Genomic DNA, 55,023 nt, shown 5'->3' on the forward strand with positions numbered 1-55,023 from the left:
TGCCGGTGATCCCGCCACGGACGACCCCGCCCGTCGGCACCCGGCAGCAGCGGCGCGATCCGCTCCCACGCCGCATCCGTCAACTCACCACGACCCACCACAAGATCAATTATCAGACACGGCCTAGGACGGATTTGGCGCTAACCTCGTCCCATGTCCTTGAGCGCCGACGACCCCCGGCCCGCCTCGCAGCAGGTGGCGGACGCCATCCGCGCAGAGATCCGGTCAGGGGAGCTGGCCCCCGGCGCCAAGCTGCCGTCCGTGCGTGACCTGGCAAAGCGCTACACCGTCGCTCCGATGACGGCGCAGAGCGCGGTGGAGATCCTGCGGGGCGAAGGACTGGTGTACACGAGCCCCGGACGCGGCAGCTTCGTCCGTGAGCAGGCCGAGGCACCCGAGCCCGAGCACTCGCCCGAGTACCTCGCCATCAAGCAGCACCTGGACGCCCTGGACGCGACGGTCCGGGATCTCTCCGCTCGACTTGCCGAGCTGGAGGAGCAGGCGAAGCAGGCAGCGCCGTAGCCACCTGGTCCACCCGCTCGGCCAGCCCCGCCACCTCTGCCGTCACGGCCGAGAGCCGATCGAGGATGGCCGCCATTTCCTCCGGCGTCATGGTCACCGGTCGTCCTCCGAGTCCTGTAGCTTCCGTCCCGAGCACAGACAGCACACCGCACGCCAGGGCAGTGACTACAGCCTGAGAGTCGATCACTCACAGCTCACTCACAGGCACACCCGCAGGGGAGGCGGAATGTCGAGCGAGGCCCCGAGCGCAGAGCCGTTCATCGCGGAGTTGAAGCGGTGGCGCGACGTGCGGGGGGTGTCCCAATCGGCGCTCGCCCGATCCGTCGGATACACCCCCTCCTACGTCTCCAAGGTCGAGGGCGGCCAGCAGCGGCCCAGCCGGGAGTTCGCCGAGCAGGCCGACCGGGTGCTGTCCGCGGGCGGCGCACTGCGGCGGACCTTCACCGAGCTGGAGACCGGCGGCCGGCCGGGCATCACGCTCCCGCACCAGCACACCGCCGAACCCCAGACGCTCGAATCCCAGCCCGCCAGCCTGATCGTCGTGCACGACGACGCCGAGCTGCGCTACGACGGCGCCACCTACCGCGCCACCCAGCGGCGGCGGATCCACAACGCCAGCCCTGACCCGATCACCCAGTACCTCATCCGGATCTCGGTGGACCGCTACCCCGGCAACCCCGAGCACTCCAACCGGCACTACCGCGACAACCCCCTCACCTGGGACGAGATCGCTCTGACCGCGCGTATCGGCAACGAGCCCATCGGCTGGCGCGTCCAGCACGACCGCGACGCCTTCAAAGAGCTGTGGCTCCTGTTCGAGAACGACGACGGGCGCTACCCGCTCTACCCGGGCGAGACCGCATGGATCGAGTACTCCTACACCGTCAGCGACGACAAGTGGGGCACCTGGTTCCAGCGCGCGGTCCGCCTGCCCACCGAGCGCCTCAGCGTCCGGCTCGACTTCCCCGCCGACCTCGACCCGGTCGTCTGGGGCACCGAGACCACCATGACCGCGGCCGCCTTCCCGTTCCGCACCGCCATCCACCAGAGCAGCTACGGCGACCGCCGCCTGTTCTCCTGGACCACCGACGACCCGCCCCTGCACGCCCGCTACCGGCTGGAGTGGAAGTTCCGCGCCCGCCCCGACCACGAGGAGACCGCCCCCGCCATGCCCGCGAGCGCCAGCGAGAAGATGCGATCCATCGGCGTCGTCCAGGCCGGAGACCCCCTCCTCACCCAGCGGGCCCGACCCTTCGACCTCCCCGCAGAGGCCGAGGACGCCCGGCGCGTGGTCGCCGAACTCAACTCCGCCGCCGAGAGGGCCGCCGGCATCCACACCTTCAGCAAGGGCATGGGCTGCGCCGCACCCCAGATCGGCATCGACCGAGCCGCCGCCATCGTGCGCACCCCGAACGGCGAGACCCTCACCCTCCTCAACCCCCGGGTGATCGAGGAGTCCGCCGAGACCGACGAGCAGTACGAGGGCTGCTGGAGCTTCTTCGACGTGCGCGGCATGGTCCCCCGGCCCCTGAGCATCACCGTCGAGCACCAGGACACCGACGGCCAGCGCCGCATCACCATCTTCGACCAGGGCGTCGCCCGCCTCGTGGCCCACGAGATCGACCACCTCGAAGGCGTCCTCTACACCACCCGCATGCGCCCCGGAGTCGAACCCATCCCCGTCTCGCAGTACCGAGGCACCGGCCGGATCTGGTCCTACGAGGGGAAGGCGTCCTAGCTGTGACCACGACCGAAAGGCGGGCCTTGCATGGCTTTCTTCGCGAAGCGCCGTAAGCATGGGGCCGTGCAGCGCTCCGCACCACCAGAGTTGCTGGCCGAGGCCGAACGGTACCCCGGCGGCTGGGTCTACGAGATCGATGCGGACCTCATCGAAGACGGCCCAGACGGCGCAGTACCGCCCGGAGCGATCATCGGCGGCTGGCAGGTCGACAAGCGAGGCCGGTTGACCGGGGTCTTCAGGGAGAACCCCAACTACGAGGGCAAAGGCTGAGTGGTTACGGATTTCTCTACTGGATCAAGGCGCTCGCTTCGCTCGCTGCGGCGCCGCGCGGCGCCGCTCGCCGTCGCTCCTGCCTGCGTCCCGCTCCGGCGGCGGCCCGCTCCGCGCCGCAAGGCGGGAGGGGGATTGGCCGGCCGGTGGCTGGGGCGGGCGCCGACACGATCTTTAGCCACCTCCCCGGTCCGGGACCCGACGTCGAGCAAGACCAGGGGGCCGATCGGGCTAGATGCGGGCAGGCAGGAGCCAGCCCGATTCGCGGCCAGCGTATGGCCCCCTGGCCATGCTCGACCCCAGCCCGGGCAGGCCACCGGCCAAAGATCGCGCCAACGCCCGCGCGGTACGCTCCCTACCCGGGATGCCGAGCCAAGGAGAGGGCCTACATGAGCGCCACGCTTCTGGTAGCGCTGGCCGAGTCGCTGGCTCGGCTCGCGACCGATATCGATCTCACCGACGACGAAGAGGTTGATCCCGACCTGGCTACCAGGTGGTTCGAGGATCTGGCCTACCGCTTGGATCAGCTATCCCGAGAGGACCGGTCGAAGCTGGCGGAGATCGTCCGGCAGATGGCCGAGCGGGAGAGCGTTCCCGCACGGCGCGGAGCGCTCCTGGAGTTCCCCGAGAACTTGGGCTTGGACCAGGACGACGAGCCCTGAGAGCAGTAGCTGACAGCAACGGCCCCAGACTCCGACGGATCAGGGAGTACAACAGCGGAGTGGAGTGCCGTGGCCTGAGCCGCCGAACTGGTCAGCGCCGACGCCTACGGCATCACTGATAAGGAAGAAGCCACTTCGCTCGGCCGCGGGTCTTCAAATGAGGGCCGCGCGCCCTATCTGTACTCGGCAAGGAACTGCGGCCGGCACCTCTGCCGATAGTCGTCCAAGGCACGTTGCAGCATGATCGCCCCGCGAGGGATGCGGTCGCTGAGGTGCTTCCACCCTGTAAGGCGGACATGGTCCGGAATCTCGACAAGCCCAGTGATCGCGTCCCAGAAGGCGTCCCAGTTACTGCCGTAGAAGTCGGGAAAGTGAAGAGTCTGCGCGAGCACAGCGTGTAGTTCGCGCTCATCAGTAACTGAGCTGACGTCGATGGTGAGCATGGCCAGCATCGTGGCATATACCGACGGCTCAGCTCGTTGGCGCCGTGCCCGCTACGTGCCCGTTCGGGCGGGGCACAGCGGAGACTCACGGGGAACGCCGGTGCCGACCGCGCTCGGGCGCAGGTCAGGGATTTGCCAGGTCAGCCGCGATCCGTATACGCCGTCTTCCAAGCTGGGACACTGGATGCGAGCCCAGGAGTCAGCTGCCCTGATCATCCTCCGGTCCGAGCGAGCGTAGGACGCCTTCGTAGTCGCCGGTAGCCACCAGGTCATCGATGACTCGAACCATGGCGGGGATGCCGGCTTCGCGGACAATGAGCCCGTCCCAGCACCAGAAGTAGCTGCCGTCCAGGCACTCGCCGGTGCCCTTCCAGTGGTCCATGATGCGCTGCACCTCATCGAGGGTGAACACCGTTCCGGACCAGCGGTTACCGTCGGTGAACGTCACCCACATGTCGACGTTGCACACCTCGTCCAGGTCTTCATCCGCCCCGGGCACGAAACAGATCTCGTACCGGACCCGCTTCACCCGATAGAACGGGCCATCCCACACAGTGCCCCCAAGAAGGTGCCGCCGCGTTGGCGGCGGACCAGATCGACTCGGTGCGGAAGCTACAACCGCAAGCCGCCCCAGGGCCAGCCGGACCGCGGACGCGAAACGGCCCCGGGCGATCAAGTCCCGGGGCCGTCTCTGGGCCGTGAAATGACGATCAGCGCCGACCAACAATGACAACCGCTGACGGCATCAGCACTGGTCAGAAGAACACAGCCGTTGGGCAGTGCAGCTCAGCAGATCGATTGATCAGTAGACGGGCTTCTCCGGCTCGATCTGGTTGACCCAGCCGATCACGCCGCCGCCGACGTGGACCGCGTCGGAGAAGCCGGCCGACTTAAGCACGGCCAGGACCTCGGCGGAGCGGACACCGGTCTTGCAGTGCAGGACGATCTTCCTGTCCTGCGGCAGGTCCTGGAGGGCGTTGCCCATCAGGAACTCGTTCTTCGGGACCAGGCGGGCGCCCGGGATGGAGACGATCTCGTACTCGTTGGGCTCGCGGACGTCGATGATGTCGATGTTCTCGCCCTCGTCGATCCACTCCTTGAGCTGCTTGGGAGTGATCGTCGAGCCGAGGACGGCCTCCTGGGCCTCCTCGGACACCACGCCGCAGAACGCCTCGTAGTCGATCAGCTCGGTGACCGTCGGGTTCTCGCCGCAGACCGCGCAGTCGGGGTCCTTGCGGACCTTCACCGTGCGGTACTGCATCTCCAGCGCGTCGTAGATCATCAGGCGGCCGACCAGCGGCTCGCCGACGCCCGCGAGGAGCTTGATCGCCTCGGTGACCTGGATGGAGCCGATGGAGGCGCAGAGCACGCCCAGCACGCCGCCCTCGGCGCAGGAGGGGACCATGCCCGGCGGCGGGGCCTCCGGGTAGAGGCAGCGGTAGCAGGGGCCGTGCTCGGCCCAGAAGACGCTGGCCTGGCCGTCGAAGCGGTAGATGGAGCCCCAGACGTAGGGCTTGCCCAGCAGCACGGCCGCGTCGTTCACCAGGTAGCGCGTGGCGAAGTTGTCGGTGCCGTCGACGATGAGGTCGTAGCCGGAGAAGATCTCCATGACGTTGGAGGTGTCCAGCCGCTCCTCGTGGAGCACGACGTCCACCAGCGGGTTGATCTCCTTGACGGAGTCGCGCGCGGACTCGGCCTTCGACCGGCCGACGTCCGACTGGCCGTGGATGACCTGCCGCTGGAGGTTCGACTCGTCCACGACGTCGAACTCGACGATGCCCAGCGTGCCGACGCCCGCCGCGGCCAGGTAGAGCAGGGCGGGCGAGCCGAGGCCGCCGGCGCCCACGCAGAGCACCTTGGCGTTCTTCAGCCGCTTCTGCCCGTCCATCCCGACGTCGGGGATGATCAGGTGGCGGGAGTACCTGCGGACCTCGTCGACGGTGAGCTCGGCGGCCGGCTCGACCAGGGGTGGCAGCGACACGGGGACTCCGATGGTCGTCAGTTCGTCTGTTCTCCGGGTCAACAGTGTCACGGCGGTTCTTGTTCCGAGACACCCGTTCCGAGGGGCGAGACGTCCGGCGACGGATCGTGGACGCGCTCAGCCCTCCGCCGGGTACCGCACGGACCGCGAGGTGCCGAAGGCCGTCCCGACGGGCTCCGGCAGCGGCACCCGGCCGCCGAAGCGGTACCGGTGGCGGCCCGGGCAGGACTGCCGCGCCGGGTCGGGATCCTCCAGGACGTCGGTCCAGCCCTCGCCGTCGGGGTTGACGACGACGGAGGGCGGGACACCCGCCGAGGCGTGCATCTCCGGCTTGACCTCCAGGTCGCGCACCACCCCGGTCCGGTTCCTCCTCCCCCCTGGGGGGAGACGGTCTCGAGGACCGCGGCGACGTGCACCGGGTCGACGCCGTCCACGAAGCCGAGGTCGCGGTCCGCCCAGACGGGCATGGTGTCCGGGACGGGCTCACCGTCCCGCTCGGGGACGGCGACCGCCTGGTTCGGCCACACCTCGCAGCGGTCCTCGGGGACCTGCCGGTCGATGAGGCGGACGATCCGGTTGTGGAAGGTCTCCGGCGTCGTCGTCATGACGATCTCGCCGTACAGGTACCCGGCCCGGACGCCTTCGACCGGCTCCGTCTCCCTCCCCACGCGCAGCATGTCGATCGTCGCCGGCGTCCCGGTCCGGAGGGCGCGCGGCCGCCGCGCCCGTCTGCGGGCGCAGGTGCCGCACGCCCCCGCCGGCCTCACACGCGGCAGGCGATCTCGGTCCAGACGTCCGCCAGGGACTCCTCCAGGGGGATGCGGGGCCGCCAGCCGAGGCGGTCGCGCGCCGTGCGGACGTCGGCCTGCCGCCACAGGACGGGCTCGGCCGGGTAGCGGGGCTCGGCGGCCCCGTGCCCCGGGGGCGCGGACGCCGCGCCCCCGGGGACGGAGGACCCGTCGGCCGGGGCGGGCGGCGGGGGCAGCGCGGGGCGGCCCTCCTCCACCAGGCGCCCGTCGAAGCCGGAGGCGCGGACCAGCAGCTCGGCCGCGTCGCGGACCCGCGTCCCCGTGCCGCTGCCGATGTTGACGATCCCGGTGGCGGCGGACACGGCGGCCGACTGCACGGCCCGCGCCACGTCGCGGACGTCGACGAAGTCGCGGAAGGCGGACAGGTCGGGGGCCCGCAGCTGCGGCTCGCCGCGCTCCAGGGCGCGCCGCAGCCCCTCGGCCAGGCGGCCGAAGAGCGATCCGGTGGGGGCCCCGGGGCCCACCGCGTCGAAGACCCGCAGCACGGCGGCGTCCAGCCCGGAGGAGAGCACCAGCTCGGTGCCGGCCAGCTTGGTCACCCCGTACGGGCCGAGGGGGCGCGGTTCGGCGGTCTCCGGGACCGGCTGGCCGAAGGGCGCCGGCCCGTACTCGGCGGCGGACCCCACGTGGATGAGGCGGGCGGGCTCGTGGCTGCGCCGGACGGCCTCGCAGACGGTGGCCACGGCGACGGTGTTGGCCCTGGTCAGGGCGCGGGGACTGCCGTACGTGGCACCGGCGCAGTTGATGATCACCCGGGGCATGACGGCGTCGAGGAAGCGGGCGAGCGCGCCGGGGCTGCCCGCGGAGAGGTCGAACCGGATGTCCGCGGTGTCGCGCCGGCCGAGGACGGTGACCTGGAGCTCGGGGTCGGCGAGCAGGCGGTCGGCGACGCGGCGGCCGATGAAGCCGTCCGCGCCCAGCAGCAGCACCCTCATGTGGGGGTCGGTCCTTCCGTGAGCGGGGTCCGGGCGGACGGCCCGGAGCGTGCGGGGGCCGGGGGAGGCCCGGCCGGTGCGGCACGGTGGGCGCCGGGCCGCACCAGTGCGGCCCAGGCCCAGGGCAGCAGGGCGGCGGCCGCGGCGCCGCAGCCGGCGAGCTGGACGGCCGCCGGGCCGTGGGCGGCGAGGAGGTCCCGGCCGGGCAGGGCCAGGGGCAGCGCCCGCACCGCGAGGAGCAGGCCCGTCCCGCCGGCCGCGGCGGCGGCGCCGGCGGCCGCGGCCCCCGGGCGGCCGCAGCGGAGCAGCAGGACGACCAGGGACAGCAGCAGTGCGGCGGCCCCCTGGGCGCCCCACTGGAGCGCGCCGAAGTCCTCCTCCCGACCGCCGGGGCGGACGGCGAGGACGGCGGCGGTGAGCAGGGCGACGGCGCAGAGGTGCAGCAGGACGGCCGCCGGCAGGACCGGGACCATCCGGCGCCGGAACTCGGCGATGCCGGCCGCCGCGGCCAGGTGGGACCGTCCGGCGTGCCGGAACCAGCGCGCACACCACTCGGCCGCGCCCATGCCGACCGCCAGGGCCGCCGGCGTGGCGGGGGAGGCGGGATCCCCCCCGCCCGCGAACGGCAGGACCAGCGGCATCACCAGCACCGCCCCGACCCCGGCGGCGGCGACCGCCCGCAGGGAGGTGCCGGCCGGGCCGGTCCCGGGCGGCGCCGGGGCGGACGGTCCGGGGCGGCCCCCCTCCCACCGGGCGGTCTCCAGCGCCGTGGCGGCGTACCAGGCGCCGGCGACGGCCGCGGCCGCCAGCAGGGCCCAGGGCGAGGACCGGGGGGCGACCGCCCGGATCGCGGCGAAGGCGGCGCAGGGCAGCGCGTAGAGCACGGCGGCGAGCAGGCTCGCACCGGCGCGGCGCCGCCAGGGGCCGGCCGCGTCCGGGGCCGCGGAGTCGGCGGTCCGCCGCGGCACCCGCGCGTACAGCTCCTCCGCCAGGGCGAAGACGTCCGCGTGGCGGCAGCGGGCGACCGCGTCGGGCCCGACGCCCGCGGCCTCCAGACCGGCGGCGATCTCCAGCGGGTCGGTGGCGCTCTCGCACAGGTCGCGGTGGCGTTCCATGAGTTCGCGCACGGGATCGGCCCCGGACGGCCGCGGGGGGCGGGGAGCGGTCACGGCGCCTCCTGCGGGCGTGCGAGGACGGGCGGGCGTCTGGTCATGCGACCTCCCGGTGGCGGGACGGACGGGTGTCGCCGGGCGGAACGGCCGGGCCGGGCCCGCGGACCGGGCCGGGATCACGGACCGGGTCGGGCCCGTCGACCGGGTCGGGCCCGTCGACCGGTTCGGGCTCACGGGCGGAGGCCGGCCGGGCGGTCCCGCGGACCGGGCCGGGCGGGCGGCCGGTGCCGGCGACCGGACCGGCCCCCGGACGGTGCCCGGCGGGCCGCTGCCCTGCCGACCGGTACTCGGCGGGCAGGGCGAAGGGCTCGGCGGACGGGCGGCCCGCCTCCGGGAAGGCCGGCCAGCGGGCGGCGGCGTCCAGGTAGGCGCGCCGCAGGGTGCCGGCGGCGGTCTCCGCGGAGAAGAGCTCGAGGGCGCGCCGCCGCCCGGCCGTCCCGAGCCGGGCGCGGCGCCGCGGATCGCGCAGCAGGGCGGTGCACGCATCGGCCAGCGCCTGCGGGTCGCCCGGCGGCACCAGGACGCCGGCGGGGCCGAGCACCTCCCTGGCGGGCCCGACGTCCTCCGCGACCACGACCCGGCCGCTGAGCATCGCCTCGGCCAGCGGTCCGGCGGACGGCCGGTCGGAGGCGGGCAGCAGGACCACGCTGCCCGCGCCGTGCACCGGGCCCGGGACGCCGCCGGCCCCGGCGGGGCCGCCCGCCGCCGGAGCGCTCGCCGCAGGGTCGGGAGCAGCGGGGGCGGGAGCAGCGGGGGCGGGGGCGCAGGCCCGTACCCGCAGTGCGGGGAACGACCCGCGCACCAGGGCGACGGCCTCCCGCACCGCCGGGTCCGCCGCGACCGCGTCCGGCTCGCGCAGCCACAGCAGCGTCGGCACGGGGGGTTCGGGGCCCGCCGCCGGGCGCGGGCCGTCCGCCACCGGGTCGCGGAGCACCCGCGTGCGGGCCGGGTCGGCCCCGCACCGCTCCAGCCAGCGGCGTTCGTGGTCGCTGCCGGCGAGGACCACGGCCGCGCGCCCCAGCGCCTCGCGGGCGAGCAGACGGGAGAAGGAGAGGAGGAGCGCACGGGCCGGCCCGGGACCGGGGGCGGAGCCGGGGGGCGGCTCCCCCGGCAGGAGCCGGTGGCCGCTGACGGTGCAGGGCACGCCGTGCAGCCGCCCGGCGAGGAGCGCGGCCAGGGCGGCGGGGGTGCCGCCGGTGACGTGGCACAGGTCGGCCGAGGGGGCGCCCGCCGGGTCGCGGAGCCATCCGGCGGCGAGGGGCCGCAGGGCCCGCTCCAGGGCGTCCGACGCGGCGAGGACGTCGCGGGCGGCGGGGGCCCGGACCGAAGCGGGGCCGCTCCCGGACCGCCAGGTCCGCTCCAGCAGCCGCGCCGCCTCCTCGCACCGCAGCAGGGCCGGGAGGTGGCCGGGGGGCTCCGCCGCGTCCGCCAGGGCGTACAGGGCCGCGGGGAGGGAGGCGCTCTCCCGCGGTTCGGCCAGCGCCCGCACCAGGGCCTCGTAGGACCGCAGCAGGCGCGCCCGGCGGCGGCCGCGCGGCGCGCGGTCCCGGCGGCCCGCCGGGGCCGCGTCGAGGACCGGGTGCAGGAACGCGTGCTCGGGCAGGCTGCGCTCCGCCCAGGCGCACCAGTCGGCACCGCCGGGTGCGGAACGCGGAGCAGTCGCGTCGTCGCTCGCGGTGAGCAGGGCGATGCGCACGGGACCTCCGGGGCGGATCGGGCGGCGGAACGGCGGGGCTGTCGGAGGCGGGGCGGCGGCCGGGGACGGCAGCGGCCGGGGCACGGCGGCACGCGGCGCCCCGGAGGGCGCCGGACCGGCCCGTACCGGGACCGCCCGTGCCCGGACCGTCCGTGCCGGGAGGGCCCCCACCGGGGCGGACCGGCGGCGGCCGGGCGTGCACGGGCGGGCAGCCCACGCCGGGGCCTCCCGACGCGAGGCACCCGACGCTTGTTCGGTCCAGCCCCTCGAAGGTAGGCGCCCGCGCGGCCGGGCCGTCGGTCACTTGCGTGGCCGCCACCTGAAGGAGTGAATGGCCGTAACCTGCACGTCCGCGGGGGCGCGGGCCCGGACGGCGGACGGCGGACGGCGGACGGCACGGCCCCGGGACGGCGCCGGGACGGCAGGGGGCGGGGCGGCGGGAACGCGGAGGCCGCCCGGCGCGGTCGGCGCGGGGCGGCCTCGGACGGTACGGCCGGCGGGGCGGCCGCAGGACGGGCGACGGGGCGGCGGGCGGGCGGCCCGGCCCGCCGCACCGCGCACGGCCGCGGCGGTCCGGCTCGGGCCGCCGCGGCCCGGCTCGGCCCGCGGCGGTCCGGGCTCAGGCCACCGCGGCCGGCTCCGCCCCGTCCGCGCTCCGGTCCAGGGCGAGCAGCGCCCGCCGGGCCCGGCGCCGGGACGCCGCCTCGGCCGGGTCCAGCACCGGGACCGCGGCGAGCAGCCGCCGCGTGTAGGGGTGCTGCGGGGACTCGTACACCCTGTCGGCGTCGCCCCACTCCACGACCTGCCCCTGCCGCATGACCGCGACCCGGTCGCTGACCTGCCGGACCACCGCGAGGTCGTGGGCGATGAAGACCAGGGTGAGCCCGAACTCGCGCTGCAGGTCCCCGAGGAGCCCCACGACCTGGGCCTGGGTGGAGACGTCCAGGGCGGAGACCGGCTCGTCGCAGACGATCAGCCGGGGGCGCACCGCGAGGGCGCGGGCGATGCCGACGCGCTGCCGCTGGCCGCCGGAGAACTCGTGCGGGTAGCGGTCGTACCAGGAGGCGGGCAGCCCCACCCGCTCCAGCAGGTCGCGCACCTCGGACCGGGCGGCCGCGGCGTCCGCACCGCCCGCCAGCAGGGGCTCGGCGACGGAGTCGCCGACGGAGCGGCGCGGGTTGAGGGAGGAGACGGGGTCCTGGAAGACCATCTGCAGGTCGCGCCGGACGGGGCGCAGGGCGCGCTCGCCGTCCCGGGAGATGTCCCGGCCGTCGAGGAGGATCCGTCCGGAGGTGGGCTCCAGGAGCCGGACCATCATGCGGCCGAGGGTGGTCTTGCCGCTGCCGCTCTCGCCGACGACGCCGAGGGTCTCGCCGCGCCGCACGTCGAGGGTGACGCCGTCGACGGCGCGGTGCTGCGGCCGGCGGCCGAGCAGCCGGCCGAGGCCGGGGGCGCGCTCGCCGCCGGAGCCGCGGGGGGCCGGGTAGTGCCGGTGGAGGTCCTCGACGCGGAGCAGCACGTCGTCGCCGACCGGCACGGGGGTGCGCCGGGCCTCCAGGCGGGGCACGGCCTCGACGAGCTGCCGCGTGTACGGGCGCCCGGGGGCGCGCAGCACGTCCTCCGTGCCGCCGTGCTCGACGGCGCGCCCGCCCTGCATGACGAGGACCTCGTCGGTGGCGCCGGCCACCACGCCCAGGTCGTGGGTGACCAGCAGCAGCCCCATGCCGGTCTCCTCCCGCAGGTCGTGCAGGAGGTCGAGGATCTGCGCCTGGACGGTGACGTCCAGCGCGGTGGTGGGCTCGTCCGCGACGAGCACGTCGGGCTCGCAGGCGAGGGCCATGGCGATGAGCGCGCGCTGGCGCATGCCGCCGGAGAACTCGTGGGGGTGGGCGCCCGCGCGCCGGGCGGCGTCGGGGATGCCGACCCGGTCCAGGACCTCGACGGCCCGGGCGCGGGCGGCCCGGCGGGAGGCGCCCGTGTGCAGCCGGTACACCTCGGCGATTTGGTCGCCGACGGACCAGAAGGGGTCGAGGGCGGAGAGCGGGTCCTGGAAGACCATGGCGACCCGGTTGCCGCGCAGGCGCCGCAGCTCCTCGTCTGAGGCGGCGTTGACGTCCGTCCCGGCGACCCGGACGGTGCCGGTGACCTCGGCCCCGGTGCCGCGGTGCATGCCGAGCAGGGCGAAGGCGGCGGTGCTCTTGCCGGAGCCGGACTCCCCCACCAGGCCGAGGGACCGCCCGCGGGCCAGGGAGAGGGAGAGGCCGTCCACGGCCGTGACGGACCCGCCCTCGGCGTCGGCCGTGGGGAAGGAGACGCGCAGGTCGCGGACGTCGAGGAGCAGGTCGCCGGCCGGCTGGCCGCCGGAGGGCGACCGGTCGGTCAGGAGGTCGTCGGTCATGCCAGGGCCACCCGGGGGTCGGCCACCGCGTACAGGACGTCCGCGACGGCGTTGGCGATCACGATGAAGAAGGCGGCGAAGAGGGTCACGCCGACGACGACCGGCAGGTCGATGTGGTTGACCGCGTTCACCAGCAGCCGGCCGAGACCGTCGAAGCCGAAGACGGTCTCGGTGAGGGTGGCGCCGCCCAGCATGCCGCCGACGTCGATGGCCAGGAGCGTGATCACCGGCGTGAGGGCGCCGCGCAGGGCGTGCCCGGCGACGATGCGCCGCTCGGGCAGCCCGTACGCCCGGCCGGTGCGGATGTGGTCCTCGGCCAGCGTCTCCAGCATGGAGCTGCGGGTCATCCGGGCGTAGGCGGCGGCGCTGATCAGCGCCAGCGACAGCCAGGGCAGCACCAGGTTGGCGGCCCACCGGGCCGGGTCGTCGGCGATCGGCGTGTACTGCGGGAAGGGCAGCCAGCCCAGCCAGGAGCAGAAGGCCATCATCAGCAGCAGGCCGATGAGGAAGACCGGGGTCGACATGCCGGCCAGGGTGAGGCCGGTCAGGAGCCGCTCGGTGGCGCCGCCGCGGCGCAGGGCCGAGAGCAGGCCGGTGCCGACGCCGACGACCATCCAGATGACCATGGCGCCGAGGGTGAGCGAGACGTCCACCGGCAGGCGGGCGGTGATCATGCCGAGCACCGGCTGGTCGTACTGGAAGGAGTAGCCGAAGCAGGGGGCGGCGCAGTGGGTGGTATCGGCGCCCGCGTCGTAGTCGCGGCCGGCGACCAGGCCGCGCAGGAAGTGCCAGTACTGGTCCCACAGCGGCAGGTCGGTGCCGAGCTTGTGCCGGACCACGGCGAGCCGGTCGCCGTCGCAGCCCTTTCCGCAGGCGAGGATCGCGGGGTCGCCGGGGGTGGCGTAGAAGAGGGTGAAGACCACGGCCGACAGCACCAGCAGCACCAGGACGGTGCTGACGGAGCGTCGGAGGAGGAAGCGGAGCATGGCGGATCAGTCCTCGGTCCTCGGCGGCGTGGCGGCGTCGGCTGCGGCGGCCGGCACGCCGGCGCCGGGCCGGGCGGCCGACGCGGCCCTGCGCGGGGCCGCGTTCCCGCGCCGGGTGCCGGCCCGCAGCCGGGAGGCGGCGCGCGGGTCGAGGGCGGTGCGCAGCCCGTCGCCGAGGACGGTGAAGGCGAGCACGGTGACGAAGAGCAGCCCGGCGGGCAGCAGGACGTACGTCGGGTCGGTCTCGTACCAGGTGGTGGCGGTGGAGAGCATCTGCCCCCACGAGGAGGAGGGCGGCCGCACGCCGACGCCGAGGAAGGAGAGCCCCGCCTCGGAGGCGACGTTGACCGGCAGCCGCAGCAGCGCGAACGTGATGACCGGCGCCGCGAGGCCGGGCAGGATCTCGCGGCGGGCGACGCGCCAGCGGCCGGAGCCGCCGAGGCGTGCCGCGGCGACGTAGTCCAGGCCGCGCAGCGAGAGCACCTGGGCGCGGACGACGCGGGCCGGGGCGCCCCACCCGAGCACGCCGATGACGAGCATCAGCAGGACCGGCCGGGGGAAGCCCTCCGGCACGATCGCCATCAGGGCGATGGCGAAGACCAGCTCGGGGAAGGCGATGACCAGGTCCATCGCGCGGCTGAGCACCGTGTCGGCGAGCCGGTTGCCGAGCCCGGCGGCCAGCCCGACGAGGGTGCCCAGGGCGACCTGGACGAGGGTGGCGCCCACCGCGACGCCCAGCGAGACCCGGGCGCCGTGGGCGAGGCGGGCGAAGACGTCGCGGCCGTTGCCGGGCTCCACGCCCAGCCAGTGGTCGGCGCTCACGCCGCCGAAGGAGCCGGTCGGCACGCCGCCGGTCGCGGAGTCGACGAGGTCGCTGTGGAAGGTGGTGGGGTCCTGGCCCTCCAGGGCCGACAGCAGCGGCGCGGCCAGTGCGAAGAGCACCAGGAGCGCCACCACGGCCAGGGCGGCCATGGCGGCGCGGTTGCGGCGCAGCCGCTGCCACACCCGCCCCCGCCGCCGGGGCTCGGCGGCCCCGGCGGCGGTGGCGGTGTCGAGGACCGTCGCGGTCTCGCTCACTGCGTCCGTCCTACTTCACCGAGATGCGGGACAGGTCGTAGAGCCCGTTCCACTGGCTGACGTAGGTGTTGGTGACGTCCTTGCCGAAGAGGCGCTTGTAGACCGGGTGGTAGAGCGGCACGGTCAGGGCGCGCTTGCCCAGCTCGGCGTCGAGCCTCCCCCAGCGGGCCGCGGCGGCCTCCGGGTCGGTGAGCTTGTTGATGGCGTCGATCTCGGCGTTGACCTTCGGGTCGTCGAGCTGGCTGGCGTTGTAGTTGCCGCCGCCCTTCAGGATCTGCCGGCCGTCGAAGACCGGGGCCAGGAACGGGCCGCCGGACGGCCAGTCGGCGCCCCAGCTCTGCAGGAAGAGGCCGGGCTCGGTGGCCGGCTTCTGGGTCTTCTCGGCGTAGTCGTTGGACTCGGAGGCGTGCAGCCGCACCGTGATGCCGGCCTTCTTCAGCGCCTCCTGGACGGCGGTGGCGACCTCGGGGCCGTTGCCGTCGCCGGCGGAGGTGGTGTGGTCCAGGGTGATGGTGAGGCCGTTGGGGTAGCCGGCCTCGGCCAGGACCTTGCGGGCCTTCGCCGGGTCGCCGGAGGCGCCGCCGGGGAAGTAGTCGTAGGGGGTGTAGCCGAACGCCTTCTGGTCGGGCAGGAAGGTCGTGGCGGGCTTGGCGACGGCGGTGCCGCCGACGGCGTTGACCACCGACCGCCGGTCCACGGCGTAGGAGATCGCCTCGCGCACCTTCTGGTTGTCGAAGGGCTTGGCCTTGGTGTTGAACGCGAGGTACCAGGTCTCGCCGAAGAAGCCGGTGGCGACCCGGTCCTTCAGGCCCTGCGGGCCGTTCAGCTTCGCCAGCACCGAGGCGTCGATGTTGGTGTCGGTGGTGACGGCCCGCGCGTCGGCGCCGCTGCTCGCGGCGAGGCGCTGGTTGATCACGGACTGGTCGAGTCCGGACTGCACCACGATGCGGTCGGGGCCGGCGAGGCGCTGGTCGTCGTTCTTCTGCGACCAGTGCGGGTTGCGGGCCAGCACGATGGTCCGGCCCTGGTCGTTGCTGACGACCTTGTAGGGGCCGGAGGAGACCGGGTGCTTCTCGTAGTTCACGCCCGTGTCCTTGGCCTTCGGCACCGGGGCGAACTGGGTGGCGGTGGCCAGGTACGGGAAGTCGCCCTCGGGCTTGCGCAGGTGGAAGACGATGGTGCGGTCGTCGGGGACGACGATGGAGTCCAGCTCGCCGCCCTTGTACGGGCCCTGGTAGTCCTCGCCGCCGACCAGCCAGTCGCGCAGGTAGGGGGCGCCGCCGGGCAGCTCGGGGGCGAAGGAGCGCTCGATGCCGTACTTGACGTCCTGCGCCTTGATCGGCGTGCCGTCCTCGTACGTCAGGCCGTCCTTCAGGTGGTACGTCCAGGTCCGCGCGCCGTCGCTGGGCGTGCCGGTGTCGGTGGCCAGGTCCGGGACCGGCTTGGCGCCCTCGGGGCCGCCGGTGGTGTGGTCGCGGGTGGTCAGCGTGCGGAAGACCAGGGTGGGGATCTTGCCGCCGCCGGAGGTGTAGAGCCGCGCGGGGTCGAAGTGGCCCTGGTCGTTGTGGTTGAGCACGGTGAGGGTGCCGCCGCGGTAGTCCTTCGGGTCGAAGGCCTTGTGACCGGACCCGCCCGCACCGCCGCCGCTCCCGCAGGCGACGGCGAGGCTCGACAGGAGTGCCGTACCGGCGGCCGCGTACAGGGCTCTGGACTTGCGCATGGGAGGTACCTCTCGGGGTGTTGCCGGACGTCCCGGGGGCGGGACGGGGCGGGACGGGGCAGGGACGGAGGGGGCGTGGCGGGGCCCGGGGCGCGGCGGTGCGCCGTTCGGCCGGGCGCGGTGCGGGGCCGGGCGGGGGGTCGCGGGGCGGCGCCGTGGAGGCGGCCCGGGGCGGTCGGCGTCAGGGACAGTCGACGTCGGCGACGCAGAGCGCGGCCACGCCGAGGAGCGCCAGCCGGAAGGCGGCGCTGCGACAGGGCGGACCGGTGCGAACCATGAGGGAAACTTTGAACCCTCATAAGTAAATAGTCAAAGTCGATCGGCATACCGAGACAAACACCACATCCTTCGACCGGAACCGCTCGTTGGGACACGGCGGGGCCCCCGTCCGCCGCGGAGGCGGCCCCGCCCCGACCCGCCCCGCGCCGCGCGCACGACGCCGCACCGCGGCGGCCGTGCAGCCGCGCAGCCGTGTCCGCGCAGACCCCGCCCCCGCCGGAGGACGCCCCGATGCCCGCCGTTCCGCCCCAGGGCCGCCCGGCCCCGCCGGTCCCGCCCCGCACCGCACCGTCCCGGCCCGCCCCCGCCCGGCCCGCGCTGTCCTGGGTGGTCCTGCTCTGCGCGGCCCTGCTCTGCGGCTGCGTGTCGACGGGCCCGGGCCGGGACCCCGGCCCGGCCCGGACCGTCGCCCCGGCCGCCCCCGCGGCCCCCTCGCCGCTCCCGGCGGCGGGCGGGGGCACGTCCGTGGAGCGGTACGGCGTCGCCGAGGGCGACCCCGGGGCGCAGCCGACGGGGCGGCGGCCCGACGAGGCCGGCGGGAACCCAGCGACGGCCGGGGACCCGCACGGCGCGGAGGCGGCCGGGCGGGAGCGCGGCGCGGAGGCGCACCCCTCGCACCGCCGCCTGCTCCGGCCGCAGCGGCGCGCGGCCGGGCGGCACGGCGCACACGGCGGCACGCACCACGGCCGCCGCCCGGGCCCGCGCACCGGCGGCCGGCACACCGGCGGCCGGGGCGGCGTCTGCGACCTGGGCACCCGCTTCGGCCGCTGGGCGCCGGGCAGCGCCGCGGAGCGGACCTGCCGCCAGGTCTACGGGTGAGCGTCCGTCACCCGGAAACCCCCTCCCGGAGGGATGGGTGACGCCGCGTCACGCCTTCCGGACGACCCGTCGGCCCTCGGCCGGGACCGGCCTCCCCCCGCGCGCCGCGGCCTCCGCGGCCAGCTCGCGGAAGGCCCGGGCCACCTGCACCGGGTGCTCCATCATCGCGACGTGCCCGGAGTCCGGGAGCACCAGCAGCCGGGCGTCGGGGAACGCCTCGCAGGCCCGGCGGGCGCTGCGGTACGACACCAGCCGGTCCCGCAGCCCGTACACCAGCAGCACCGGCGCCTGCACCTGCCCGGCCTGTCGCCACAGCGACTGCGCGCCCCGCTCGGCGTAGGCGCGGACGATGCCCCGGGCGGAGCGTGCCAGCACGTCCATCGCGTAGGGCAGGTCCATCCGGCGGCGGTACTCCCGCACCGCGAGGTCGCGCCGGTCCTGGGGGATCAGCTCCGGGTCGCCGTAGACGAGGGCGAAGAGCGCGGCGGTGCGCTGCTCGGCGCTCTGCCCCGCCGCCAGCCGCTCCAGCAGCCGGGCCGCCCCGGGGACGGCCAGCAGGCCGGTGGGCAGCGCGGTGTGCTGCGGCGGCAGCTCGGGCAGGGCCGGGGAGACCAGGGTGAGGGTGCGGACCAGGTCCGGGCGGAGCGCCGCCAGGCGGACGGCGACGGCGCCGCCGAGGGAGTTGCCGAAGAGGTGCACCGGGCCCCGGTCCGCGGACTCCAGGTAGGCGGTGACCGCGCGGACGTGCCCGGACAGCGACAGGTCGCCGTCGTCCGGCGGGGCCGAGTGGCCGAAGCCGGGCAGGTCCACGGCCTCGGCGTGCACGTCGCCGGCCAGTTCCGCCATCAGCTCGGCCCAGTTCTGGGTGGAGCCGCCCAGGCCGTGCACCATCACGGCGGGCGGCAGTCCGTCGGCGTCCGGCTCCACGGCGCTGACCGCCAGGGTGCAGCCGGGCACGGCCACGGTGCGCAGCGGGTGCCCGGGCACCGGGCCGGTCCGGTGCGGGTCCGCCTGGTGCGGGACCGCGGGGTGCGGGGCGGGTATCGGACCGGTGGCGGGGGTCGGCGTCATGGACGCCGATGCTACGCAGGGCGGCCCCGCCGCGCAGGAGGACGCCCGCCCCGCAGGAGGTCCCGCCGCCCGGGGCGGACGCCCGCGCAGCCGGACCCGTCCGGCCCGTGTGCGGAGCGGCGCCCGGGGCACGCTCCCCCGTGCCCGGCCGAGGAGTGGCCGGGCGAGCAGAGGCCGCAGGCGGGCCGGCGCCCGCCGGTCCGGCCGCCACAGGGAGGCACGATGTCCGACACGACGCCGCACGGCGGGGCCGTCGCCCGTACCGACCGGGGCCCGGCCCTGGAGGAGGGGCTGGCCGGTGCGCCGGCGCCCGCCGACCCGGACGAGATCGCGGACCGGGAGGAGGACACGGAGGCCCCCGAGATCGACCTGGAGGCGCCCGAGGCGGACGCGCAGGAGCAGCACCGGGAGGTGCGGCGGCACCGCGACGAGCCGGAGGCCGCGAGTGCCGGGTTCGACGCCGACCCGGCGGACGCCACCGAGCAGCGCCGGGTGGTGGACCTCGACGAGGACGACTACCGCTGACCTGCCCACCTCTCCGCCCGGCGCCCCGCCGCCGGTCCGCGCCCCGAGGGCTGCGGGCCGGCGCGGGCCCGCCGCCCTCCCGCGGCGGCTTGTCGCGTTCCCACAAGGGGGAGCTGCGCTTTTCTCCGCTTCACCGTGGGCAGGAGGGGTTACCGAAAAGTAGGATGGGCACCTTGCAAGGCACCGACCGCACGGCCCCGGCCGCCGGCCGGCCGGCGGACGGGTCGCAGCAACGGTGCGCGACCCGCCCGGCGGCGACCGGACGGCGTCACCGCGAGCCGTTGACCGTGATGTGAGGGAGCGCCGTGACGGCCATCCAGGACACGGACGAGCGCCCGCGCCCGGGCGGCAGGAGCACCGGACGGCTTCCGCGGAGCGCGCGCCGCAACCAGCTGCTCGGCGCCGCCCAGGAGGTGTTCGTCGCCCAGGGCTACCACGCCGCGGCCATGGACGACATCGCCGAGCGGGCCGGTGTCAGCAAGCCCGTGCTCTACCAGCACTTCCCCGGGAAGCTGGAGCTGTACCTGGCCCTGCTGGACAAGCACTGCGACGCCCTGGTCGAGGCGATCCGGGCGGCGCTGGAGGCCACCACCGACAACAAGCAGCGGGTGGCGGCCACCACCGAGGCCTACTTCACCTACGTCGCTAGCGAGTCCGGCGCGTTCCGGCTGGTCTTCGAGTCCGACCTCACCAACGAGGAGGCGGTCAAGGAGCGGGTGGAGCGCGTCACCCGGGAGACCGCGACCCTGGTCAGCAAGGTGATCGCGGAGGACACCGACCTGCCCGAGGAGGCGGCGATGCTGCTCGCCGTCGGCGTCTGCGGCGCCTGCCAGGTCACGGCGCGCTACTGGCTGGCGGAGTCCGGCGACATCCCGCGCGACGAGGCGGTGCGGCTGGTCTCCAGCCTCTCCTGGCGCGGCCTCAAGGGCTTCCCGATGCACCCCCGGGAGGGGCAGCCGGGCCAGCAGGCCGACTGAGACCCCGATCGTGCACGTCACCGGCGGCCGCACGGTTAAGGTGGGGCCGTACGAAGGATCACTGCAACCCCCGGAGGGACGGGAAGCCGTGGAGGTCAAGATCGGCGTGCAGAACGCCGCCCGCGAGATCGTTCTCGAGAGCGCGCAGTCTGCCGATGAGGTCCAGCGGGCAGTGTCGCAGGCGCTCGAGGGCGGGGCGAAGCTGCTCACGCTCGCCGACGAGCACGGCCGCCGCGTCATCGTCCCGGCCGAGCGCCTGGCATACGTGGAGATCGGCGAGCAGACGGTGCGCAAGGTGGGCTTCGGCACCCTCTGAGTACTTCCCCCCGCCCCGCGCGGAGGGGGTCCGTGCCTCACGGGGCCCCGCGTCCGGACGTCCGGACGCGGGGCCCCGTCGCGTGCCGGGCGGGAGGCCCCGTCGCGTGCCGGCGCGGGGCGCCCCGGCCGCGGCCCGCCCCCGCGCCGGCCGGCGGTCGTGCCGGCGGTCGTGCCGCCGTCCGTGGCACCGCACGTGTCACCCGGCGTGCACCTGGGTAGTGCCCGGGGTGACCGGAAAGCGCCGTTTGCAGGGGGCGCTCCGGCACCGGCGGCAAAGGAGGCGCCCCATGCTCGCGGAGACCCTCGTCCTCGCCCTGGCGGGACTGCTCGTCGGGGCGGCAGCGGTGGCGGCCCTCCCCGAGTACTTCCCCTCGCCGCGCCCGCTGACGGTGCTCACCGGTGCGGTGTCCGCGCTGGTCGCCGGGCTGGTGACGCGTGCCGCGCTCGGGTCGGAGCACCCGGCGCTGAGCACCGGCGTGGGGGTGGTCACCGCCGGGCTGCTGGTCTCCGTGCTGGCCCGGCCGGACCGGGTGCGCCGCGGCCGCGGCGGCCCGCAGGGCCACCGTCCGGCCTGACCCGCCGGGCCGCCCCGGCCCGGCCTCGGCGGCCGCCGGCGCCCGCACAGCCCGCCGGGCACGGGCCCGGCGGGCGCCTCCTCCCCCGGGCGCGGCTCAGGAGGCCAGGCCCAGCGCCGCCATCCGCTTGGTGTGCGCCTCGGTGATCCGGTTGAACATCTTGCCGACCTCCACCAGGTCGAAGCCCCGCACCTCGGCGCCGCCGATCAGCAGGTTGGAGAGCGCGTCGCGGTCGGCGACGACCCGCTGGGCCTGGCTGAGCGCCTCGCCCATCAGGCGCCGGCCCCACAGGGCGAGGCGCCCGCCGACCCGGGGGTCCTCCTCGATCGCGGTGCGGACCCGGTCCACGGCGAACCGGCCGTGCCCGGTGTCGGCCATCACGCCGAGCACGAGGTCCCGGGTGTCGTCGTCCAGCCGCACCGCGACCTCGCGGTAGAAGTCGGCGGCGATGGCGTCGCCCACGAACGCCTTGACCAGGCCCTCCAGCCAGTCGGCCGGCGCGGTCATCCGGTGGAAGGAGTCCAGGGGCTCCACGAAGGGCCGCATGGACTCGGCCGGGTCGGCGCCGACCGCGGCCAGCCGGTCGTGGAGCTGCCGGTAGTGCTGGAACTCGGCGGCGGCCATCCCCGCCAGCTCCGCCTTGTCGGTGAGGCCGGGGGCCATCTTGGCGTCCTCGGCCAGCCGCTCGAAGGCGCTCAGCTCGCCGTAGGCGAGGGCGCCGAGCAGGTCCACCACCGCGGCGCGGTAGTGCGGGTCCGCGGAGCACGCCTCCCAGTCGCCGATCGACTCGTGCCCGGCCGCGGCGGTGCCGGCCGCGCCCGCGGCCCCCGCGTCCGTGCCGTCCGTGCCGCCGCTGCCCTCGGCCGCGGTGCCCGCGGCGTCGCCATGAGTGTCCATGACTCCGCACTGTAGTGCGCGGACCTGCGGCGCAGCAGCGGTACCGGGCCCCGCACCGGTGCGCGCCGCCGCCCGCCCCCTCCCGGAGTGGTGCCCGCCGGGTATGGTGGTAGTGAGGCCCGCCGTGTTCACCCGATACGAGCAGTGGGTACTCAGTACGCGGATGCCCGGTCGGAGGACCGATCGGCTCCGACCAGACAACGCTTCAGTGGCCGAGCGAGGGCCGTCGCGGATCGCGCCGAGTACGGCGCCGGTCCCGCGCCGGGGCTCTTCGCGGGAATCTCCCGACGCCACGGGGCGCCGGGCCGACAGGCCGGCACGGCTGGTCGCGGTGCACGTCAGGGGCCGTACGGGCTCCCGGACCGCACCGCGGGCCCGCCCGCCGCCCTGCCGGGCACGGCGGTGCCCCGCAGGCCGCAGGGACCGGCGCGGTTGCGCGCCCCACGGGCCCCACGGCCCGCCGGGCGCCCGCCGTCCTCGTGCCCGGCCCCCACACGGAAGAGGCAGCATCCTGTCCACGTTTCGAGACCTCGGAATCCTCCCCGAGACCGCCGAAGCCCTTGAGGCGGTCGGCATCACCACTCCCTTCCCCATCCAGGAGATGACCCTCCCGGTCGCGCTGACCGGCCACGACGTCATCGGCCAGGCCAAGACCGGCACCGGCAAGACCCTGGGTTTCGGCCTGCCGCTGATCGACCGCGTGGTCGTCGGCGCCGACGTGGAGGCCGGCCGGGCGACCGACGCCGACCTGTGCGACGCGCCGCAGGCCCTCGTCGTCGTCCCCACCCGCGAGCTCTGCACGCAGGTGACCAACGACCTGCAGACCGCCGGCAAGGTGCGCAACGTCCGCGTGCTCGCCGTGTACGGCGGCCGCGCCTACGAGCCGCAGGTCGAGGCCCTGAAGAAGGGCGTCGACATCGTCGTCGGCACCCCGGGCCGCCTGCTCGACCTCGCCGGCCAGCGGAAGCTGGACCTGTCGAAGGTCCGCGCCCTGGTGCTGGACGAGGCCGACGAGATGCTCGACCTCGGCTTCCTCCCCGACGTCGAGAAGATCATCACCATGCTGCCGGCCGGCCGGCAGACCATGCTCTTCTCCGCCACCATGCCGGGCCAGGTCATCAGCCTCGCCCGCCGGTACATGCGGCAGCCCACCCACATCCGGGCCACCGCGCCGGACGACGAGGGCGCGACCGTCGCCTCCGTCACGCAGCACATCTTCCGCGCCCACTCGCTCGACAAGGTCGAGATGGTCTCGCGCATCCTGCAGGCCGACGGCCGCGGGCTGGCGATGATCTTCTGCCGGACCAAGCGCACCGCCGCCGACGTCGCCGACCAGCTGACCCGCCGCGGCTTCGCCGCCGGCGCGGTCCACGGCGACCTCGGCCAGGGCGCCCGCGAGCAGGCGCTGCGGGCCTTCCGCAACGGCAAGGTCGACGTGCTGGTCTGCACCGACGTCGCCGCCCGCGGCATCGACGTCGAGGGCGTCACCCACGTGGTGAACTACCAGTGCCCCGAGGACGAGAAGACCTACCTGCACCGGATCGGCCGCACCGGCCGCGCCGGGGCGTCCGGCACCGCCGTGACCCTGGTCGACTGGGACGACATCCCGCGCTGGCAGCTGATCAACAAGGCGCTGGACCTCCCCTTCAACGACCCGGAGGAGACCTACTCCACCTCGGCCCACCTGTACGAGCTGCTGGGCATCGCCCCGGGCACGGCCGGTGTCCTGCCGCGCTCCGAGCGCACCCGCGCCGGGCTGGACGCGGAGCAGATCGAGGACCTGGGCGAGACCGGCGGCCGCGGACGCGGCGGCCGGGGCGGCGAGCGGGGCGGCGACCGCCCGCGCGGCGGCCGGCCCGGGGGCCGGGGTCCGGCGGCCGACGAGGCGGCCGGGTCCGGCGACGGGGCGGAGCAGCCGCGCCGCACCCGCCAGCGCCGCCGCACCCGCGGCGGCTCGGCGGCCGCGGACGGCGCCGCGCCCGAGCAGGTGGCCGACGACGCGAAGGCCGCGGCGGGCGCTCCCGCCGTGACCGCCCCGGCGGCGGAGTCCGGCGAGGGCGGCGACGCCCCGCGCCGCCGTCGCCGCAACCGCCGCCCGGCGGCCGCCCGCACCGACGCCGCGGCCCCGGCCGCGGAGTCCGTCGGGGCCGCGGCCCCCACTGCCGCCGACGCGTCCGGGGAGGCCGGCACCGGCGCCCCGCGCCGCCGTCGGCGCACCCGCCGCCCGGCGGCCGACGGGGCGGCCCCGTCGGAGGGCTGACCCGCAGCGCACCCGGCCGGGGCACCCGGCCGCACCCGTCGCCCCCGTCGCCGCCCCGTGCGGCGGCGGGGGCGACGCGTGTACGCACCGGGGCGGGCCGCTGCCCCGGTACGGGCCCGCCGCGGGGCATGATGGCGTCCGGGGCCCCGCGCCCGCCCGGGCCGGTGCGCGCCCGGAGCGGCCCGGGACCGGCCACGGGCCGGCCGCACCCGCGGCCGGCCGCGACCCCGCCCGGCACCGGCACCGCCCGGCACCGACCCCATCCGACACCGACCACGCCCGAGACCGGCGGAGGACCCATGAGCACCCCGCCCTTCCTGAGACTCCCGGCCTGCGCCCGCACCGTGCGGCTGGAGACCTCCCGCGGCTCCTTCGCCGCCCTGGAGGCGCTGCCGGACGGCCCGGTGCGCTCCACGGCGCTGCTGGTCCCCGGTTTCACCGGCAGCAAGGAGGACTTCATCGCGCTGCTGGAGCCGCTCTGCGCGGCGGGCGTCCGCGTGGTCGCGGTCGACCAGCGGGGGCAGCACGAGACCGGCGGCCCGGCCGACGAGGCGGCGTACGAGCTGGCGGAGCTGGGCCTGGACGTGCTGGCGCTCACCGAGGCGGTGGGCGGGCACGGCGCCCCGCACCTGCTGGGTCACTCGTTCGGCGGATACGTGGTGCGCGAGGCGGTGCTGGCGGCGGGCGGCGGCGCGTCCTGGCGCTCGCTGACGCTGCTCAGCACCGGTCCGGCGGCGATCGAGCCCGGCGAGGCGGCGCGTACCAAGCTGCTGCTGGACGCCCTCACGGTGATGGACCTGGAGGGGATCTGGCAGGTCATGCGGGAGATGGACGAGGGCAGCGGGGACCAGGCCGCGCGGCCCGCGCCGGAGGTCGCGGAGTTCCTGCACCGGCGGTGGGTGTCCAACGTGCCGCAGTCGCTCGCCGCGATGGGGCGCCGCCTGGTCTCCGAGACCGACCGGGTGGCGGAGCTGGCCCGGGCCGCGGCGGCGCTGCCGAAGCTGGTGCTGTCCGGGGAGCGCGACTACGCCTGGCCGGTCCCCTGGCAGTCCGCGATGGCGGAGCGGCTGGGCGCCCGCCGGGTGGTCGTGCCGGAGGCGGGGCACTCCCCCAACGCCGAGCGCCCCGCGGAGACGGCCCGCGCGCTGCTGGATTTCTGGGCGGATTTTCATTAGACAGCGTAAAATTCGAGGTGTTCGGGAATCAGCAGCCCCACAGGTCGCGTTGGCACCTGTGGACACTCCGGCTCCCCCCGCACCGACGTGTGCTCCGGTCGCGCCTCCCGCCCCTCCGGTGGAAGATGTGGCGAAACCCGGACTTTACGGACGGGCAACCGCAACGAAGCAGTAGCACGGCACCGTGAACCGTGGGGGGAAAGCCCTGCCGGCACCATCCGCTCCTCGTGAGAGGCCAGGAAGGGAGAGGCCATGCGCTTCGAGATCATGCGACTGGACGACGTCGACGGCACCGCCACCGACCGCTTCATCGCCGACGCCGACACCGTGCGGGAACTCGTCGAGACCGCCGCCGCCACAGGCGAACGCCTCTACATCCGACCGTGCCCGACCACCGCCTGACACCAGGCACCTGCGGCACGCCGCAGCGCCCGCCGAGGGCGCACCGACGCCCCGCCACCGGATCCCGGTGGCGGGGCGTCGGCCGTACGGGCCCCGCGAACGCCCCCCGCGGACGGCGGCGCCCGCCTACCCTCGGACCATGGGACCGCTGCGGGAGGCGGCAGGGGAACCGGTCGCGGACACCGCGGCCGGGCTGCCGTGCGCCGCGCTGCGGCCGCTGGTGCACCGCTACCTCGGCTACCGCTACCGGGGCTTCCCGCCGGGCGTCCACCTCGGCCTGCCCTCCCCCCACCTCACCGTGGTGGTCAGCCTCGGCGCGCCCGTCCGGGTCGCCCTCCGGCCGGACGGGGAGCCGCGCCTCCACGCCTCGCTGGCCGGCGGCCTGCACGTCCGGCCGGTCCTGCTCCCCCACGACGGCGAGCAGTACGGCGTGCAGCTGGAGCTGACCCCGCACGGCGCACGCGCCCTGTTCGGGGCGCCCGCCGCGGAACTGGCCGCCTCCGTGGTGGACCTGCCGGAGCTGCTGGGCGGCGCGGCCGCCCTGCTGCCGGAGCGGCTGGCGCGGGAGCCGGACTGGTCCGGGAGGTTCGCGCTGCTGGACGCCTTCCTCGCCCGCCGGGCGGACCCCGCGGCCGCACCCCGGCCGGAGCTGGCGCACGCCTGGCGGCGGCTGACCCGCCCGGGCGGCCCGGGAGCGGCCGGGGACGGGCCGCCCGCCGCAGGAGAGCCGGTCGCGGGAGGGCCGGTCGCGGGAGGGCCGGTCGCGGGAGGGCCGGTCGCGGGAGTGGCCCGCGAGCTGGGATGGAGCCGGCGCCACCTCTCGGGGCGGTTCACCGCCGAGTTCGGCCTGTCCCCCACCGCGGCCGTGCGGGTCGCCCGCTTCCACCGGTCCAGGCGGCTGCTGCAGCGCCCCGGCCCGCGGACGCTGGCGGCGGTGGCGGCCGCGTGCGGGTACTTCGACCAAGCGCACATGGCCCGGGAGTGGCGCGGCCTGGCGGGGATGCCCGCGTCCGCGTGGCTGGCCGCCGGGGAGCCGCCGGTGCCCGGCGACGGGTGACGGCCCGGACGGACGGCGGCCCGCCCGGCCGGCGGCCCGCTCCGCCGGCCGGGTGGGCGGGACGCGGCGGTTCCCCTCCGTACAAGGCGGGGCGGCCGCGCCCGGGCACGCTGGCCCCATGGACGAGAACACCGCACACGCGGACACCCGAGGCCCCGCCGCGGCCACCCCCGCCCGGCCCGCCACCGCGGTCTGGCCGGCCCTGCGCTACCGGGACGCGCGAGCCGCCGTCCGCTTCCTCGTGGAGGCGTTCGGCTTCGAGGAGACGGCCCTGTACCCGGTGGACGGGGACGGCCCGGAGGTGGCGCACGCCCAGCTCGACTGGCCGCTCGGCGGCGGGGTGATGCTCGGCTCCGCCCGCGGGGACAGCGCGATCGCGGACCTGCCGCCGGGCACCGGTGCGGTGTACGTGGTGACCGACGCGCCGGACGCCCTCTTCGCGCGGGCACGCGCGGCGGGGGCGCGGGTGGTCCGCGCCCCCGCCGACCAGGACTACGGCTCGCGGGACTTCACGGTCGCCGACCCCGAGGGCGTCCTGTGGTCCTTCGGCACCTACACCGGGGCCTGAGGCACGGCGGTACCGGAGGCACGGCGGTACCGGAGGCACGGCGGTACCGGAGGCACGCCGGAGGCACGGCAGGCCCCCGGGACCCGGGGCGGAGGGCCCCGGGTCCCGGGGGCCGTACGGCCGGTCGGGCCGGTCGGGCCGGTCGGTCAGCCGCGGGCCGCGGCCCCGGCCGGGAGCGGCTCGGCGGCCGGTGCGGGCGCGCCGTGGGCCGCGCCGTGGTCCACCGCCAGGTGCCGGCGGCGCACGGCGGCGACCAGGGCGGCCGCCAGCGCGGCCCCCGCCGCGACGGTGAACGGCGCGTGCACGTCCACGTGCTCCGCCAGCTTGGGCGCCAGGTAGGGCGCGGCGGCGGCGGCGAACCAGCGGACGAAGTTGTAGCCGGCCGAGGCCACCGGCCGGGGCGCGTCGGAGACCCCGAGGGCCAGCTCGGTGTAGACGGTGTTGTTCATGCCGATGAACGCGCCGGAGGCGATCACCGCCGCGATCGCGGCCGTGTGCGAGCCGTAGCCGAGCAGCAGCAGGTCGGCCGCCATCAGGACCAGCGAGCCGCCGAGCACCCGCACGGAGCCGAGGCGCCGCTGGAGCCGGGGGGCCACCAGCACCGAGAAGACGGCGAGCAGCACGCCCCAGGCGAAGAAGACGCCGCCGCTGCGGTAGGGGCTCATGTCGAGCACGAAGGGCGAGAACGCCAGCACGGTGAAGAAGGCGTAGTTGTAGAAGAAGGCGCTCGCGGCGGTGGTGGCCAGGCCGCCGTGGGCCAGCGCGCGCAGCGGTTCGGTGAGCCCGGTGCGGCGGGCGGGCCGGGGCTGCTCCTTGAGCAGGGCGGCGATGCCGGCGAAGCCGACCGCCATGAGGGTGGCGGTGCCGAAGAACGGGTAGCGCCAGCTGGCGTTGCCGAGGACGGCGCCGAGCAGGGGGCCGCAGGCCATGCCCAGGCCGAGCGCGGACTCGTACAGCAGGATCGCCGACTCGCTGCCGCCGCTGGCGGCCCCGACGATCACCGCGAGCGAGGTGGAGACGAAGAGCGCGTTGCCCAGGCCCCAGCCGGCGCGGAAGCCGACGAGCTGGCCGACGGTGTCCGAGGTGCCGGCGAGGCCGGCGAAGACGACGACGAGGGCGAGGCCGGCGAGCAGGGTGCGGCGGCCGCCGATGCGGCTGGAGACGAAGCCGGTGACCAGCATCGCGACGGCGGTGATCAGGAAGTAGCTGGTGAAGAGCAGGGACACCTGCCCGGGGGTGGCGTCGAGGCCCTTGGCGATGGACGGCAGGATCGGGTCGACCAGTCCGATGCCCATGAAGGCGACGACGGCGGCTCCGGCGGTCGCCCAGACGGCCATGGGCTGGCGCAGCAGGCCGGGCCGGGCGCCCTGGCGGCCAGTGGTCACGGTCCTTCTCCTCTCCGGCGGTGTCTCCGGTTGTCGTTAGGTACGCTAATTGATGCTAGCTGCATCAGTTGCATTGCGCAACCGTGTACGGACGGCGCGGCCGTGACCCGGTCGGGTGATCGTCCTTGACGCCGCCCGTTCGAGGGAGGACCGTTGACGGCTATGAGGGGCGAGCCCAGTTGTCCGAGGTGCGGCGGCCGTGTCCGCGCCCCCGGCCTCTTCTCCGACACCTGGCAGTGCGACACCCACGGCGCCGTGCACCCCCTGCAGCCCGTGGTGCCGCCCAGCATCGAGGCGCTGGCCGTGGCGGTGGCGCGGTCCCAGGTGCCCGTCTGGATGCCCTGGCCGCTGCCCGTGGGGTGGCTCTACACCGGCATCGCCCATGCGGGCGACGACCTCTCGGGCGCCCGCGCGACCGCCGTGGCCTGCTCCGGGCCGGGACCGCTGGGCGGCTTCGGCGAGCTGGTCCTCGTCGCCGAGGAGCTCGGCGTGGGCCTGGGGGCCCGGTACGCCGGCATCCCGGGGCCCGACCCGGGCGAGGCCCTCTCCGTCGACCGGCCCGCCGACGCCAAGCTGCTGGCCGCGGGCCGCCCCACGCCGATGTGGCACGTCCCCGGCGCCCCCGACGACCGGGCGGTCTTCGTGGGGGAGGCGATGGGCCTGTGGATGTGGGCGGTCGCCTGGCCGGAGCGGTCGGGGGTGCTCATGTACGACGAGCTGGTGCTGACCGACCTGCGGGACGCCGGAGCGGAGCTGGAGCTGCTGCCCTGCGGAGCCCTGTCACCGAGGATTCTCTCCTGAAATCGCCGCAACGCCTTAGGATCTTCGGCATGTGGCGCAGATGACAGGATAATCGGCAGGCATTGGCCGCCCGATCCGGCCATCGCCACGCTATCCTGGAACGGCCCCGACCCCCCGGCCCCCCAGGAGCGACCGCCCGTGCGCATCGACCTGCACGCCCACAGCACCGCCTCGGACGGGACCGACTCCCCGGCGGAGCTGGTCGCGGCCGCGGCCGGCGCCGGGCTGGACGTCGTGGCGCTCACCGACCACGACACCACCGCCGGGTACGCCGAGGCCGCCGCCGCGCTCCGGGCGCTGCCCGCGGGCGCGCTCACGCTGGTGACCGGGGCCGAGCTCTCCTGCCGCGGCGGCGACGGGATCGGCATGCACCTGCTGGCCTACCTCTTCGACCCGGACGAACCGGAGTTCGCCCGCGAGCGCGACCTGGTCCGCACCGACCGCGTCCGCCGCGCCCAGGCCGTCGTGGAGCGGTGCCGCGCCCTCGGCGCCCCCGTCACCTGGGAGCAGGTGCGCCGCATCGCGGGCGACGGCTCGGTGGGCCGTCCGCACGTGGCGAGCGCCCTGGTGGAGGCGGGGGTGGTCCCCACCGTGGGGGACGCCTTCACGCCCGAGTGGCTGGCCGACGGCGGCCGGGCCGACGTGCCCAAGCACGAGCTGGACCCGCTGGAGGCGGTGCGCCTGGTGCGCGCGGCCGGCGGGGTCGCGGTCCTGGCCCACCCGGGGGCGTCCAAGCGGGGCCGGACGGTGTCCGACCGGACGGTCGGGGAGCTGGCCGCCGCCGGGCTGGCCGGCCTGGAGGTCGACCACATGGACCACGACGGGCCGACCAGGGCCCGGCTGCGCGACCTGGCCTCCGGCCTCGGGCTGCTGGCCACCGGTTCCAGCGACTACCACGGCAGCCGCAAGACGGTCCGGCTGGGCGACTCCACGACGGACCCGGCCGTGTACGAGGAGCTCGTCGGCCGGGCCACCGGCGCCAAGCCGCTCACCTCCTAGGCCGCCGGGGCCAGCGCCGGACCGGAGCCGGACCGGCCCCGCCGGACGCGGGCCCGCGCGCCCGCCCACCCGCCGTACCCGCCCCCGCCGACCCGGCCGCACCCCGGCCCGGACCGGCCGACCCGCCGCGCCGCCGACCCGCGCCCGCCGCCCCGGGGCGCGGGCGCCGCCGCGCGTCCGCGCGGGCCCGGCCCCGCCTCCCGCCGTTCCACCCGTTCCACGAGAGACCTGCGAGCACAGACCCATGGCCCTCTTCGACATCGCGACCTTCGGATCGCTCTTCGTCACCCTCTTCGTCATCATGGACCCGCCCGGCACCATCCCGATCTTCCTGGCCCTGACCTCCGGCCGCGCCGCCCGCACCCAGCGCCGGATGGCCTGGCAGGCCGCCGCGGTGGCCCTCGGCGTGATCACCGCCTTCGGGCTCTTCGGCCACCAGATCCTCGACTACCTGCACGTCTCCATACCGGCGCTGCAGGTCTCTGGCGGCCTGCTGCTCCTGCTGATCGCGCTCGACCTGCTCACCGGAAGGATCGAGGAGCCCACACAGACCAAGGACGTCAACGTCGCGCTGGTGCCCCTCGGCACGCCGCTGCTGGCCGGCCCGGGCGCCATCGTCGCGGTGATCCTGGCCGTGCAGGGCGCGCACGGTGCGGGCCAGGAGGTCGCGGTGTGGGTCGCGATCGCGCTGATGCACGTGGTGATGTGGCTGACGATGCGCTACTCGCTGGTCGTGATCCGGGTCATCAAGGAGGGCGGCGTGGTCCTGGTGACCCGGCTGTCCGGCCTGCTGCTGTCGGCCATCGCGGTGCAGCTGGTCGCCGACGGCGTGATCGCGTTCGTCCGCGGCGCCTCCTGAGGCGTCCCGGGGCGTCCCGGCCCCGCCTGACGCCTCCCGGCGTCCCGGACCGGTCGCCGTTCCGGCCCGCCGGGCCGCCCGCCCGTCCGAACCGCGGCGGGCCCGCAGGGCCCCCCGGGGGTCAGTCGAGCGGCACCGCGCGGCGGCGCGGGTCGCGCAGGTCGGTGCCGTGCCGCAGCCACCGCTCCTGGAGGGCGGCGCCGCCGTGCACCCGCTTCCAGGCGGCCTCGGTCGGCGTCATGGGCAGCAGCGGCAGGAAGCGCACCGGCTCGGCGGGCTCCGGCAGCTCCAGGTCCTCGACCAGGCCGCCGGGCTCGGCGACCAGCACGGAGGGGAACGGGGCGCCCTCCCAGAGCGGCGTGCCCAGGTCCAGCGAGGCGCCGGGGGCGACGACCAGGCCCTCGACCTGCGGCGCCGCCGCCAGGACGGCCAGCGCCCGCAGCACGTCGTCGCGGCCGCCGCGCACCGAGAGCAGCAGCTCCGCACGCGGGCCCCGCTGCGGGTCGGCGACGGGGCTGAGCGGGTCGGCCATGGGGGCGGCCGACATGCCGAGCGTCGCGTACCGGACCAGCGCCGGGTCGGCCGTGCCGGTGACGGCGCCGGTCTCGGCGCCCGGCCCGAAGCGCAGCACCTCGATGCGGTCGGCGCCGAGGAAGGTGACCGCGGCCCGGCCGGTGGGCTCCCCGAACGCGGTGAGCAGCCGGGCCTCCACCGCCGCCAGGACGGCGTCGCGGGAGAGCGGGTCGGGTCCGGAGGCAAAGCCTGGGTCATGGAAGGCCATGCGCGCGAGGTTATCGGGCAGACTGAGGACAGGCCGGTACGGCCGCCCTGCCGCGCGGCCTCCGGACCGCCTGCTAGGGTGGGCCGTCGGCCCGCTGAAGCGGACATGCCGCAGGGACCCCTGGCGGGGTCGACGCACCCCGGTCTACCCGGCCGGAGTCGTGCGAAACCCGGCGGCCGCGTCCTTTCCGGCGGACGCACCGGGCGCGCACCGCGCGCCGCGAGGACGAGGCTCTCCCCCAGCGGGGACCGGCCGAGGGAGGTGGTTGCGGGTGGATACCAGCCGACCGTGCAGTACCGGCAGCTCTCCCGCACCGGTGCCCTGCGGCCGCCCCCCTCGCATCTGAGGCCCTGACAGCAGTCGGAACACCCGCGCGGCAGCGAGCCCTCCCGGCTCCCGCCGCCCCCGTGTCCCCTCCTCCCGGATCGGGAGTGCTCACGGCCCCACCTGCGCCCGCACCACGGGCGGCGACCGCGCACGACGGGCACGCACCACCGGACGGGAGAGCGCCGCCCCGGGCGCCCCCGAGACCCCGTCAGGAACCCTCCTGCGCCAGGTCTCCGGCGCCACACGCCAGGCGTTCCCCGCCGCCGCACTCCCGGCACCTGCCGGGGCGGGCCCGCACCGCCCCGTCCCGCCCCGCCGGCAGTCGACGGCCCTTCCCGTGAAGGAGCCCGCCATGTCGATGATCCGCGACCTGCGCGCCGCAGTCCGACCGCACCGCCGCCGCCCCGGCGCCCCCTACGACGGCACCCCGACCGACTCCGCCCCCAGCGCGGTGGTGGACTGCGCCGTGTACTCCGGCGGGAGGCGCGTGGGCGACTCCTGCTCGCCGCGCGAGGCCGCCCACCGGGTGCGGCTGGCCGCCGACGGCGACCCGGTCGAGGGCGGCTCCTTCGTCTGGATCGGCCTGCACGAGCCCACCGAGGCCGAGTTCGAGGGCATCGCCAAGCGCTTCGGCCTGCACCCGCTGGCGGTGGAGGACGCCGTCCACGCCCACCAGCGGCCGAAGCTGGAGCGGTACGACGACGTGCTCTTCGCCGTCTTCAAGACGATCCGGTACGTGGAGCACGACCAGCTCACGCCGACCAGCGAGGTGGTCTCCACCGGCGAGGTGATGGTCTTCACCGGCCGGGACTTCGTCATCACCGTGCGGCACGGCGGCCACGGCTCGCTGCGCGGCCTGCGCCGCCGCCTGGAGGAGGACACGGAGCTGCTGGCCAAGGGCCCGTCCGCGGTGCTGCACGCCATCGCCGACCGGGTCGTCGACGACTACCTGGCGGTGGTCGACGAGCTGCAGACGGACGTGGACGAGGTGGAGTCCGACGTCTTCTCGCCCCGGAGCACGAAGAGCGCCGACATCGGCCGGGTGTACCAGCTCAAGCGCGAGGTGCTGGAGTTCAAGCGCGCCGCCGGCCCGCTGCTGCGGCCGATGCAGCTGCTCTCCGAGCGGCCGATGCGCCTGGTGGACCCGGACATCCAGAAGTACTTCCGCGACGTCGCCGACCACCTGGCCCGGGTCAACGAGCAGGTCTCCGCCTTCGACGAGCTGCTCAACTCGCTGCTCCAGGCGAACCTCGCCCAGGTCTCGGTGGCGCAGAACGAGGACATGCGCAAGATCACCGCGTGGGCCGCCATCTTCGCCGTGCCCACCATGATCACCGGCGTGTACGGGATGAACTTCGAGCACATGCCGGAGCTGACGTCCGAGTACGGCTACCCGGCGGTGCTGGTCGGCATCGCCGTGGTCTGCGCCATGATGTACCGCGGCTTCCGCCGCAACGGCTGGCTCTGATCCGTCCTGCGGCTTCCGGGCCGGGCGCGCCCGGCCCGGAAGCCGCAGGACGGGCGGCTCAGCCGCGCCGGCCGGCGCGGACCACCAGCACCAGGCCGGCGAGGATCAGCGCGACCGCCGGGTAGGCGGCGACGGGCGGCATCTGCCCGAGCCACAGGGCGGCGATCAGCGCGGCGCCGGGCGTCTCCAGCAGGATCGCGGTGGAGGTCACCGCCGGCCCCAGGGTGCGCACCACCCGGTTGCTGAGCGAGTGGCCGAGCAGCTGCGCGGCGGCGGTCAGCAGTGCCAGCTTCCCCCACGTCCCGGCGTCCCAGCCGGCGAGGGCGGTCCCCGAGGCGAGGGCGGCGGCGAGCAGCAGCACCGCCGTGGTCGCATAGCAGACGAGCGTGTACGCCGTGGTGGAGACGGTGCGCCGGACCTCGGCGCCCAGCAGCAGGTAGCCGGCGGCGGCCAGGCCCGCCGCCAGCGCCAGGGCGTCGCCGGCCAGGGCCCGGGGGGAGAGCGAGAGGTCGACGCCGGTCAGCACCAGCACGCCGGTGAAGGCGATGGCGGTGCCCGCCCAGACCGCGGGCGCCGCGCGCCGGCCCCGCAGCCGCATGATCAGCGTGGCCCACAGCGGCGTGGTGGTGACCAGGGCGGTGGAGGACGCCACCGAGGTCATCCGCAGGCTGGGCAGCCAGAGCGCGAAGTGCACGGCGAGCAGCGCGCCGGCCGCGAGGGTGAGCAGCAGGGCACGGCGGCCGATCCGGCGCAGCTCGGCGCGGTGCCGCAGCAGCGCGTACGGGCCGAGGACGCCCACGGCCATGGTGTTGCGCCAGAAGGCGATGGCGAGGGCGGGGGCCGCGGTGGCGCTGATCAGCGGGGCGGAGAGGGAGATGCCGCCGACGGAGACCGCGAGGAGGAGCAGGTCGGCGACCGGCAGGCGGTGCGGCTGCCCGGCGGCGGCGTCGGCGGCGCCGGCGTGCCCGGTACCGGTGGCGCGGGCGGGGGTCTCGGGCCGGGCGGCGGGCACGGCGCTCCTCGTGGTGCGGCGGGGCGGGGTGGCACCTCTCACCGTAAGGCCCGTAACCGTCGGACACCACTGTCGTCCGGGAAGTGGACCCCTCGGGGCGGCCCCCGCGGCGCGGGGCGGCCCCCGGCGCGGCCCTGCGGCCCCGCCGCCCGGGACCGCCCGGGACGGCCCCGCCCCGTACGCTGTGCGCCATGGACCGAGTGACCGCCGCACCCGCCCCGCAGGCCGAGGAGGCCGGGGAGTTCCTCGACCCCGCCCTGGTGGAGGAGGCCGCGAGGAAGTCCGGCCTGCTCTGGGTCTCGGCCGGCGGCGCTCCTGCCCGCCCCCTGTGGCACGTCTGGCAGGACGGGGCGGTGGTCGTCGTCGGCGACGGGGCCGAGCAGCCGCTGCACGGCCTGGCGGACGGTCAGGACGCGCTGGTGACGGCCCGCAGCAAGGACAAGGGCGGCCGCCTGGCGGCCTGGCCCGTGCGGGTGGTGGAGCTGGCCCCGGGCGGGGACGCCTGGCGGGCGGCGGTCGAGGAGCTCAAGGGCAAGCGGCTCAACGCCCCGGACACCGACACCGTCACCGACCGCTGGGCCCGCGAGTGCCGGGTGCTGCGGCTGGAGACGGCCGGTCCGACCGCGCAGCGGCCCGGCGCGATGCCCGACGGCTCCCACGCCGCGCGGCCCCTGCCGTCCGCGGCCACCACCCGCCGCCCGGTGCCGGCGGGGCTCCCCCGGCTGCTCCTGCGCCGCCGCGGCCGCTGAGCCGCGCCGACGGGCCGGGACGGGCCCGCCGGGCGCCGGCGCGCGTCAGCCCCCGCCCGCCGCCCCCGCCGTGCCGTAGTCGAGCACCTGGCCGGGCGCCGGGGCCTTCACCGTGAGGTCCTTGCCGTAGTCGGTGAGGGCGAGGACGCCGGCGCCGCGGGCGCGCTCCACCCGGACCGGGTAGGGGGTGCCCTCCAGCGAGACCCGCAGGGTGCTGCCCCCGTCGGTGCCGACGGCGACCGTGCGCACCCCGCCGACCTCGCGGTAGTCGCCCTTGCGGGCGGGCCCGCCCAGGGCGGTGATGCTGTTCAGCAGGGCCGCCTTGTCGGTGAAGACCGCCAGCTGCCGGTAGGCGGGGTCGGTCGCGTGGACCCGCACGTACCGGCCCTCCAGCCTGCTCGGCGGCTTCCCGCCGGCCGCCTGCGCGTAGAAGTCGGCGTCGCCCTTGACGTAGAGCCGGGAGCCGACGCGCAGCAGCTCGAAGGAGCGGTTCCCGCTGACGACGCTCCCGGTGCCGCCCGCGGCGCTGAGCCGCACGTCGAGGCGGTAGGTGGCCCCGCCGCTGACGACCGTGCCGGACAGGTGGACCGAGGGGGCGGCGAGCGCGGCCGCCCGCGCACGGGAGGCGATGGCCTCCGGGGCCTGCCGGCCGATGCCGTTGGTGCCCGCGTCGGGGTCGGGGGGCGGCGGACTGCTGCAGCCGGCGACGGCGGCGAGCGCCAGGGCGGCGGTCGCGCAGGCGGCGCCGAGGGCGGTGCGGCGGGTCGGCATGGGCCTGTTCCTCCCGCGGTCGGCACGGGCGGCGGGGCGGTGGCCGCAGCGTGTCGGGGTAGGGGCTGGTGGGACGCCAGAAAGCTACCGCAGCGTAGGCGGGGACCCGCAACGGAGGTTCGGCTCGGGGAGGCTCCCCGGGCGCCCTCCACCGCGCCCGCACGCCCCGCCCGCGGGACGGACACACGGACGGGTGCACAGGCGGGGCGGGCCGCACGGGTCCCGTGCCCGGCGGGCCCGCGCCCGGAGCCGCAGGTAGCCTGGCTGCACGGCGACACGCCCGTGAGCAGGCCATGACGAGGGAGGAGACCGAGGAGGCCATGGCAGGAGCAGCCAACCGGGTCTTCATCTCCCACCTCTCCGGCGTCGCGGTCTTCGACCCCAACGGCGACCAGGTGGGACGGGTCCGCGACGTCGTCGTCTCGCTGCGCCTGGGCGGCCGGCCGCCCCGGGTGCTAGGCCTGGTCGCCGAGGTGGTGAGCCGCCGCCGCATCTTCCTGCCGATGACCCGGGTGACCAGCCTGGAGTCCGGCCAGGTGCTGACCACCGGCGTGATCAACATGCGGCGCTTCGAGCAGCGCCCCACCGAGACCCTGGTGCTCGGCGAGATGCTGGACCGGCGCGTCACCCTCACCGACACCGGCGAGCAGGTCACCGTCCTGGACGTGGCGATGGTGCAGACCCGGCTGCGCGAGTGGGAGGTCTCCAAGGTCTACGTGCAGCGCGGCAAGACGGGCCGGCTGCGCCGCCGCGGCGAGACGCTGACCGTGGACTGGTCGGCCGTCACCGGGTTCTCCCTCACCGAGGAGGGGCAGGGCGCCGCCAACCTGCTGGCCACCTTCGAGCAGCTGCGCCCCGCCGACCTGGCCAACGTGCTGCACCACCTCTCGGCCAAGCGCCGCGTCGAGGTGGCGGCGGCGCTGGACGACGAGCGGCTCGCGGACGTCCTGGAGGAGCTCCCCGAGGACGACCAGGTGGAGATCATCGGCAAGCTGAAGGACGAGCGGGCCGCCGACATCCTGGAGGCCATGGACCCGGACGACGCCGCCGACCTGCTCTCCGAGCTGCCCGAGGACGAGGCCGAGCGGCTGCTGCGGCTGATGGAGCCCGACGAGGCCGAGCCGGTGCGCCGCCTGCTGGGCTACGAGGAGAACACCGCGGGCGGCCTGATGACCACCGAGCCGATCGTGCTGGAGCCCGACGCCACGGTGGCGGAGGCCCTGGCCCGCGTGCGGGTCGCGGACCAGAAGTCGGCGCTGGCGGCGCAGGTGTACGTCTGCCGGCCGCCGAGCGAGACGCCGACCGGGACCTACCTGGGCATGGTGCACTTCCAGCGGCTGCTGCGGGAGCCGCCGTTCACCCTGGTCGGGGCGATCGTCGACCGCGCCCTGGACCCGCTGCCGCCGGACACCCCGCTGCCCGTGATCACCAGCTACCTGGCCACCTACAACCTGGTGGCCGCACCCGTCGTGGACGACGCCGACCACCTGCTGGGCACCGTCACCGTGGACGACGTCCTGGACCACCTGCTGCCGGAGGACTGGCGGGAGTCCACCGTGCACGTCGAGGACCTCCCGCCCGAGGGGGTGGCCGGCGGTGGACGGTGAGCGGGGCGGCCGGGGCCGCCGGGACCGGGAGGGCCGCGAGGAGGGCCGCTCCCGGCTCCAGAGCGAGCTGCGGGAGCTGAGGGAGCTCAGGGAGCTGCGGCTGCGCGAAGGGGGCCCCTCCGCGGTCCAGGGCGCCGCGGCGCGGATCGGCGAGCACGAGGAGCGGCGGCGCATCCGGCTGGACCAGCCGCGCAGCGGGCGCCGGTCCTGGGTGCGGCTGCCCGCGTACGACCCGGAGGCGTTCGGGCGGCTGTCGGAGCAGATCGCGCGCTTCCTGGGGACGGGCCGGTTCATCGTCTGGATGACGGTGGTGGTGGTCGTCTGGGTCGGCTGGAACAGCCTGGCGCCGGGCTCCCTGCGGTTCGACCAGTACCCCTTCATCTTCCTCACCCTGGCGCTGTCGCTGCAGGCGTCGTACGCGGCGCCGCTGATCCTGCTGGCGCAGAACCGGCAGGACGACCGCGACCGGGTGAACATGGAGCAGGACCGGGCGCGCAGCGAGCGCAACATCGCCGACACCGAGTTCCTCACCCGCGAGGTGGCGGCCCTGCGGCAGGGCCTGGGCGAGGTGGCGACCCGCGACTTCCTCCGCTCGGAGCTGCAGATCCTGCTCAAGGAGCTGGAGGAGCAGCGGCGGGAGCTCTCGCCGCACGCCGACGACGTCCCCGACCGCCGCTGAGCCCCGGCCGCGCCGGCGGCCCGGCCGGTCCGGCCGGTCCGGCCGCGCGGTCCGGCCCCGCGGTCCGGCCGGGTGGTCGGCCCCGCGGCCCGGCCGTGTGATCGGCCGCACCCCACCGGCGGAGCTGGGGCGGAGCCCGGCGCCGTACCATCGGTGCATGGCCAATGAGACGCAGGGCGGGGCCGGCGGCGCGACGGCACTCGAGGAGTCCGTACGCAGCGCGCTGACGACCGTCCAGGACCCGGAGATCCACCGCCCCATCACCGAGCTGGGCATGGTGAAATCGGTGGAGATCGGCGAGGGCGGCGCGGTCCGCGTCGCCGTCTGGCTGACCGTCTCGGGCTGCCCGATGCGCGACACCATCACCTCCCGCGTCACCGAGGCGGTCGGACGGGTGCCCGGCGTCTCCGGCGTCGAGGTCGAGCTGGACGTGATGAGCGACCAGCAGCGGCGGGAGCTGTCCGAGCTGCTGCGCGGCGGCGCCGCCGAGCGGGAGATCCCCTTCGCGAAGCCGGGCTCGCTGACCCGGGTGTACGCGGTCGCGTCCGGCAAGGGCGGTGTCGGCAAGTCGTCGGTGACCGTGAACCTGGCGGCGTCGCTGGCCGCCGACGGCCTGAAGGTCGCCGTGGTGGACGCCGACATCTACGGCCACAGCGTGCCGCGGATGCTGGGCGTGGACGGCCGTCCCACCCAGGTCGAGAACATGATCATGCCGCCGTCGGCGCACGACGTGAAGGTGATCTCCATCGGCATGTTCACCCCGGGCAACGCGCCCGTGGTGTGGCGCGGCCCGATGCTCCACCGCGCGCTCCAGCAGTTCCTCGCGGACGTCTACTGGGGCGACCTGGACGTGCTGCTGCTGGACCTGCCGCCCGGCACCGGCGACATCGCCATCTCGGTGGCGCAGCTGGTGCCCAACGCGGAGATCCTCATCGTCACCACCCCGCAGCAGGCCGCGGCCGAGGTGGCGGAGCGGGCCGGCACCATCGCGCTGCAGACCCACCAGAAGATCGTCGGCGTGATCGAGAACATGTCCGGCATGCCCTGCCCGCACTGCGGCGAGATGGTGGACGTCTTCGGCACCGGCGGCGGGCGGACCGTCGCCGAGGCCCTCACCCGGGCGACCGGCGCCGAGGTCCCGGTGCTGGGCTCGATCCCGATCGACGTGCGGCTGCGCGAGGGCGGCGACGAGGGCAAGCCGGTCGTCCTGTCCGACCCCGACTCGCCGGCCGGCGCCGCGCTGCGCGCGGTGGCGGCGAAGCTCGGACGGCGGGAGCGCGGTCTGGCGGGCATGTCGCTGGGGCTGACGCCGCGCAACAAGTTCTGAGCGGCGCGGCACGGCGCCCCGGCAGGGGCGGTGCGGGGCGGTCGGGACGCGGTCCCGGCCGCCCCGCGGTGCGTCCGGACCCCGCACCCCGGGCCGCACGCCGACGGCGGCGGTGACGGCGGCGGCACGCCGACGGCGCCCCGCGGTGTCCGCGGGGCGCCGTGCGGGGAGTGCGTCAGGAGGAGCCGAGCGCGGTGGCCCCCGCCGGGCGGGGCTCGGCGTAGCGGCGGGCGACGTCGCCGACGGCGGCGAAGCCCAGCCCGTACGCGCTGATGCCGCGCCCGTAGGCGCCGATCAGCACCCCGGGGGCCTCGCCGGCCAGCACCCAGCCGTACTCGGACTCGCGGTAGCGGAAGTCCTGCGGCTGCCCGTTGACGGGGAGGTTGAGCGAGGACCAGTTCGGGCCGTCGAGGTCGTCGGCGAGGTCCCACGCGATGGCGGTCTGCTGGTCCAGCCAGTCCTGACGGAGCGTCCGGTCCAGCTGGCCCGGCCAGGTGGCCGACAGCAGGCCCGAGCCGGCCAGCCAGGCGGCCGACGAGGCCGAGGTGGCCTCCAGCACGCCGGTGCCGTCGGCGCTGCGCCGCACCGGGCGGCGCGCCACGGTGACCACCACGGCGAAGCGGCGGGTGTCCGGCACCTCGTACTGGCGGGCTGCGGGCTCGTCGCCGTGGCCGACGGAGCCGTAGTCCACGGTGCCCTCCGCGCCCGCGCCGACCTGCAGCAGCCAGCGGTCGCCCGTCCAGCCGTCGTCCAGGCCGTACCAGGGGAAGTCCGCCGCCAGGTAACCGTCGAGCGCGACCGCCGCTCCCGCCGCACGACTCGTCGTGTCCATCCCGGGCCTCCTCCGACCGCTGTGGTCACTGCTCCGGCGCGGGGTGCGCCGGGCCCCTCGGGCACAGACGATGCATCAGGGCAGAAAATAGGATAGCGAGGCCAGGGGCGCGCACCGGCGTGTCGCCGCACACACCGGTGTTTCGGGTCCCGGGCAGGGCCGGACGGCTCAGGTGGCGTCCGGGTCGTACGGGGGGCGCTCGTCCGCCTGCAGACCGCCGGCCCCGGCCGGGCCGCCGTCCTTGGACAGGTCCAGGGAGCCGGAGACCGTGCGGCGCGGCGCCGGGGCGGGCTCGGCGTCCGCCGCCAGGTCGAAGCCGTTGCGGATCTCCTTGAGCCCGAGCTCGTCGCCGGTCAGCAGGTTCTTGCGGACGAAGGTCTTCGGGTTGAGGTCCTCGAACTCGAAGTCCTTGAACTCAGGGCCGAGCTCGTTGCGGATGTCGGCCTTGGCGTTGTCGGCGAAGGAGCGGACCTTGCGGATGAAGGCCATGGCGTCCTGGATGACCTTCGGCAGCTTGTCCGGGCCGAAGACGACCACCGCGATGACGGCGAGGACCGCCATCTCGGGCAGGCCTATGTCGTTGAACACCCGGGGCTCCCTGCTGCTGGACGGCGTACCGGTGCGGCGGCACTCCCCACCAGGGTAACGGGAGGCCGGCGGAAGGCAGGGCCGAGGAGCGGGGCGCGGCGGACAGGGCACCGCCGCCCCCGGCCCGGGGTGCCGCGGCCCCGGACGGGCCCCGGACGGGCCCCGGACCGCCCGGCCGCCGGCCCGCTCAGCCTCCGGCGGCTCCGAGGACGACCGCCACGGTGCGCCGGCTGCCGCCGCGCTCCACGGTCAGCCGCAGGGTGTCCCCCGGCCGGTGGCTGCGGATCACGACCACCAGCTGGTCGCCGTCGTGCACCGGCCGGCCGTCGGCGGCGGTGATCACGTCGCCGGGCCGGAGGCCGGCCCGGTCCCCCGGACCGCCGGGCGTGACGGGGGCCCCGCCCTTGGCGGACGCCCGCACCAGCACCTTCGCCCCGTCGCCCGCGAACTGCATGTCCAGGGTGACGCCGATGACCGGGTGCACCGCCTTCCCGTCGTTGACCAGCTGCTCGGCGACCCGGCGGGCCTCGTTCACCGGGATGGCGAAGCCCAGGCCGATGCTGCCGGACTGCTGGTCGCTGCCGAACGGGTCGCCGGTGCCGGAGGCCGACCGGATGGCGGAGTTGACGCCGATCACCCGGCCCGCCGCGTCCATCAGCGGCCCCCCGGAGTTGCCCGGATTGATGGGCGCGTCCGTCTGCAGCGCGTCGACGTACGAGACCCCGTCGCCCCCGGCCGTGCCGCTGGCCGTGATCGGCCGGTGGGTCGCGCTGACGATGCCCGTGGTGACGGTGCCCTCCAGACCGAACGGGGCGCCGATGGCGACCACCGGGTCGCCCACGCGCACCCGGTCGGAGTCGCCGAGGGTGAGCGGCCGCAGGCCCGAGACCCCGGCCACCCGGATCACCGCCAGGTCGTACCCGCTGTCCCGCCCGACGACGGTGGCCCGGCGGGTCTGGCCGCCGTCGAAGGTGACCGTGATCGTGCCGGACGACGCCGCCGGGGCGACCACGTGGTTGTTGGTGAGGATGCGGCCCCGGGTGTCGAGGACGAACCCGGTGCCGGTGCCCTCGGCCCGGGGGCCCTTGACGTGGATGTACACCACGCCGGGCAGGGTCGCCCGGGCGACGGCCGCGACGCTGCCCGGCGCCCGCTCCGCGGCCGCGTCGGAGACCTGCGGCAGGGTGAGGCGGCCGCCCGTGCCGCGGGCCTCCAGGAGGGCGCCCACGCCGCCGCCCGCGGTCCCCGAGACCAGGGCCAGCAGGACCGCCCCGGCCAGCAGCGCGGCGCGCCGTCGGCGGGCCGGTGCGGCGTCGCCGGGCGGGGTGGGGGGCGGGGCCCAGGGGTCGGGGGCGCCGTGCGGCTCCGGGGGTGCGGGCGGCAGGGGCGCCCGCACCGGGCGGCCGTCCGCCGCGCCCCCGGCCGCGGGCGCGCCGCCCCCGTCCGCCGGCCGGTCGGGGTGGCTCCACCACTGCGGCGCGCCGGCGTCCCGACCCGGCCGCTCCTCGGTCGCGCTCATCCGTGCTGCTGCTCCTCTGCGGCCACCGCGGCCACCGCGGCCGCAGCTCCGATTCAACCAGTCCCGGCGCGGCCGCGGGCACCGTGCGGAGCAGCGGCCCGCCCGGGGACCGGCCGCGGGCGGGCTGCGGGCCGGCTGCGGGCCGCTACCGGCCGGCGTGGAGGCGCGTGCCGGCCGGCGGGGAGGCCGCCGCGCCGGTGGCCGCCGCGTCCGGGAGCGGGGCGGGCACGGAGACGGGGTAGCCCGCCCGCACGGGGGCGTTGAGCGGGGAGAGCTCGCCCGCGTCGAAGGCGCCGCCGGTGTCGGCGACCGGGCTGACGCTGGTGCCGTACGGCTCGTCCGCGGGCGCGTCCACCGCGCCCACGCCGCCGAAGCCGGTGAGGGCCACCGCGGCCACCGAGAAGGCGCCCGCCGCCGCGAAGGCGAACCGCCGGCCCCGAGCCGGGGACGGCCGCGCCGAACGCTCGGCGGCCGTGCCCGCGGGCCTGCGGTCGGGGGGCGCCACCGCGTTGCGCAGCCGGGCCAGCGGGCGCAGGTCGCCGCCGCGCTGCACGGTCCGGGGGTCGGGCCCGGGCAGGGGGGTGCCCGCGCCCAGCGCCCCGGTGCCGAAGGCCGCACCGCCGCCGAAGGGCGTACCGCTTCCGAAGGGGTCGGCGCCCCGGCCGAAGGACCCGCCGTCGAGCCTGCTGCCGCCGAGGGTGCCGCCGTCGCCGTCGGGCCGGTCGGCGCCGACCGCCAGCAGCCGGGCCGTCAGCAGCGCGGAGGGCCCGGGCGTCCCGGCGCCGGCCAGCAGCTGCTTGACCGCGCGGGCGTCCTCCGCCTCGGCGAGGCAGTCGGGGCAGGTCGCCAGGTGGGCCTGCACCCGGTCCCTGGCCTCGTGGTCGAGTTCGCCGTCGACGAAGCCGTCGAGCCGGTCGCCCAGGTGGTGCCGGCCGGCGGACTGCTCGGACGCGGGGGCCGCGCCGACCCGGGTGAGCTCCACGAGGGAGCCGGGGCGCTGCTGCTCCTCGGCGGCGGCGTCCTTCCCGGCGTGCTGCTTCCCGGCGTGCTGCGGCCTGCTGCGGCGCCCCGACCCGGTGTGGCGCTCAGCGCTCACGACGGCCTCCGTCCCGTGTCACCGGAGGATGCGGGGGGCGCGGCGGTCGCGGCCGCCGCGGCGGGGCCGGAGCCCCCGCGCCGGGACCGGCCCGGGGCGGAGCCCGGCGCGCGGTGCCGCAGCGCGGAGCGCAGGTGGGAGCGGCCGCGGTGGATGCGGCTGCGGACGGTGCCGAGCTTCACCCCGAGCGTGGCGGCGATCTCCTCGTACGACAGGCCCTCGATGTCGCAGAGCACGACGGCGGCCCGGAACTCCGGCGCCAGCGTGTCGAGCGCCTGCTGCACGTCGGCGTCGAAGTGGTTGTCGTGGAAGTGCTGGGCCGGGCTCGGGTCGCGGCTGGGCAGCCGCTCGGCGGCGTCGTCGCCCAGCGCGTCGAAGCGGATCCGCTGGCGGCGGCGCACCATGTCGAGGAAGAGGTTGGTCGTGATGCGGTGCAGCCAGCCCTCGAAGGTGCCGGGCGTGTAGGTGGAGAGCGAGCGGAAGACCCGGACGAAGACCTCCTGGGTGAGGTCCTCGGCGTCGTGCTGGTTGCCGGTCAGCCGGTACGCGAGGCGGTACACCCGGGCGCTGTGCGCCTGGACGATCTCCTCCCAGCTGGGCGGCGTCCAGGCCTGCGCGTCGGCGCCCTCGGCGAAGGCGGCCGTGGCGGGCGTCCCCTGGTGCGGGATCGCCGTCTGCGGGGCCGCCGGCAGGTCGGCGGAGGGCTCGTCGGCGGGGGACTGCGCAGGCTGGTTCATCACGGGCTCCGGCGTACGGGCCGACGCTGCGCTGCGGAAGTGCCGCCGCACAGGGGCGCCGCCCTCAGCCACACCTCCTCGGTCGGCTCTTCTGCCCAGCAGGGCCACCACCATATCCGCCTCGCCCGTCAGTTCCGGATAAAGCCCGTTTCACACGCTCGGACCGTCACGGGGGCCGTTCGCCTCCGTATCCGGTGAACGCACCGCCGTCGGACGCGGTTCCCGGGACGGCCAGTAACCTGTGGCTGGAAATATCGACATCGACTTCGGCCAGGTCCCTGACGGAGGCAGCCATCACCGGCTTCGGGCTCGCGGGCGTGGCCCTCGCCGACACCTTCGTCGGGGAGGACGACGCCCTGGCACACGCCCGCGCACGGGCCGCGCGCGCCGGGGTGCGGGCGATAGGGCCGGGCGGCGGCGCCTGCCTGCGGCTGCTCGCGGCGGCGCTGGGGGCCAAGGCGGTCGCGGAGATCGGCACCGGCGCCGGGGTGTCCGGCGTGTACCTGCTGCGCGGGATGCGGCCCGACGGGGTGCTGACCACGGTCGACCCCGAGCCGGACCGGCAGCAGCTGGCCCGCGAGGCCTACGCGGCGGCCGGGTTCGCCGCCAACCGATCCCGGCTCATCGCCGGACGGGCGCTGGAGGTGCTGCCCCGGCTCGCGGACGGCCAGTACGACCTGGTGTTCTGCGACGGGGACGCGGCGGAGTCCCGCGAGTACCTCGCAGAATCGTTGCGCCTGCTGCGGCCGGGCGGGATGGTCTGCTTCGAGGGCGTCTTCCAGGAGGGCCGGCTGGCCGACCCGGGGCTGCGCGACGCCCAGACCCACGCGGTGCGGGAGCTGGTGCGGGTGGTCCGGGAGAGCGACGCCCTGCTGCCGGCGCTGCTGCCGGTGAGCGACGGGCTGCTCTGCGCGGTCCGGCGCTGAGGCCGGTCGGGCACTGGTGCCGGTCCGGCGCTGAGGCCTGGCGGGCGCGCGGGTTCCGGGGCCGCGGGCGGTCCGGTACCGGGGGTTCCGGTACCGGGGGTTCCGGGGCGCCGGCCGCCCGGAGGGGCGCGGCCGGGCGCCGCACCCGCTGCCGCACACACCGAGGCCCCGCCGGGACGTCCGTCCCGGCGGGGCCTCGCCGCTCTCGCGGAGGGGAAGGGCCGGCCGCCTCAGCCGCAGGCCTTCCGCAGGCTCAGCCGCAGGCCTTCTTCAGGGCCTCGCCCAGCGCGTCGGCCTCGTCGGGCGTGAGCTCGACGACGAGCCGACCGCCGCCCTCGAGCGGAACTCGCATGACGATGCCCCGCCCCTCCTTGGTCACCTCGAGCGGGCCGTCGCCCGTCCGCGGCTTCATGGCCGCCATGCTCGTTCCCCTTCCTGCAACCTGCTCATCGACGTACCGCCGGTCCGTCCACCGCCGGTATCGAACGCATTGATCGGAGACCATTATCCCGCATGAGAAGGCCCGATGACCAACATCACTCTTCGCGCATCCGCAGCCACCAGCCCCCAAACCTGCCCATTCCGTCGTCCGGACGCCGGAAGAACGCGCAACGGGGAGGCCCCGGAAGCGGCGGCGGCCGCTCCCGTCCGGACCGCCTCCGGCCACCTCCGGCGGCCCTCCGGCCGCCGCCGGGCCGCCGCCGGGCGCCGCCCCGCACCGCGGTCCGGGCCGGACCGGCCGGGGTGCCGCACGTCACACTGACGCGACCCGGTCCGGCTCCGGCATGCTGGCCGTGATCCCACCCGCAGGACCGCGTCCCCACCGGAGCGCGCCCCCACAGGACAGGACAGACACGCCATGGCCGACAGCCCCGTGCTGTACGAACGCGACGGCGGCCTCGCCGTCGTCGTCATCAACCGCCCGGACGCGATGAACGCGCTGGACACGCCGACCAAGGTGGCGCTGCGCGACACCGTCGCGGCCGCGGCGGAGGACCCGGGGGTGCGCGCGGTGCTGCTCACCGGCGCCGGGGACCGGGCGTTCTGCGTCGGGCAGGACCTCAAGGAGCACATCGGCAGCCTCGCCCGGGCGCGGGAGGGCGGCGGTCCGGCGCTGGCCACCGTCGCCGAGCACTACAACCCCCTGGTCAGGGCGCTGGCCGGGATGCGCAAGCCGACCGTGGCGGCGGTCAACGGGGTGGCCGCCGGGGCAGGGGCGTCCCTCGCGTTCGCCTGCGACTTCCGGATCGTCGCCGACACGGCGGGCTTCAACACCTCCTTCGCGGGCGTCGCGCTGACCGCCGACTCCGGCGCGTCCTGGACGCTGCCGCGCCTGGTCGGGCACGCGCGGGCGACCGAGCTGCTGATGATGCCGCGCACGGTGAAGGCGCCGGAGGCGCTGGAGATCGGCCTGGCCACCCGGGTGGTCCCGGCGGCGGAGCTGGCCGCCGCCGCCCGCGACTTCGCCCGCCGCCTGGCCGAGGGGCCGACGGTGGCGCTGGGCGCCCTCAAGGAGTCCGTCGACTTCGGCTGGTCGCACTCGCTCGCCGAGGCGCTGGAGAAGGAGGACGAGCTCCAGACCCGGGCCGGCGCCTCGGAGGACCACGCGATCGCCGTCCGGGCGTTCCTCGCCAAGGAGAAGCCCGAGTACCTGGGCCGCTAGCCCGCCGGGCGGCGGGCGCGGTGGCCCGCCGGGCGCCGGGGGCGGTCGCCCGTCAGGCGGCGGGCGCCGCCCCGCCCCGGAACCGGCAGTCGGCCAGGTGGTCGTCGACCAGCCCGCACGCCTGCATGAGCGCGTAGGCGGTGGTGGGCCCCACGAAGCGGAAGCCGCGGCGCTTGAGCTCCTTCGCGAGCGCCGCGGACTCCGGGGTGGCGGCCGGCACGTCGGCGAGGGTGCGCGGCGCCGGGCGGCCGGGGTCGCCCGCGTACGACCAGACCAGCGCGTCCAGGCCGTCGGGCAGCTCCAGGGCGGCGCGGGCGTTGGAGACCGCCGCGTCGATCTTGGCGCGGTTGCGGATGATGCCGGGGTCCTGCAGCAGCCGCTCGCGGTCGGCCTCGGTGAAGGCCGCGACCCGCTCGATCACGAAGCCGGCGAAGGCGGCGCGGAAGCCCTCCCGGCGGCGCAGGATCGTGATCCACGACAGGCCGGACTGGAAGGCCTCCAGGCAGACCCGCTCGAAGAGCGCGTCGTCGCCGCGGACCGGGCGCCCCCACTCGGTGTCGTGGTAGGCCCGGTAGTCCTCGGCGGAGAGGCCCCAGGGGCAGCGCAGCAGCCCGTCGGGGCCGGCGGCTGCGGCGCTCACGCCCGGTCCTCCGGGGTGCCGGACGCGGGGCCGCCGGGCGTCGTGCCGCCCGGCCGGGGGGCGTCCTCGCGGGACGCGGGGGCGTGCGGCGCGGAGGCGGGCCCGGCCTGGTCGGACCAGGAGCCCCGGCCGCCCGCCGCGGCGGCCTCCAGCTCGGCGATGCGGGCGTCGCGCAGGGCCAGTTCGGCACCGAGCCGGTCGAGGACGTCGTCGACCTCGTCCATGCGGTAGCCGCGCAGCGCCATCGGCAGCCGCAGCCCGTCGACGTCGCCCCGGTCCAGGGGACGGTCCCGGGGCAGCACGGGGACGAGCCGGTCGTGCACGGCCTCGGGCATCGACCCGCCGGCGCCCAGCGCCACCAGGGCGGCCACGCCCACCACCACGGCCATACCCGCCACGATCAACCAGAACACGATCCGCTCCTCCCGGTCACCCCCGCGCCGCCGCGTGGAGGATCATGGTCCCTGGCAGGGCCCCCGGGCCATCATCGCGCACGCGCGGTGACCATCATGGACCACCTCGGCGCGGACCGGGACGGCACGGGCCGTCGCGGGCCGCACGGGCCGGCAGCCGGATTCTGGAGGACGCGTGGCACTCAGGCTCGGACGGTGCGAGTTCGGCGACGACGACCTCGTCGTCATGGCGATCGTCAACCGGACGCCCGACTCCTTCTTCGACCGCGGCGCGACCTTCGCCGACGAGGCCGCCTTCGCCGCCGCCGACCGCGCGGTGGCCGAGGGCGCCGCGATCCTCGACATCGGCGGGGTGAAGGCCGGCCCCGGCGAGGAGGTCACCGTCGAGGAGGAGCTGCGGCGCACGGTGCCGTTCGTGGCCGAGCTGCGCAGGCGCCACCCGGAGGTGGTGATCAGCGTGGACACCTGGCGGCACGAGGTGGGCGAGGCGGTCTGCGAGGCGGGCGCGGACCTGCTGAACGACGCCTGGGGCGGGGTGGACCCGAAGCTGGCCGAGGTGGCCGCCCGGTACGACGCGGGCCTCGTCTGCACCCACGCGGGCGGCGCCGAGCCCCGCACCCGGCCGCACCGCGTGGGCTACGAGGACGTCATGGCGGACATCCTGCGGGTCACCACCGGGCTGGCGGAGCGGGCGGTCGCCCTCGGCGTGCGGCGGGACGCCGTGGTCATCGACCCCGGCCACGACTTCGGCAAGAACACCCGCCACTCGCTGGAGGCCACCCGCCGCCTGCCGGAGATGACGGCGACCGGCTGGCCGGTGCTGGTGTCGCTCTCCAACAAGGACTTCGTCGGCGAGACCCTGGACCGGCCGGTCGACGGGCGGCTGCTGGGCACGCTGGCGGCCACCGCGGTCTCCGCCTGGCTGGGCGCCCGGATCTACCGGGCGCACCAGGTGGCGGAGACCCGGCAGGTCCTGGACATGGTCGCGTCGATCCGCGGCACCCGGCCGCCGGCGGTGGCCCGCCGGGGCCTGGCCTGACGCGGCGCCCCGGGCCCCGGCCGGCCCCGGCCGTCCGGGGCCCGGGGGCCCCTCAGCACTCCTCGACGTTCTCCTCGAAGGCCGCGTACGCCGCCGCCTCGGCGGTCTCCTGGGCGGAGACGCCGTTGCGCCGCCGGGCGTCCTCGATCACCTTCATCACCTCGGCCACGTCGTCGGTGACGTGGAAGAGGTCCAGGTCGGCGGGGGACGCCTTGCCCTCGGCGACGAGGGTGCCGCGCAGCCACTCGACCAGGCCGCCCCAGTAGGCGGTGCCGAAGAGCACCACCGGGAACCGGGTGACCTTGCGGGTCTGCACCAGGGTCAGCGCCTCGAAGAGCTCGTCGAGGGTCCCGAAGCCGCCCGGCAGCACCACGAAGGCCTGGGAGTACTTCACGAACATCGTCTTGCGGACGAAGAAGTACCGGAAGTTGAGCCCCAGGTCGACGTACTCGTTGAGCCCCTGCTCGAAGGGGAGCTCGATGCCGAGGCCCACCGACACGCCGCCGGCCTCGGAGGCGCCCCGGTTGGCGGCCTCCATCGCCCCGGGCCCGCCGCCGGTGATCACCGTGTAGCCGGCCCGGGCGAGCGCCCGGCCGACCTCGACGCCCGTCCGGTACTCCTCCGAGTCGCGGGGGGTGCGGGCGGAGCCGAAGACGCTCACCGCGGACGGCAGCTCGGCCAGCGCGCCGAAGCCCTCGACGAACTCGGAGGTGATCCGCAGCACCCGCCAGGGGTCGGTGTGCAGCCAGTCCGTGGGGCCGGTGGTGTCCAGCAGCCGCTGGTCGGTGGTCTGCGCCCCGACGCGGCCGCGCCGCAGCAGCAGCGGCCCCTGCTGGCGCTCCGGCCAGCGGTGGCGCCCCGGCGGACCCGCCGCCGGGACCGCCGGTCCCCGACCGTTCGGCAGCGCCTCGCGCAGCCCGTCGCCCTGCCCGTCGCCCGGGCCCGTTCCCTGCCCACCAGTGCCGTTCATGCAGGAAGGGTAGTGGCGCCGGGGCCCGGACGGGGGCGGACGGGCCCGGACGTCAGGCGGTGAGCCACTCCCGCAGGCGGCGCTCGCACGCGGCGACGGCCGCGAGCGAGCAGTGCTCCTCGCGCTTGTGGGCGAGGTTCGGCTCGCCGGGGCCGTAGTTCACGGCGGGGATGCCGAGGCCGGCGAAGCGGGCGACGTCGGTCCAGCCGTACTTGGCCCGCGGCTCGCCGCCGGTGGCCGCGAGGAAGGCCTTGGCCGCCGGGTGGGCGAGGCCGGGCAGGGCGCCGGGGGCCGCGTCGGTGACCTCGACGTCGTAGCCGTCCAGGACCTCCCGGACGTGCGCCTCGGCCTGCGCCACCGTGCGGTCCGGCGCGAAGCGGAAGTTCACGGTGACGGTGCACAGGTCGGGGATGACGTTGCCGGCCACGCCGCCCTCGATCCCCACCGCGTTGAGGCCCTCGCGGTACTCCAGGCCGTCGATCTCCACCCGCCGCGGCCGGTAGGCGGCCAGCCGCGTGAGCAGCTCGCCGGTGCGGTGGACGGCGTTGTCGCCGAGCCAGCTGCGGGCGGCGTGCGCCCGCTGCCCGGTGACCCGGACCCGCACCCGCAGGGTGCCCTGGCAGCCGCCCTCCACGACGGCGCCGCTGGGCTCCAGCAGCACGGCGAAGTCGCCGTGCAGCCACTCGGGCCGCTCGCGGGCGAGGTGGCCGAGGCCGTTGCGGGAGGCCTCGACCTCCTCGCAGTCGTAGAAGACGAAGGTGAGGTCGCGGTTGGGCTCCGGGACGGTGGCGGCGATCCGCAGCTGCACGGCGACGCCGGACTTCATGTCGGAGGTGCCGCAGCCGTGGAGCAGGTCGCCCTCGACGCGGGAGGGCAGGTTGTCGGCGATCGGCACGGTGTCCAGGTGCCCGGCGAGCACCACCCGCTCGGCGCGGCCGAGGGAGGTGCGGGCGACCACGTTGTTGCCGTACCGGTCCACGGCCAGGTGGGGCAGGGTGCGCAGCGCCGCCTCCACCGCGTCGGCGACGGCCTTCTCGTCCCCGCTGACGGACGGGATGTCGACGAGCTGCGCGGTGAGCGCGCCGCCGTCCAGGGAGAGGTCGAGGAGGGCGGGGGCGGGCCGGTGATCGCTCATGCGACCACCCTAACGAAGGCCCGTCGGGGGCCGGCCGCACCTCGTGCTCCGCCGCGGCCTGCCGGTACCTTGGGTGGCCGCAGGGCAGGGAGGGCAGGGAGGGACGGCGTCCGATGGCGATGGGGACATCCTCGGCAGGGGCACCGCCGGCGGGCGCGCCGCCGAAGGGGGCGTCCGCGCGGCGGAGGCGCCGGTGGCGGTGGCTGCTGCCGGCCGTGCTGGCGCTGGCCGTGCTGGCGGCGGCCGTGCTGTTCGCGGAGCGCCGCCACGTCCTGCCCGCCGCCGAGGAGTGCCACGTCGTCACCGCCGCCGGGGAGGTGGTGCTGGACCCCACGCAGGCGTCCAACGCCGCCGTGATCGCGGCCGTGGCCCGGTCGCGGAACCTGCCGGAGCGGGCGGTCACCATCGCCCTGGCCACCGCGCTGCAGGAGTCGCACCTGGAGAACCTGGTGGGCGGGGACCGCGACTCGATCGGCCTGTTCCAGCAGCGGCCGTCGCAGGGCTGGGGCACCGCCCGGCAGATCGCCGACCCGGTGTACACCGCCAACAAGTTCTTCGACGGGCTGGCGAAGGTCCCCGGCTACTCGCGGCTGCCGCTCACCGAGGCGGCCCAGGCGGTGCAGAAGAGCGGCTTCCCGCAGGCGTACGCCAAGCACGAGACCGACGCCACGGTGCTCGCGGGCTCCCTCACCGGGCGCGAGGCGGAGTCGCTGGGCTGCACCGTGGACGGCGCGGCGCCGGTGGCCGCGGCCTCGCCGCGGGTCGGGCGGGACGGGCTGACCGCGGGCGCCCGGCGGATCGCCGCGCAGGTGCGGCGGGACTTCGGCCGCACCGTCGCGGTGCGTGCCGCGGCCGGGGGCCGCGGCCTGGAGCTGCTGCCGTCCGGTGAGGGCGCGGCGGCCCGCCGCGGCGGCTGGGCGGTGGCGCACTGGGCGGTGGCGCGGGCGGCGGACCTGGGCGTCGCGTCGGTGGCGTACGGGGGCGCGGAGTGGCGGACCGGCGGGTCCTCCGGCGCCTGGCGGGCCGGCGGGGAGCGGGCGCCCGCCGGACGGGTGCTGGTGACCGCGGGCGGCTGACACGGGGCACCCCCGGCGCGGACCGCGGTCCCCGGGCAGGACCGCGGCCCCCGGCCCGGGCCCAGGTCCCGGGCCGGCCGGGCGGAACCGCAATCAGGTGTTCGAGTGTCACGGGGGTTGGCTACAGTCGTCGCGTGCGCCTCCCGGGCGCGCTGCAGGGGGACACACGGGGGAAGCGGGGGGATCCGCGCCGTACCGGCGCGACCGCACACTTTCGGGCTCCGGCTGCCGCGACGGCGGGTGCACACCCCTGTCCCGACGACGAGGAGTCACCTGTGCAGTCCTCCCTCCCCGGCGGCGCCCGCCGCACCCTCCGCCGCCTGGCCACCGCGACGGCCGCGGCCGGCATGGCGGCCGCCATGGCCGGCACCGCGACGGCCGCCGAGGCCGCGGGCCCGTCCGCCCCGGCCGCCCCGACCGCCGCCGTCCGCACCGGCGTCCCGCAGGGCGCCGTCGCCCTGCCGTCCGCCCTCGCCCGGGCGGGCACCAGCCGCGTCGCCGCCCTGCCGCTGAACGCCATCGACGGCAAGGGCACCCTCTGCGGGTGGAACCCGTCGAGCAAGGGCGGCTTCGGCTCGCCGACGTGCTACTCCGGCTACTCCTTCGTGAACGGCGCGGTGGCGGGCAGCATCAACAGCGACCGCACCGAGGACGTGTTCCTGCGCCACAGGAGCAACGGCCACCTGTACGGCTTCGTCTCCGGCGTCTCCAAGCCCGTCGACGAGGGGGCCGGCTGGAACGGCTACACCGCGCTCGCCATGCCGGGGAACCTGGGCGGCACCGCGGCCGACGACGTGGTCGGCCGCGACCGGTCCGGCGTGCTGTGGGTGCACCCCGGCTACTCCAACGGGCACCTCGGCCGGCGCATCCGGGTCGGCAGCGGCTGGAACACCTACCGCGCGATCTTCGGCAAGTTCGACTACACCGGCGACGGCCGCACCGACCTGCTCGGCGTGGACTACCACAACACGGTGTGGGTGCACCCGGGCACCGGCGACGTGAAGCGGCCGTTCCACCGCCGGATCCGCCTGGCCACCAACTTCCGGGGCTACGACTACGTGCTCTCCACCGGCGACGTGAACCGGGACGGCCGCTCGGACTTCCTGGCCCGGGACACCTCCGGCCGTCTGTGGCTGTTCCGCGGCTACAACCGGGTGAGCCGGCCGTTCGCCGCCCGCTACTCGCTGGGGACCGCCCTGAGGAACGAGAAGATCATCTTCTGACCCGGCCGGATCCGTCCGGCCCGGCCCGGCCGAACCCGGACGGGCTGCGGCCGCGGCCACGGGCCCCGGTGCGCCGCCGCGTGCGGCGCACCGGGGCCCGTCCGCGTCCGCCGCGACGTCCGGGGCGCACGGGACACACGGGACGCACGGGGCGCACGGGGCGCACGGGGCGCCGGCAGCGTCCGGGGCGTCCGGGGGACCCACCGGGGGATGAACCGGCCCGGCCGCCGGTTGACGGCTGCACGGCCCGGGGGCGGGGCCCGCGGACGGAGGGGCGCCGCACCGGGCGAGGGGGCCGCCGCCGTTGCGGCGCAAGGGGAACGGCGCTCCGCGGACGAAGCACCCCGCGGGCGCAATGTCCGTAATGCGACACGGAGGCCGCCCTCCGCTTTACCGAGTCTTTGCTTCCGGCGGCCGCAACCTTCCCGCTCCCCCGGCGGTAATCACCACGTCCGCCCGGCGGACGGGTCCTGTTCGCATTTCCGTTAGGAGCACCATGTCTCTCCCCCTCACGCGTCGGATCGCCCAGGCCGCGCTGCTCGTCGCGGCCGGAGCGGCCCCCGTGGTCGCGGCGGCCGGCACCGCGTCCGCCGCGGAGCTGCCCCGGACGGCCGACCTGGGTGGGCTGACCCAGCTCGACAGCGACGGCCTCGCCCACCAGGTGCAGGACGTCGCGCACCAGGCCGGCCGCCAGGCCGGATCCGCGGGCGGCCACGCGGTGGCCTCCGGCGTCCCGACCGCGGCCGACACGCTCGGCGCCACCGCCGGTGCCGCGATCCCCGAGCTCAACAGGCTCGTCGGCTCCACCGCGGAGCAGGCCGGCGCCACCGCGGGCACCACCGGCGACATGGCCTCCGGCGCTGCCAACCGCGCCGTCAGCCCGGTGAGCGGCGGCAGCCCGCTCGGCGCCCTCACCGGCGGCGGCCTGCCCACCGGCCAGCTCACCGGCGGCCTCCCGCTCGGCGGCCTGGACCAGATGGCGGGCGGCGGCGCCCACCACCGCCTCGGCGGCCTGCCGGACCTCGGCTCGTCCTCCGGCGGCCTCGGCGGCCTGGACTCGCTGACC

General features: G+C 76.4%; 56 protein-coding genes and 1 pseudogene. 28 read left to right on the plus strand and 29 right to left on the minus strand.

The genetic code is table 11. The features are described from left to right. A partial coding sequence (locus LO771_RS31485) for a transposase (RefSeq protein ID WP_374228235.1) occupies nt 1-101 on the minus strand: 101 nt, incomplete at its 3' end. 52 nt (nt 102-153) lie between these two features. Here LO771_RS31485 and LO771_RS25365 point away from each other — a divergent pair. From LO771_RS25365 to LO771_RS25380, 4 genes are all read left to right on the plus strand, one after another. Beyond that, on the plus strand, nt 154-522 hold the full coding sequence (locus LO771_RS25365) for a GntR family transcriptional regulator (RefSeq protein ID WP_230746835.1): 369 nt from the start codon (nt 154-156) through the stop codon (nt 520-522). 226 nt (nt 523-748) lie between these two features. Next, nucleotides 749-2,260, plus strand: a complete 1,512-nt coding sequence (locus tag LO771_RS25370; protein ID WP_230746838.1) for a peptide deformylase — start codon at nt 749-751, stop codon at nt 2,258-2,260. Nucleotides 2,261-2,290: 30 nt separating this feature from the next. Then, nucleotides 2,291-2,533 carry a hypothetical protein gene (locus LO771_RS25375; RefSeq protein ID WP_230746840.1) on the plus strand — a complete coding sequence of 81 codons (243 nt, stop codon included), beginning with the start codon at nt 2,291-2,293 and terminating at the stop codon, nt 2,531-2,533. A 389-nt stretch (nt 2,534-2,922) separates the two neighbouring features. Next, nucleotides 2,923-3,195, plus strand: a complete 273-nt coding sequence (locus LO771_RS25380; RefSeq protein WP_230746842.1) for a hypothetical protein — start codon at nt 2,923-2,925, stop codon at nt 3,193-3,195. Nucleotides 3,196-3,368: 173 nt separating this feature from the next. On the opposite strand, the gene LO771_RS25385 is transcribed toward LO771_RS25380, so the two are convergent. The 12 genes from LO771_RS25385 to LO771_RS31725 all read right to left on the minus strand — a co-directional run bounded on the left by LO771_RS25385 (nt 3,369) and on the right by LO771_RS31725 (nt 16,689). Further along, nucleotides 3,369-3,638 carry a barstar family protein gene (locus LO771_RS25385; protein ID WP_230746845.1) on the minus strand — a complete coding sequence of 90 codons (270 nt, stop codon included), beginning with the start codon at nt 3,636-3,638 and terminating at the stop codon, nt 3,369-3,371. Nucleotides 3,639-3,837: 199 nt separating this feature from the next. Then, a complete protein-coding gene (locus LO771_RS25390) occupies nt 3,838-4,191 on the minus strand; it encodes a hypothetical protein (protein ID WP_230746847.1) in 354 nt (117 codons plus the stop codon). Between the two features lie 249 nt (nt 4,192-4,440). Further along, complete coding sequence (gene moeZ / locus LO771_RS25395; protein ID WP_230746850.1) at nt 4,441-5,619, minus strand: adenylyltransferase/sulfurtransferase MoeZ; 1,179 nt, start codon at nt 5,617-5,619, stop codon at nt 4,441-4,443. 117 nt (nt 5,620-5,736) lie between these two features. After that, on the minus strand, nt 5,737-5,973 hold the full coding sequence (locus LO771_RS25400) for a hypothetical protein (protein ID WP_230746851.1): 237 nt from the start codon (nt 5,971-5,973) through the stop codon (nt 5,737-5,739). 409 nt (nt 5,974-6,382) lie between these two features. Further along, nucleotides 6,383-7,363 carry an NAD(P)-dependent oxidoreductase gene (locus LO771_RS25405; protein WP_230746852.1) on the minus strand — a complete coding sequence of 327 codons (981 nt, stop codon included), beginning with the start codon at nt 7,361-7,363 and terminating at the stop codon, nt 6,383-6,385. Then, complete coding sequence (locus tag LO771_RS25410; protein ID WP_230746853.1) at nt 7,360-8,532, minus strand: hypothetical protein; 1,173 nt, start codon at nt 8,530-8,532, stop codon at nt 7,360-7,362. The genes LO771_RS25405 and LO771_RS25410 overlap by 4 nt, the downstream gene beginning before the upstream one ends. Before the next feature lie 40 nt (nt 8,533-8,572). Next, nucleotides 8,573-10,231, minus strand: a complete 1,659-nt coding sequence (locus LO771_RS25415; RefSeq protein ID WP_230746855.1) for a glycosyltransferase — start codon at nt 10,229-10,231, stop codon at nt 8,573-8,575. Nucleotides 10,232-10,850: 619 nt separating this feature from the next. Continuing rightward, nucleotides 10,851-12,629 (minus strand): ABC transporter ATP-binding protein, encoded by a 1,779-nt coding sequence (locus tag LO771_RS25420; protein ID WP_230746857.1) that lies wholly within the window; start codon nt 12,627-12,629, stop codon nt 10,851-10,853. After that, nucleotides 12,626-13,615, minus strand: coding sequence for an ABC transporter permease (locus LO771_RS25425; protein WP_230746858.1), 990 nt, complete (start codon nt 13,613-13,615; stop codon nt 12,626-12,628). Before LO771_RS25425 ends, LO771_RS25420 begins: the two co-directional genes overlap by 4 nt. A gap of 6 nt (nt 13,616-13,621) precedes the next feature. Then, nucleotides 13,622-14,692: an ABC transporter permease gene (locus LO771_RS25430; protein ID WP_230746860.1), complete on the minus strand. Its 1,071-nt coding sequence runs from the start codon at nt 14,690-14,692 to the stop codon at nt 13,622-13,624. Between the two features lie 10 nt (nt 14,693-14,702). Continuing rightward, nucleotides 14,703-16,412: an ABC transporter substrate-binding protein gene (locus LO771_RS25435; RefSeq protein WP_230746861.1), complete on the minus strand. Its 1,710-nt coding sequence runs from the start codon at nt 16,410-16,412 to the stop codon at nt 14,703-14,705. A gap of 181 nt (nt 16,413-16,593) precedes the next feature. Then, on the minus strand, nt 16,594-16,689 hold the full coding sequence (locus tag LO771_RS31725; RefSeq protein WP_374228241.1) for an Ms4533A family Cys-rich leader peptide: 96 nt from the start codon (nt 16,687-16,689) through the stop codon (nt 16,594-16,596). A gap of 233 nt (nt 16,690-16,922) precedes the next feature. On the opposite strand from LO771_RS31725, the gene LO771_RS25440 reads away from it, so the two are divergent. Further along, nucleotides 16,923-17,510 carry a hypothetical protein gene (locus LO771_RS25440; RefSeq protein WP_230746862.1) on the plus strand — a complete coding sequence of 196 codons (588 nt, stop codon included), beginning with the start codon at nt 16,923-16,925 and terminating at the stop codon, nt 17,508-17,510. Between the two features lie 48 nt (nt 17,511-17,558). On the opposite strand, the gene LO771_RS25445 is transcribed toward LO771_RS25440, so the two are convergent. Then, the gene (locus tag LO771_RS25445) at nt 17,559-18,581 is read right to left on the minus strand and encodes an alpha/beta fold hydrolase (protein ID WP_230746863.1); all 1,023 of its coding nucleotides are present in this window, start codon (nt 18,579-18,581) and stop codon (nt 17,559-17,561) included. A gap of 222 nt (nt 18,582-18,803) precedes the next feature. Here LO771_RS25445 and LO771_RS25450 point away from each other — a divergent pair, with 222 nt between their 5' ends. The 4 genes from LO771_RS25450 (at nt 18,804) to LO771_RS25465 (ending at nt 20,976) form a co-directional block, all read left to right on the plus strand. Further along, entirely contained in the window at nt 18,804-19,106 is a 303-nt protein-coding gene (locus tag LO771_RS25450; protein ID WP_308188996.1) for a hypothetical protein, read from the plus strand. 305 nt (nt 19,107-19,411) lie between these two features. Further along, nucleotides 19,412-20,083, plus strand: a complete 672-nt coding sequence (locus tag LO771_RS25455; RefSeq protein WP_230746864.1) for a TetR/AcrR family transcriptional regulator — start codon at nt 19,412-19,414, stop codon at nt 20,081-20,083. A gap of 88 nt (nt 20,084-20,171) precedes the next feature. Continuing rightward, entirely contained in the window at nt 20,172-20,399 is a 228-nt protein-coding gene (locus LO771_RS25460; protein WP_230746865.1) for a DUF3107 domain-containing protein, read from the plus strand. A 289-nt stretch (nt 20,400-20,688) separates the two neighbouring features. After that, entirely contained in the window at nt 20,689-20,976 is a 288-nt protein-coding gene (locus tag LO771_RS25465; RefSeq protein WP_230746866.1) for a hypothetical protein, read from the plus strand. A gap of 96 nt (nt 20,977-21,072) precedes the next feature. Here LO771_RS25465 and LO771_RS25470 read toward each other — a convergent pair whose 3' ends face one another. Further along, nucleotides 21,073-21,873, minus strand: coding sequence for a ferritin-like fold-containing protein (locus LO771_RS25470; RefSeq protein ID WP_230746868.1), 801 nt, complete (start codon nt 21,871-21,873; stop codon nt 21,073-21,075). Nucleotides 21,874-22,474: 601 nt separating this feature from the next. Here LO771_RS25470 and LO771_RS25475 point away from each other — a divergent pair. From LO771_RS25475 to LO771_RS25495, 5 genes are all read left to right on the plus strand, one after another. Further along, complete coding sequence (locus LO771_RS25475; protein WP_230746870.1) at nt 22,475-24,133, plus strand: DEAD/DEAH box helicase; 1,659 nt, start codon at nt 22,475-22,477, stop codon at nt 24,131-24,133. A gap of 299 nt (nt 24,134-24,432) precedes the next feature. Then, nucleotides 24,433-25,308: an alpha/beta fold hydrolase gene (locus LO771_RS25480; protein WP_230746872.1), complete on the plus strand. Its 876-nt coding sequence runs from the start codon at nt 24,433-24,435 to the stop codon at nt 25,306-25,308. Nucleotides 25,309-25,560: 252 nt separating this feature from the next. After that, nucleotides 25,561-25,710 carry a hypothetical protein gene (locus LO771_RS25485; RefSeq protein WP_230746874.1) on the plus strand — a complete coding sequence of 50 codons (150 nt, stop codon included), beginning with the start codon at nt 25,561-25,563 and terminating at the stop codon, nt 25,708-25,710. Nucleotides 25,711-25,849: 139 nt separating this feature from the next. Next, nucleotides 25,850-26,767 (plus strand): helix-turn-helix domain-containing protein, encoded by a 918-nt coding sequence (locus LO771_RS25490; RefSeq protein ID WP_230746876.1) that lies wholly within the window; start codon nt 25,850-25,852, stop codon nt 26,765-26,767. 118 nt (nt 26,768-26,885) lie between these two features. Further along, nucleotides 26,886-27,335, plus strand: coding sequence for a VOC family protein (locus tag LO771_RS25495; protein ID WP_230746877.1), 450 nt, complete (start codon nt 26,886-26,888; stop codon nt 27,333-27,335). 146 nt (nt 27,336-27,481) lie between these two features. Here the strand turns inward: LO771_RS25495 and LO771_RS25500 are convergent, their stop codons facing one another. Then, the gene (locus LO771_RS25500; protein ID WP_230746934.1) at nt 27,482-28,672 is read right to left on the minus strand and encodes an MFS transporter; all 1,191 of its coding nucleotides are present in this window, start codon (nt 28,670-28,672) and stop codon (nt 27,482-27,484) included. A 210-nt stretch (nt 28,673-28,882) separates the two neighbouring features. Between LO771_RS25500 and LO771_RS25505 the strand changes: the two genes are divergently transcribed. From LO771_RS25505 to LO771_RS25515, 3 genes are all read left to right on the plus strand, one after another. Then, the gene (locus LO771_RS25505; RefSeq protein WP_230746878.1) at nt 28,883-29,521 is read left to right on the plus strand and encodes a DUF6758 family protein; all 639 of its coding nucleotides are present in this window, start codon (nt 28,883-28,885) and stop codon (nt 29,519-29,521) included. A 138-nt stretch (nt 29,522-29,659) separates the two neighbouring features. Then, nucleotides 29,660-30,520 carry a PHP domain-containing protein gene (locus LO771_RS25510; protein ID WP_230746879.1) on the plus strand — a complete coding sequence of 287 codons (861 nt, stop codon included), beginning with the start codon at nt 29,660-29,662 and terminating at the stop codon, nt 30,518-30,520. 244 nt (nt 30,521-30,764) lie between these two features. After that, nucleotides 30,765-31,379, plus strand: coding sequence for a MarC family protein (locus LO771_RS25515; protein ID WP_230746882.1), 615 nt, complete (start codon nt 30,765-30,767; stop codon nt 31,377-31,379). A gap of 121 nt (nt 31,380-31,500) precedes the next feature. Here the strand turns inward: LO771_RS25515 and LO771_RS25520 are convergent, their stop codons facing one another. Beyond that, nucleotides 31,501-32,160 carry a suppressor of fused domain protein gene (locus LO771_RS25520; RefSeq protein ID WP_230746883.1) on the minus strand — a complete coding sequence of 220 codons (660 nt, stop codon included), beginning with the start codon at nt 32,158-32,160 and terminating at the stop codon, nt 31,501-31,503. Between the two features lie 679 nt (nt 32,161-32,839). Between LO771_RS25520 and LO771_RS25525 the strand changes: the two genes are divergently transcribed. Beyond that, complete coding sequence (locus LO771_RS25525; RefSeq protein ID WP_230746885.1) at nt 32,840-33,955, plus strand: magnesium and cobalt transport protein CorA; 1,116 nt, start codon at nt 32,840-32,842, stop codon at nt 33,953-33,955. Nucleotides 33,956-34,013: 58 nt separating this feature from the next. Here LO771_RS25525 and LO771_RS25530 read toward each other — a convergent pair whose 3' ends face one another. Then, the gene (locus tag LO771_RS25530) at nt 34,014-35,009 is read right to left on the minus strand and encodes a DMT family transporter (RefSeq protein WP_374228242.1); all 996 of its coding nucleotides are present in this window, start codon (nt 35,007-35,009) and stop codon (nt 34,014-34,016) included. A gap of 149 nt (nt 35,010-35,158) precedes the next feature. Between LO771_RS25530 and LO771_RS25535 the strand changes: the two genes are divergently transcribed. Further along, the gene (locus LO771_RS25535) at nt 35,159-35,716 is read left to right on the plus strand and encodes a hypothetical protein (protein WP_230746889.1); all 558 of its coding nucleotides are present in this window, start codon (nt 35,159-35,161) and stop codon (nt 35,714-35,716) included. 45 nt (nt 35,717-35,761) lie between these two features. On the opposite strand, the gene LO771_RS25540 is transcribed toward LO771_RS25535, so the two are convergent. Continuing rightward, complete coding sequence (locus LO771_RS25540; protein WP_230746891.1) at nt 35,762-36,487, minus strand: hypothetical protein; 726 nt, start codon at nt 36,485-36,487, stop codon at nt 35,762-35,764. 320 nt (nt 36,488-36,807) lie between these two features. Here LO771_RS25540 and LO771_RS25545 point away from each other — a divergent pair, with 320 nt between their 5' ends. The 3 genes from LO771_RS25545 (at nt 36,808) to LO771_RS25555 (ending at nt 40,100) form a co-directional block, all read left to right on the plus strand. Next, complete coding sequence (locus LO771_RS25545; RefSeq protein WP_230746895.1) at nt 36,808-38,094, plus strand: magnesium transporter MgtE N-terminal domain-containing protein; 1,287 nt, start codon at nt 36,808-36,810, stop codon at nt 38,092-38,094. Between the two features lie 100 nt (nt 38,095-38,194). After that, nucleotides 38,195-38,773, plus strand: a complete 579-nt coding sequence (locus LO771_RS25550; protein WP_374228245.1) for a DUF1003 domain-containing protein — start codon at nt 38,195-38,197, stop codon at nt 38,771-38,773. A gap of 157 nt (nt 38,774-38,930) precedes the next feature. Beyond that, entirely contained in the window at nt 38,931-40,100 is a 1,170-nt protein-coding gene (locus LO771_RS25555; RefSeq protein ID WP_230746897.1) for an Mrp/NBP35 family ATP-binding protein, read from the plus strand. 175 nt (nt 40,101-40,275) lie between these two features. Here the strand turns inward: LO771_RS25555 and LO771_RS25560 are convergent, their stop codons facing one another. The 5 genes from LO771_RS25560 to sigE all read right to left on the minus strand — a co-directional run bounded on the left by LO771_RS25560 (nt 40,276) and on the right by sigE (nt 44,872). Continuing rightward, a complete protein-coding gene (locus LO771_RS25560) occupies nt 40,276-40,932 on the minus strand; it encodes a hypothetical protein (RefSeq protein ID WP_230746899.1) in 657 nt (218 codons plus the stop codon). A gap of 168 nt (nt 40,933-41,100) precedes the next feature. Further along, nucleotides 41,101-41,520, minus strand: coding sequence for a sec-independent translocase (locus tag LO771_RS25565; protein WP_230746901.1), 420 nt, complete (start codon nt 41,518-41,520; stop codon nt 41,101-41,103). 187 nt (nt 41,521-41,707) lie between these two features. After that, a complete protein-coding gene (locus LO771_RS25570) occupies nt 41,708-43,039 on the minus strand; it encodes a trypsin-like peptidase domain-containing protein (protein ID WP_308189000.1) in 1,332 nt (443 codons plus the stop codon). Nucleotides 43,040-43,184: 145 nt separating this feature from the next. Then, nucleotides 43,185-44,135 (minus strand): anti-sigma factor, encoded by a 951-nt coding sequence (locus LO771_RS25575; protein ID WP_230746904.1) that lies wholly within the window; start codon nt 44,133-44,135, stop codon nt 43,185-43,187. Further along, the gene (gene sigE / locus LO771_RS25580) at nt 44,132-44,872 is read right to left on the minus strand and encodes an RNA polymerase sigma factor SigE (protein WP_374228243.1); all 741 of its coding nucleotides are present in this window, start codon (nt 44,870-44,872) and stop codon (nt 44,132-44,134) included. Before sigE ends, LO771_RS25575 begins: the two co-directional genes overlap by 4 nt. A 317-nt stretch (nt 44,873-45,189) precedes the next feature. Between sigE and LO771_RS25585 the strand changes: the two genes are divergently transcribed. Next, a complete protein-coding gene (locus tag LO771_RS25585) occupies nt 45,190-45,798 on the plus strand; it encodes a class I SAM-dependent methyltransferase (RefSeq protein WP_230746907.1) in 609 nt (202 codons plus the stop codon). 253 nt (nt 45,799-46,051) lie between these two features. Here the strand turns inward: LO771_RS25585 and LO771_RS25590 are convergent, their stop codons facing one another. Continuing rightward, nucleotides 46,052-46,219, minus strand: coding sequence for a DUF3117 domain-containing protein (locus LO771_RS25590; RefSeq protein WP_107101321.1), 168 nt, complete (start codon nt 46,217-46,219; stop codon nt 46,052-46,054). Nucleotides 46,220-46,657: 438 nt separating this feature from the next. On the opposite strand from LO771_RS25590, the gene LO771_RS25595 reads away from it, so the two are divergent. Next, nucleotides 46,658-47,461 (plus strand): enoyl-CoA hydratase/isomerase family protein, encoded by an 804-nt coding sequence (locus tag LO771_RS25595; protein WP_230746908.1) that lies wholly within the window; start codon nt 46,658-46,660, stop codon nt 47,459-47,461. A 52-nt stretch (nt 47,462-47,513) separates the two neighbouring features. On the opposite strand, the gene LO771_RS25600 is transcribed toward LO771_RS25595, so the two are convergent. Continuing rightward, on the minus strand, nt 47,514-48,101 hold the full coding sequence (locus LO771_RS25600; protein ID WP_308189001.1) for a DNA-3-methyladenine glycosylase I: 588 nt from the start codon (nt 48,099-48,101) through the stop codon (nt 47,514-47,516). Continuing rightward, nucleotides 48,098-48,514, minus strand: a complete 417-nt coding sequence (locus LO771_RS25605; protein ID WP_230746909.1) for a DivIVA domain-containing protein — start codon at nt 48,512-48,514, stop codon at nt 48,098-48,100. Before LO771_RS25605 ends, LO771_RS25600 begins: the two co-directional genes overlap by 4 nt. Before the next feature lie 226 nt (nt 48,515-48,740). Between LO771_RS25605 and folP the strand changes: the two genes are divergently transcribed. Next, complete coding sequence (folP, locus tag LO771_RS25610) at nt 48,741-49,553, plus strand: dihydropteroate synthase (RefSeq protein ID WP_230746939.1); 813 nt, start codon at nt 48,741-48,743, stop codon at nt 49,551-49,553. Between the two features lie 52 nt (nt 49,554-49,605). On the opposite strand, the gene LO771_RS25615 is transcribed toward folP, so the two are convergent. Together LO771_RS25615 and dapE are read right to left on the minus strand one after the other, a co-directional pair. Beyond that, nucleotides 49,606-50,523: a TIGR00730 family Rossman fold protein gene (locus LO771_RS25615; RefSeq protein WP_230746910.1), complete on the minus strand. Its 918-nt coding sequence runs from the start codon at nt 50,521-50,523 to the stop codon at nt 49,606-49,608. Nucleotides 50,524-50,575: 52 nt separating this feature from the next. Next, nucleotides 50,576-51,658 carry a succinyl-diaminopimelate desuccinylase gene (gene dapE, locus LO771_RS25620; RefSeq protein ID WP_230746911.1) on the minus strand — a complete coding sequence of 361 codons (1,083 nt, stop codon included), beginning with the start codon at nt 51,656-51,658 and terminating at the stop codon, nt 50,576-50,578. Nucleotides 51,659-51,771: 113 nt separating this feature from the next. On the opposite strand from dapE, the gene LO771_RS25625 reads away from it, so the two are divergent. From LO771_RS25625 to LO771_RS31730, 3 genes and pseudogenes are all read left to right on the plus strand, one after another. Beyond that, nucleotides 51,772-52,734, plus strand: coding sequence for a hypothetical protein (locus tag LO771_RS25625; protein WP_230746912.1), 963 nt, complete (start codon nt 51,772-51,774; stop codon nt 52,732-52,734). A 275-nt stretch (nt 52,735-53,009) separates the two neighbouring features. Beyond that, nucleotides 53,010-53,957, plus strand: a complete 948-nt coding sequence (locus LO771_RS31490; protein WP_230746913.1) for a VCBS repeat-containing protein — start codon at nt 53,010-53,012, stop codon at nt 53,955-53,957. A gap of 496 nt (nt 53,958-54,453) precedes the next feature. After that, nucleotides 54,454-54,592 (plus strand): annotated as a pseudogene (locus LO771_RS31730) (ATP-binding protein); the annotation flags it as partial. Between the last annotated feature and the right edge of the window lie 431 nt (nt 54,593-55,023).

Origin of the sequence: Streptacidiphilus sp. ASG 303 (assembly GCF_020991365.1) — a bacterium.
Classification (GTDB): Bacteria; Actinomycetota; Actinomycetes; order Streptomycetales; family Streptomycetaceae; genus Peterkaempfera.

Excerpts from the sequence above, each read along its gene's own strand:
- LO771_RS25365 (WP_230746835.1), top strand. The coding sequence starts at position 154 with ATGTCCTTGAGCGCCGACGACCCCCGGCCCGCCTCGCAGCAGGTGGCG.
- LO771_RS25370 (WP_230746838.1), top strand. The coding sequence starts at position 749 with ATGTCGAGCGAGGCCCCGAGCGCAGAGCCGTTCATCGCGGAGTTGAAG.
- LO771_RS25375 (WP_230746840.1), top strand. The coding sequence starts at position 2,291 with ATGGCTTTCTTCGCGAAGCGCCGTAAGCATGGGGCCGTGCAGCGCTCC.
- LO771_RS25380 (WP_230746842.1), top strand. The coding sequence starts at position 2,923 with ATGAGCGCCACGCTTCTGGTAGCGCTGGCCGAGTCGCTGGCTCGGCTC.
- LO771_RS25385 (WP_230746845.1), bottom strand. The coding sequence starts at position 3,638 with ATGCTCACCATCGACGTCAGCTCAGTTACTGATGAGCGCGAACTACAC.
- LO771_RS25405 (WP_230746852.1), bottom strand. The coding sequence starts at position 7,363 with ATGAGGGTGCTGCTGCTGGGCGCGGACGGCTTCATCGGCCGCCGCGTC.
- LO771_RS25420 (WP_230746857.1), bottom strand. The coding sequence starts at position 12,629 with ATGACCGACGACCTCCTGACCGACCGGTCGCCCTCCGGCGGCCAGCCG.
- LO771_RS25425 (WP_230746858.1), bottom strand. The coding sequence starts at position 13,615 with ATGCTCCGCTTCCTCCTCCGACGCTCCGTCAGCACCGTCCTGGTGCTG.
- LO771_RS25435 (WP_230746861.1), bottom strand. The coding sequence starts at position 16,412 with ATGCGCAAGTCCAGAGCCCTGTACGCGGCCGCCGGTACGGCACTCCTG.
- LO771_RS31725 (WP_374228241.1), bottom strand. The coding sequence starts at position 16,689 with ATGGTTCGCACCGGTCCGCCCTGTCGCAGCGCCGCCTTCCGGCTGGCG.
- LO771_RS25440 (WP_230746862.1), top strand. The coding sequence starts at position 16,923 with ATGCCCGCCGTTCCGCCCCAGGGCCGCCCGGCCCCGCCGGTCCCGCCC.
- LO771_RS25445 (WP_230746863.1), bottom strand. The coding sequence starts at position 18,581 with ATGACGCCGACCCCCGCCACCGGTCCGATACCCGCCCCGCACCCCGCG.
- LO771_RS25450 (WP_308188996.1), top strand. The coding sequence starts at position 18,804 with ATGTCCGACACGACGCCGCACGGCGGGGCCGTCGCCCGTACCGACCGG.
- LO771_RS25465 (WP_230746866.1), top strand. The coding sequence starts at position 20,689 with ATGCTCGCGGAGACCCTCGTCCTCGCCCTGGCGGGACTGCTCGTCGGG.
- LO771_RS25470 (WP_230746868.1), bottom strand. The coding sequence starts at position 21,873 with ATGGACACTCATGGCGACGCCGCGGGCACCGCGGCCGAGGGCAGCGGC.
- LO771_RS25475 (WP_230746870.1), top strand. The coding sequence starts at position 22,475 with ATGACCCTCCCGGTCGCGCTGACCGGCCACGACGTCATCGGCCAGGCC.
- LO771_RS25480 (WP_230746872.1), top strand. The coding sequence starts at position 24,433 with ATGAGCACCCCGCCCTTCCTGAGACTCCCGGCCTGCGCCCGCACCGTG.
- LO771_RS25485 (WP_230746874.1), top strand. The coding sequence starts at position 25,561 with ATGCGCTTCGAGATCATGCGACTGGACGACGTCGACGGCACCGCCACC.
- LO771_RS25490 (WP_230746876.1), top strand. The coding sequence starts at position 25,850 with ATGGGACCGCTGCGGGAGGCGGCAGGGGAACCGGTCGCGGACACCGCG.
- LO771_RS25495 (WP_230746877.1), top strand. The coding sequence starts at position 26,886 with ATGGACGAGAACACCGCACACGCGGACACCCGAGGCCCCGCCGCGGCC.
- LO771_RS25500 (WP_230746934.1), bottom strand. The coding sequence starts at position 28,672 with ATGGCCGTCTGGGCGACCGCCGGAGCCGCCGTCGTCGCCTTCATGGGC.
- LO771_RS25505 (WP_230746878.1), top strand. The coding sequence starts at position 28,883 with ATGAGGGGCGAGCCCAGTTGTCCGAGGTGCGGCGGCCGTGTCCGCGCC.
- LO771_RS25515 (WP_230746882.1), top strand. The coding sequence starts at position 30,765 with ATGGCCCTCTTCGACATCGCGACCTTCGGATCGCTCTTCGTCACCCTC.
- LO771_RS25520 (WP_230746883.1), bottom strand. The coding sequence starts at position 32,160 with ATGGCCTTCCATGACCCAGGCTTTGCCTCCGGACCCGACCCGCTCTCC.
- LO771_RS25525 (WP_230746885.1), top strand. The coding sequence starts at position 32,840 with ATGTCGATGATCCGCGACCTGCGCGCCGCAGTCCGACCGCACCGCCGC.
- LO771_RS25535 (WP_230746889.1), top strand. The coding sequence starts at position 35,159 with ATGGACCGAGTGACCGCCGCACCCGCCCCGCAGGCCGAGGAGGCCGGG.
- LO771_RS25540 (WP_230746891.1), bottom strand. The coding sequence starts at position 36,487 with ATGCCGACCCGCCGCACCGCCCTCGGCGCCGCCTGCGCGACCGCCGCC.
- LO771_RS25545 (WP_230746895.1), top strand. The coding sequence starts at position 36,808 with ATGGCAGGAGCAGCCAACCGGGTCTTCATCTCCCACCTCTCCGGCGTC.
- LO771_RS25555 (WP_230746897.1), top strand. The coding sequence starts at position 38,931 with ATGGCCAATGAGACGCAGGGCGGGGCCGGCGGCGCGACGGCACTCGAG.
- LO771_RS25560 (WP_230746899.1), bottom strand. The coding sequence starts at position 40,932 with ATGGACACGACGAGTCGTGCGGCGGGAGCGGCGGTCGCGCTCGACGGT.
- LO771_RS25570 (WP_308189000.1), bottom strand. The coding sequence starts at position 43,039 with ATGAGCGCGACCGAGGAGCGGCCGGGTCGGGACGCCGGCGCGCCGCAG.
- sigE (WP_374228243.1), bottom strand. The coding sequence starts at position 44,872 with ATGAACCAGCCTGCGCAGTCCCCCGCCGACGAGCCCTCCGCCGACCTG.
- LO771_RS25590 (WP_107101321.1), bottom strand. The coding sequence starts at position 46,219 with ATGGCGGCCATGAAGCCGCGGACGGGCGACGGCCCGCTCGAGGTGACC.
- LO771_RS25595 (WP_230746908.1), top strand. The coding sequence starts at position 46,658 with ATGGCCGACAGCCCCGTGCTGTACGAACGCGACGGCGGCCTCGCCGTC.
- folP (WP_230746939.1), top strand. The coding sequence starts at position 48,741 with ATGGCGATCGTCAACCGGACGCCCGACTCCTTCTTCGACCGCGGCGCG.
- LO771_RS25615 (WP_230746910.1), bottom strand. The coding sequence starts at position 50,523 with ATGAACGGCACTGGTGGGCAGGGAACGGGCCCGGGCGACGGGCAGGGC.
- dapE (WP_230746911.1), bottom strand. The coding sequence starts at position 51,658 with ATGAGCGATCACCGGCCCGCCCCCGCCCTCCTCGACCTCTCCCTGGAC.
- LO771_RS25625 (WP_230746912.1), top strand. The coding sequence starts at position 51,772 with ATGGCGATGGGGACATCCTCGGCAGGGGCACCGCCGGCGGGCGCGCCG.